General features: G+C 73.6%; 51 protein-coding genes and 1 pseudogene (1 of these 52 cut by a window edge). 27 read left to right on the top strand and 25 right to left on the bottom strand.

The genetic code is table 11. The features are described from left to right. Positions 1 to 519 carry the start of a hypothetical protein gene (locus AB0L25_RS30105; protein WP_500176102.1) on the bottom strand. Its footprint begins 1125 nt before the window's first position, so 519 of the gene's 1644 nt are visible here — the first part of the coding sequence; it begins with the start codon at positions 517 to 519; its stop codon lies off the left edge, out of view. Between the two features lie 416 nt (positions 520 to 935). Here AB0L25_RS30105 and gabT point away from each other — a divergent pair, with 416 nt between their 5' ends. Together gabT and AB0L25_RS30095 are read left to right on the top strand one after the other, a co-directional pair. After that, on the top strand, positions 936 to 2300 hold the full coding sequence (gabT, locus tag AB0L25_RS30100) for a 4-aminobutyrate--2-oxoglutarate transaminase (RefSeq protein WP_500176101.1): 1365 nt from the start codon (positions 936 to 938) through the stop codon (positions 2298 to 2300). Positions 2301 to 2435: 135 nt separating this feature from the next. Then, positions 2436 to 3467, top strand: a complete 1032-nt coding sequence (locus AB0L25_RS30095; protein ID WP_500176100.1) for an aldo/keto reductase — start codon at positions 2436 to 2438, stop codon at positions 3465 to 3467. On the opposite strand, the gene AB0L25_RS30090 is transcribed toward AB0L25_RS30095, so the two are convergent. Together AB0L25_RS30090 and AB0L25_RS30085 are read right to left on the bottom strand one after the other, a co-directional pair. After that, a complete protein-coding gene (locus AB0L25_RS30090; protein ID WP_500176099.1) occupies positions 3464 to 4339 on the bottom strand; it encodes a helix-turn-helix domain-containing protein in 876 nt (291 codons plus the stop codon). The genes AB0L25_RS30095 and AB0L25_RS30090 overlap by 4 nt on opposite strands. Before the next feature lie 84 nt (positions 4340 to 4423). Continuing rightward, a complete protein-coding gene (locus AB0L25_RS30085) occupies positions 4424 to 4531 on the bottom strand; it encodes an SDR family oxidoreductase (RefSeq protein ID WP_500176122.1) in 108 nt (35 codons plus the stop codon). Between the two features lie 96 nt (positions 4532 to 4627). On the opposite strand from AB0L25_RS30085, the pseudogene AB0L25_RS30080 reads away from it, so the two are divergent. Further along, positions 4628 to 4786: pseudogene (locus tag AB0L25_RS30080) on the top strand (fumarylacetoacetate hydrolase family protein); the annotation flags it as partial. On the opposite strand, the gene AB0L25_RS30075 reads toward AB0L25_RS30080, so the two are convergent. After that, positions 4781 to 5128 carry a winged helix-turn-helix transcriptional regulator gene (locus AB0L25_RS30075; protein ID WP_500176098.1) on the bottom strand — a complete coding sequence of 116 codons (348 nt, stop codon included), beginning with the start codon at positions 5126 to 5128 and terminating at the stop codon, positions 4781 to 4783. The pseudogene AB0L25_RS30080 and the gene AB0L25_RS30075 sit on opposite strands and share 6 nt — an antisense overlap. 89 nt (positions 5129 to 5217) lie before the next feature. On the opposite strand from AB0L25_RS30075, the gene AB0L25_RS30070 reads away from it, so the two are divergent. Next, entirely contained in the window at positions 5218 to 5880 is a 663-nt protein-coding gene (locus AB0L25_RS30070; RefSeq protein ID WP_500176097.1) for an NADPH-dependent F420 reductase, read from the top strand. 370 nt (positions 5881 to 6250) lie between these two features. Here AB0L25_RS30070 and AB0L25_RS30065 read toward each other — a convergent pair whose 3' ends face one another. Both AB0L25_RS30065 and AB0L25_RS30060 read right to left on the bottom strand, forming a co-directional pair. Beyond that, positions 6251 to 7483, bottom strand: coding sequence for an RNA polymerase sigma factor (locus tag AB0L25_RS30065; protein ID WP_500176096.1), 1233 nt, complete (start codon positions 7481 to 7483; stop codon positions 6251 to 6253). Continuing rightward, a complete protein-coding gene (locus AB0L25_RS30060) occupies positions 7483 to 7821 on the bottom strand; it encodes a YciI family protein (protein WP_500176095.1) in 339 nt (112 codons plus the stop codon). The genes AB0L25_RS30065 and AB0L25_RS30060 overlap by 1 nt, the downstream gene beginning before the upstream one ends. 254 nt (positions 7822 to 8075) lie before the next feature. Here AB0L25_RS30060 and AB0L25_RS30055 point away from each other — a divergent pair, with 254 nt between their 5' ends. The 3 genes from AB0L25_RS30055 to AB0L25_RS30045 all read left to right on the top strand — a co-directional run bounded on the left by AB0L25_RS30055 (position 8076) and on the right by AB0L25_RS30045 (position 12960). Beyond that, positions 8076 to 10274 carry a DUF4132 domain-containing protein gene (locus tag AB0L25_RS30055; RefSeq protein WP_500176094.1) on the top strand — a complete coding sequence of 733 codons (2199 nt, stop codon included), beginning with the start codon at positions 8076 to 8078 and terminating at the stop codon, positions 10272 to 10274. Positions 10275 to 10320: 46 nt separating this feature from the next. Then, positions 10321 to 11433, top strand: a complete 1113-nt coding sequence (locus AB0L25_RS30050; protein WP_500176093.1) for a DUF6183 family protein — start codon at positions 10321 to 10323, stop codon at positions 11431 to 11433. Between the two features lie 165 nt (positions 11434 to 11598). Continuing rightward, entirely contained in the window at positions 11599 to 12960 is a 1362-nt protein-coding gene (locus tag AB0L25_RS30045; protein WP_500176092.1) for an MFS transporter, read from the top strand. A gap of 12 nt (positions 12961 to 12972) precedes the next feature. Here AB0L25_RS30045 and AB0L25_RS30040 read toward each other — a convergent pair whose 3' ends face one another. Beyond that, entirely contained in the window at positions 12973 to 13872 is a 900-nt protein-coding gene (locus tag AB0L25_RS30040) for a helix-turn-helix domain-containing protein (protein WP_500176091.1), read from the bottom strand. 168 nt (positions 13873 to 14040) lie between these two features. Here AB0L25_RS30040 and AB0L25_RS30035 point away from each other — a divergent pair, with 168 nt between their 5' ends. From AB0L25_RS30035 to AB0L25_RS29975, 13 genes are all read left to right on the top strand, one after another. Beyond that, on the top strand, positions 14041 to 15021 hold the full coding sequence (locus AB0L25_RS30035) for a carbohydrate ABC transporter permease (protein ID WP_500176090.1): 981 nt from the start codon (positions 14041 to 14043) through the stop codon (positions 15019 to 15021). Continuing rightward, positions 15018 to 15839: a carbohydrate ABC transporter permease gene (locus AB0L25_RS30030; protein WP_500176089.1), complete on the top strand. Its 822-nt coding sequence runs from the start codon at positions 15018 to 15020 to the stop codon at positions 15837 to 15839. The genes AB0L25_RS30035 and AB0L25_RS30030 overlap by 4 nt, the downstream gene beginning before the upstream one ends. After that, positions 15836 to 18634, top strand: coding sequence for an alpha-L-rhamnosidase (locus tag AB0L25_RS30025; protein WP_500176088.1), 2799 nt, complete (start codon positions 15836 to 15838; stop codon positions 18632 to 18634). The genes AB0L25_RS30030 and AB0L25_RS30025 overlap by 4 nt, the downstream gene beginning before the upstream one ends. Positions 18635 to 18670: 36 nt before the next feature. Beyond that, positions 18671 to 19933 carry an ABC transporter substrate-binding protein gene (locus AB0L25_RS30020; RefSeq protein WP_500176087.1) on the top strand — a complete coding sequence of 421 codons (1263 nt, stop codon included), beginning with the start codon at positions 18671 to 18673 and terminating at the stop codon, positions 19931 to 19933. A gap of 237 nt (positions 19934 to 20170) precedes the next feature. After that, positions 20171 to 21211, top strand: coding sequence for a FecCD family ABC transporter permease (locus tag AB0L25_RS30015; protein WP_500176086.1), 1041 nt, complete (start codon positions 20171 to 20173; stop codon positions 21209 to 21211). After that, positions 21208 to 22128 (top strand): ABC transporter ATP-binding protein, encoded by a 921-nt coding sequence (locus tag AB0L25_RS30010; RefSeq protein ID WP_500176085.1) that lies wholly within the window; start codon positions 21208 to 21210, stop codon positions 22126 to 22128. Before AB0L25_RS30015 ends, AB0L25_RS30010 begins: the two co-directional genes overlap by 4 nt. Next, on the top strand, positions 22017 to 23015 hold the full coding sequence (locus AB0L25_RS30005; RefSeq protein ID WP_500176084.1) for an ABC transporter substrate-binding protein: 999 nt from the start codon (positions 22017 to 22019) through the stop codon (positions 23013 to 23015). Before AB0L25_RS30010 ends, AB0L25_RS30005 begins: the two co-directional genes overlap by 112 nt. A 20-nt stretch (positions 23016 to 23035) precedes the next feature. Further along, complete coding sequence (locus tag AB0L25_RS30000) at positions 23036 to 24691, top strand: ABC transporter ATP-binding protein/permease (RefSeq protein ID WP_500176083.1); 1656 nt, start codon at positions 23036 to 23038, stop codon at positions 24689 to 24691. Beyond that, on the top strand, positions 24688 to 26352 hold the full coding sequence (locus AB0L25_RS29995) for an ABC transporter ATP-binding protein (RefSeq protein ID WP_500176082.1): 1665 nt from the start codon (positions 24688 to 24690) through the stop codon (positions 26350 to 26352). The genes AB0L25_RS30000 and AB0L25_RS29995 overlap by 4 nt, the downstream gene beginning before the upstream one ends. A 23-nt stretch (positions 26353 to 26375) precedes the next feature. Continuing rightward, positions 26376 to 27206 carry a class I SAM-dependent methyltransferase gene (locus AB0L25_RS29990; protein WP_500176081.1) on the top strand — a complete coding sequence of 277 codons (831 nt, stop codon included), beginning with the start codon at positions 26376 to 26378 and terminating at the stop codon, positions 27204 to 27206. Positions 27207 to 27537: 331 nt separating this feature from the next. Then, positions 27538 to 29400, top strand: coding sequence for an ABC transporter ATP-binding protein (locus AB0L25_RS29985; RefSeq protein ID WP_500176080.1), 1863 nt, complete (start codon positions 27538 to 27540; stop codon positions 29398 to 29400). Next, complete coding sequence (locus tag AB0L25_RS29980; protein WP_500176079.1) at positions 29397 to 31142, top strand: ABC transporter ATP-binding protein; 1746 nt, start codon at positions 29397 to 29399, stop codon at positions 31140 to 31142. Before AB0L25_RS29985 ends, AB0L25_RS29980 begins: the two co-directional genes overlap by 4 nt. After that, positions 31139 to 31846 carry a TetR/AcrR family transcriptional regulator gene (locus AB0L25_RS29975; protein ID WP_500176078.1) on the top strand — a complete coding sequence of 236 codons (708 nt, stop codon included), beginning with the start codon at positions 31139 to 31141 and terminating at the stop codon, positions 31844 to 31846. Before AB0L25_RS29980 ends, AB0L25_RS29975 begins: the two co-directional genes overlap by 4 nt. A 21-nt stretch (positions 31847 to 31867) precedes the next feature. On the opposite strand, the gene AB0L25_RS29970 is transcribed toward AB0L25_RS29975, so the two are convergent. The 9 genes from AB0L25_RS29970 to nagA form a co-directional block, all read right to left on the bottom strand. Next, complete coding sequence (locus tag AB0L25_RS29970; RefSeq protein ID WP_500176077.1) at positions 31868 to 32626, bottom strand: TauD/TfdA family dioxygenase; 759 nt, start codon at positions 32624 to 32626, stop codon at positions 31868 to 31870. Positions 32627 to 32632: 6 nt separating this feature from the next. Further along, positions 32633 to 33862 (bottom strand): MFS transporter, encoded by a 1230-nt coding sequence (locus AB0L25_RS29965; RefSeq protein ID WP_500176076.1) that lies wholly within the window; start codon positions 33860 to 33862, stop codon positions 32633 to 32635. 166 nt (positions 33863 to 34028) lie between these two features. Further along, positions 34029 to 34769, bottom strand: coding sequence for a phosphotransferase (locus tag AB0L25_RS29960; protein WP_500176075.1), 741 nt, complete (start codon positions 34767 to 34769; stop codon positions 34029 to 34031). A gap of 83 nt (positions 34770 to 34852) precedes the next feature. Beyond that, the gene (locus AB0L25_RS29955) at positions 34853 to 36109 is read right to left on the bottom strand and encodes an NAD(P)/FAD-dependent oxidoreductase (protein ID WP_500176074.1); all 1257 of its coding nucleotides are present in this window, start codon (positions 36107 to 36109) and stop codon (positions 34853 to 34855) included. After that, positions 36106 to 37518 (bottom strand): NAD(P)/FAD-dependent oxidoreductase, encoded by a 1413-nt coding sequence (locus AB0L25_RS29950; protein ID WP_500176073.1) that lies wholly within the window; start codon positions 37516 to 37518, stop codon positions 36106 to 36108. The genes AB0L25_RS29955 and AB0L25_RS29950 overlap by 4 nt, the downstream gene beginning before the upstream one ends. Then, the gene (locus AB0L25_RS29945; RefSeq protein ID WP_500176072.1) at positions 37515 to 38948 is read right to left on the bottom strand and encodes an FGGY family carbohydrate kinase; all 1434 of its coding nucleotides are present in this window, start codon (positions 38946 to 38948) and stop codon (positions 37515 to 37517) included. The genes AB0L25_RS29950 and AB0L25_RS29945 overlap by 4 nt, the downstream gene beginning before the upstream one ends. Then, complete coding sequence (locus AB0L25_RS29940) at positions 38945 to 40507, bottom strand: amino acid permease (protein WP_500176071.1); 1563 nt, start codon at positions 40505 to 40507, stop codon at positions 38945 to 38947. The genes AB0L25_RS29945 and AB0L25_RS29940 overlap by 4 nt, the downstream gene beginning before the upstream one ends. 79 nt (positions 40508 to 40586) lie before the next feature. Next, on the bottom strand, positions 40587 to 41354 hold the full coding sequence (locus AB0L25_RS29935; RefSeq protein WP_500176070.1) for a DeoR/GlpR family DNA-binding transcription regulator: 768 nt from the start codon (positions 41352 to 41354) through the stop codon (positions 40587 to 40589). 264 nt (positions 41355 to 41618) lie between these two features. Beyond that, positions 41619 to 42983: an N-acetylglucosamine-6-phosphate deacetylase gene (nagA, locus tag AB0L25_RS29930; protein ID WP_500176069.1), complete on the bottom strand. Its 1365-nt coding sequence runs from the start codon at positions 42981 to 42983 to the stop codon at positions 41619 to 41621. Here nagA and AB0L25_RS29925 point away from each other — a divergent pair. After that, positions 42978 to 44123, top strand: a complete 1146-nt coding sequence (locus AB0L25_RS29925; protein WP_500176068.1) for an ROK family protein — start codon at positions 42978 to 42980, stop codon at positions 44121 to 44123. The genes nagA and AB0L25_RS29925 overlap by 6 nt on opposite strands. On the opposite strand, the gene AB0L25_RS29920 is transcribed toward AB0L25_RS29925, so the two are convergent. Beyond that, the gene (locus tag AB0L25_RS29920; protein ID WP_500176067.1) at positions 44118 to 44933 is read right to left on the bottom strand and encodes a phytanoyl-CoA dioxygenase family protein; all 816 of its coding nucleotides are present in this window, start codon (positions 44931 to 44933) and stop codon (positions 44118 to 44120) included. The genes AB0L25_RS29925 and AB0L25_RS29920 overlap by 6 nt on opposite strands. A gap of 128 nt (positions 44934 to 45061) precedes the next feature. Here AB0L25_RS29920 and AB0L25_RS29915 point away from each other — a divergent pair, with 128 nt between their 5' ends. Both AB0L25_RS29915 and AB0L25_RS29910 read left to right on the top strand, forming a co-directional pair. Beyond that, positions 45062 to 45895 (top strand): AraC family transcriptional regulator, encoded by an 834-nt coding sequence (locus tag AB0L25_RS29915; protein ID WP_500176066.1) that lies wholly within the window; start codon positions 45062 to 45064, stop codon positions 45893 to 45895. A gap of 32 nt (positions 45896 to 45927) precedes the next feature. Continuing rightward, positions 45928 to 46158 carry a hypothetical protein gene (locus tag AB0L25_RS29910; protein WP_500176065.1) on the top strand — a complete coding sequence of 77 codons (231 nt, stop codon included), beginning with the start codon at positions 45928 to 45930 and terminating at the stop codon, positions 46156 to 46158. 35 nt (positions 46159 to 46193) lie between these two features. Here AB0L25_RS29910 and AB0L25_RS29905 read toward each other — a convergent pair whose 3' ends face one another. Next, positions 46194 to 47054, bottom strand: a complete 861-nt coding sequence (locus AB0L25_RS29905; RefSeq protein WP_500176064.1) for a LysR family transcriptional regulator — start codon at positions 47052 to 47054, stop codon at positions 46194 to 46196. Between the two features lie 84 nt (positions 47055 to 47138). On the opposite strand from AB0L25_RS29905, the gene AB0L25_RS29900 reads away from it, so the two are divergent. Next, positions 47139 to 47864 (top strand): SDR family oxidoreductase, encoded by a 726-nt coding sequence (locus tag AB0L25_RS29900; protein ID WP_500176063.1) that lies wholly within the window; start codon positions 47139 to 47141, stop codon positions 47862 to 47864. A 25-nt stretch (positions 47865 to 47889) separates the two neighbouring features. Here AB0L25_RS29900 and AB0L25_RS29895 read toward each other — a convergent pair whose 3' ends face one another. The 3 genes from AB0L25_RS29895 to AB0L25_RS29885 form a co-directional block, all read right to left on the bottom strand. Continuing rightward, a complete protein-coding gene (locus AB0L25_RS29895) occupies positions 47890 to 48684 on the bottom strand; it encodes a serine hydrolase domain-containing protein (RefSeq protein WP_500176062.1) in 795 nt (264 codons plus the stop codon). Between the two features lie 20 nt (positions 48685 to 48704). Further along, complete coding sequence (locus tag AB0L25_RS29890; RefSeq protein WP_500176061.1) at positions 48705 to 49442, bottom strand: phosphotransferase enzyme family protein; 738 nt, start codon at positions 49440 to 49442, stop codon at positions 48705 to 48707. A gap of 276 nt (positions 49443 to 49718) precedes the next feature. Next, positions 49719 to 50279: a GNAT family N-acetyltransferase gene (locus AB0L25_RS29885; RefSeq protein ID WP_500176121.1), complete on the bottom strand. Its 561-nt coding sequence runs from the start codon at positions 50277 to 50279 to the stop codon at positions 49719 to 49721. Positions 50280 to 50438: 159 nt separating this feature from the next. Between AB0L25_RS29885 and AB0L25_RS29880 the strand changes: the two genes are divergently transcribed. Then, positions 50439 to 50993 carry a dihydrofolate reductase family protein gene (locus AB0L25_RS29880; RefSeq protein WP_500176060.1) on the top strand — a complete coding sequence of 185 codons (555 nt, stop codon included), beginning with the start codon at positions 50439 to 50441 and terminating at the stop codon, positions 50991 to 50993. Positions 50994 to 51107: 114 nt separating this feature from the next. On the opposite strand, the gene AB0L25_RS29875 is transcribed toward AB0L25_RS29880, so the two are convergent. After that, positions 51108 to 51467 (bottom strand): ArsR/SmtB family transcription factor, encoded by a 360-nt coding sequence (locus AB0L25_RS29875; RefSeq protein WP_500176059.1) that lies wholly within the window; start codon positions 51465 to 51467, stop codon positions 51108 to 51110. 53 nt (positions 51468 to 51520) lie between these two features. Here AB0L25_RS29875 and AB0L25_RS29870 point away from each other — a divergent pair, with 53 nt between their 5' ends. Beyond that, complete coding sequence (locus AB0L25_RS29870) at positions 51521 to 52606, top strand: cation diffusion facilitator family transporter (protein ID WP_500176058.1); 1086 nt, start codon at positions 51521 to 51523, stop codon at positions 52604 to 52606. 32 nt (positions 52607 to 52638) lie between these two features. On the opposite strand, the gene AB0L25_RS29865 is transcribed toward AB0L25_RS29870, so the two are convergent. Genes AB0L25_RS29865 through AB0L25_RS29855 form a run of 3 tightly spaced genes read right to left on the bottom strand, consistent with a single transcriptional unit; the run spans position 52639 to position 55411 of the window. Further along, positions 52639 to 53613 carry an ABC transporter substrate-binding protein gene (locus AB0L25_RS29865; RefSeq protein WP_500176057.1) on the bottom strand — a complete coding sequence of 325 codons (975 nt, stop codon included), beginning with the start codon at positions 53611 to 53613 and terminating at the stop codon, positions 52639 to 52641. Continuing rightward, complete coding sequence (locus tag AB0L25_RS29860; RefSeq protein ID WP_500176056.1) at positions 53610 to 54392, bottom strand: ABC transporter ATP-binding protein; 783 nt, start codon at positions 54390 to 54392, stop codon at positions 53610 to 53612. The genes AB0L25_RS29865 and AB0L25_RS29860 overlap by 4 nt, the downstream gene beginning before the upstream one ends. After that, positions 54392 to 55411: a FecCD family ABC transporter permease gene (locus AB0L25_RS29855; RefSeq protein WP_500176055.1), complete on the bottom strand. Its 1020-nt coding sequence runs from the start codon at positions 55409 to 55411 to the stop codon at positions 54392 to 54394. The genes AB0L25_RS29860 and AB0L25_RS29855 overlap by 1 nt, the downstream gene beginning before the upstream one ends. A gap of 280 nt (positions 55412 to 55691) precedes the next feature. Here AB0L25_RS29855 and AB0L25_RS29850 point away from each other — a divergent pair, with 280 nt between their 5' ends. Further along, on the top strand, positions 55692 to 56150 hold the full coding sequence (locus tag AB0L25_RS29850; protein ID WP_500176054.1) for a nuclear transport factor 2 family protein: 459 nt from the start codon (positions 55692 to 55694) through the stop codon (positions 56148 to 56150). Positions 56151 to 56230: the final 80 nt, after the last annotated feature.

Raw genomic sequence — 56230 nt, 5'->3', positions numbered from 1 at the left:
GCCGTACGCGCCGAAGTCGACGGTGCCGAACGTGCCGTTGCCGTCCAGACCGGTGTTGCGGAGCAGGTAGCCGGCCTCCAGCAGCCGTTCCTCGTCGGGACGGTCGCCCGCCGCGAGGGCCTGCCGGACCTCGTCGAACGCCCGGAGGCTGCGGTTGGCGCGGAACCAGATCAGCGTCCGGTCGGCCGCGCGCCCCGCGTACAGCTTGGGCATCTCGCGGCGGGTCTGCTCGATGCGTTCCTCGTCGGGCTCGCCCTCCATGAGCGCGCCGAGCACGTCCCAGCTCGACCCGATGATCCGCGGGGTCCGGTTGACCATGCGGGGCTCGGTGGAGAACGCGACCACCGAGAGCACGTGACCGCCGGCGTCGATCCGGTAGACCAGCGTTCCGTTCCCCTCCGGGGTCAGGTCCGCGCGCACCAGGTCGATCTTCCAGCGTTCGCGGGTCATCCGGTCCATCAGGGTCCGGGTCGCGCTGAGCGGGTTGGCGGGGAGCGCGGCCAGCCGGCGCGGATGCATGACCGCCGCCGGGGGGCGGGGCGCCGCGCGTCCCGGAGCGGGGGGCACCGCACGTTGCGTCGCCTCGAACGACATTTACCCTCGATCCATTTATATTGGACGTTGTCCTATATTGAGTAAGCGGAACCGTAGGCAGCCCCTCCGGCGGACGTCAAGGGGCGACTTCGCGGCGCGCATGGATTTCTCCGCCTTTGCCGACCACCTCGCCCGCCCCGCGGAATCGCAGGTCAACGGCCCGGGCGGCGAGGCGCGCGGTCCTTCCTGAGCGGGGGAAAAGTCTCGGGAATCGGGACCACGGCGTATAGACCGGGCGGCACGCCCCGCGCGCGGTCAACATACGGGGCGTCCATTCAGACCGGAGGAATTCGCCGTCCCGTACGTACGCCCCCGCCGAGGGCCGCGCCTATGTTCGCCACATGATCAGCCAGGACAGCACCCTCCCGGCGGCCGGTGCCGCCCGTCTCCCGCAGGAACGCCGCGTCGTCACCGACATCCCCGGCCCGAACTCGCGGGCGCTGGCCGAGCGCCGCAAGGCGGCCGTCGCGCAGGGCGTCGGCAGCGTGCTGCCCGTCCAGGTGACGGACGCGGACGGCGGCGTGGTCGTGGACGCCGACGGCAACTCGTTCATCGACTTCGGGTCCGGCATCGCGGTGACCAACGTCGGCAACGCCAACCCGCGCGTGGTGGAGCGGGTGAAGGCGCAGGTCGAGCGGTTCACCCACACGTGCTTCATGGTCGCGCCCTACGAGGGGTACGTCGCGGTCTGCGAGAACCTCAACCGCATCACGCCCGGCGACCACGAGAAGCGCTCGATCCTGGTCAACAGCGGCGCCGAGGCCGTGGAGAACGCCGTCAAGATCGCCCGGTACGCGACCGGGCGGCAGGCCGTCGTGGTGTTCGACCACGGCTACCACGGCCGGACGCTGCTGACGATGACGCTCACCGCCAAGAACATGCCCTACAAGCACGGCTTCGGCCCGTACGCGCCCGAGGTGTACCGGATGCCGCTCGCCTACCCCTACCGCTGGCCGACCGGCCCGGACGACTGCGGACCGGAGGCCGCCGCGCAGGCGATCGACCAGATCACCAAGCAGATCGGCCCGGAGAACCTCGCGGCGATCCTCGTCGAGCCGATCCAGGGCGAGGGCGGATTCATCGAACCCGCGCCCGGCTTCCTGCCCGCCCTCGCCGAGTTCTGCCGCACCAGCGGCGCCCTGTTCATCGCCGACGAAGTACAGACCGGCTTCGCCCGCACCGGCGACCTGTTCGCGTGCGAGCACGAGGGGCTCGTCCCGGACCTGATCGCCACCGCGAAGGGCATCGCGGGCGGCCTGCCGCTGGCCGCCGTCACCGGCCGCGCCGACATCATGGACGCCGTGCACGCGGGCGGCCTCGGCGGCACCTACGGCGGCAACCCCCTGGCCTGCGAGGCCGCCCTCGCCGTCCTGGAAGAGATCGACGAACACGACCTCACCGCCCGCGCCCGCCGCGTCGGCGAGATCATGCTGCCCCGGCTGCGCGCCATGGCCGGACGGTTCCCCGCGATCGGCGACGTCCGCGGCCGCGGCGCGATGATCGCGATCGAGCTCGTGCGGCCCGGCACCAAGGACCCCGACCCGGCCCTGACCGCCGAGATCGCCCGCCGCTGCCACGCGCGCGGCCTGCTCGCCCTGACCGCCGGCACCTACGGCAACGTCCTGCGCTTCCTCCCGCCGCTGACCATCCCCGAGCACCTGCTGACCGAGGGCCTGGACGTCCTGGAGGAGGCCTTCGCCGCCTGACCCTCGCCGCCCGCCCCGTGCCTGCGGCGCAGGCGGCACGATCCTGCAACCCGCACGGTCGTGAAAGACGCCCCGGACCCCTCCCCGGCAGCATCGAGAACGCAAGAGAGCCGTTCTCACCTGCGAGGAGACCTCATGGCGGCGGACCACCCATCACGGCGGACAGTGATCAAGGGCGCCGGCGGCGCCGCGCTGGCGACGGCCGGCTGGACGGCGGGGACGAGCGGCGCCGCGGCCGCGTCCGGGCCGCGTGATCTGCTCACCCGGCCGTTCCCGGGGACCGGTGAGCGGGTTCCGGCGGTCGGCCTGGGCACGTTCATGACGTTCGACCGGCTGCCGCACACCCCGCGCGGCCACCTGCGCGAGGTGCTGCGCCGGTTCCACGCCGCGGGCGGCCGGGTCGTCGACACGTCCGCGCTCTACGGCATGTCCGAGACGAACGTGGGCCTGTTCGCGCGGGAGCTGGGCATCACCGACCGGCTGTTCCTGACCGACAAGAGCTGGGTGTGCGGGGAGTACCTGAACGACCACTCCCACGCGCGCCGCCAGTTCGAGCAGTCGCTGCGCCGCCTGCACCGGCGGCGGCTGGAGGCCGTCCAGGTGCACAGCCTCACCAATACGGCGATGGTGCTGCCGTTCCTGCGGAGGCTGAAGGAGCAGGGCCGCATCCGGTACCTCGGCGTCACCCACCACGAGATCCCCGAGCAGTCGGCGGCGGTCGAGCGCTGGATCCGCACCGGCGACCTGGACGTCGTGCAGGTCCGGTACTCGATCTTCATGCGGGAGGCGGAGCGGCGCATCCTGCCCGCCGCGGCCGACCACGGCACCGCCGTCATGGTCAACATGCCGCTGGAGAAGGCGCGGCTGCCCGACCTGGTCCGCGGGCGGCGGCTGCCCGGGTTCGCCCGCGAGATCGGCTGCTCGACGTGGGCGCAGTTCTTCCTCAAGTACGTCCTGTCGCACCCGGCGGTGACGTGCGTGCTGCCGGCCACGACCGTCCCCGACCACGCCGAGGAGAACGCGGCGGCCATGCGCGGCACGCTGCCCGACTCCGAGATGCGCGCCCGGATGGTGCGGCACATGGAGTCGATCCCGGGGTTCGCCGAGATCGACCGGCGGCCGTGGTACCCGGGCAAAACGTTCACCGGCGGGCAGGTGAAGCTCTAGGCGCGGTAGCGGGCCGGGGTCGCCCCGTACCTGCGGCGGAACGCGGTCGTCAGATGGCTCTGACTGGACAGCCCGACCTGGTACGCGATGTCGGCGATGGACAGATCGGCGCGCCCGCGCAGCAGCCGGGCGGCCCGCTCCAGCCGCCGCTCGGTCACGTACCGGTGCGGCGGGACGCCGGTCGCGGCGCGGAACGCGCGGGCGAAACCGTACCGGTCCATCCCGGCGACCCCGGCCAGCACGTCCAGCCGCAGGTCCTCGCCGAGCCGGTCCTCGATGTGGTCGAGGACCCCGCGCAACGTCCGTCCGTCCAGGCGCGCGGGGACCACCTGCCGGGCCGCGCCGCCGGAGTAGCGCCGCACGAGGTGCAGCAGCACCGCCGTGGCGACGCTGTCGGCGAAGAGCCGGTCGGCGGCCCCGCCGCCCCCCTCCGCCGTTCTCTCCACCAGAACGGACGCCATCTGGTGGAGGAACGGGTCGGGACGGTTGGTGTGCGGGACGAACTCGATCCGTGCAGGGTCCCCGAGCGGGCCGAGAGCCTCCGGAAGGTCCGGGGCGAGGCGCAGCGCGGCGTAGGTGATGGTCGAGTCCCGGTAGAGGGTGCGGCGTGCGCGCCCGGCGGGGATGAACGTCGTCGCGCCGGGGAAGTCGGCGCTCTCCACCGGGCGCTCGCCCTCGACGGCGGCCGTGGTGTGGCCGCCGCGGCAGGCCAACGTGACGAACAGCAGGTGATCGGGCCGCCGGGTGAGGCCCTCGGTGCCGTCGGCGACCCGCCAGCGGACGTGGTCGACGCCCAGCCCGTCCCAGTCCGCCGACCGCCGCCACAGATCACGCCCACCGTACTCATGGACGACCGCCGCCCGCCTCCCCATAGCACCTCCCAAGCCCCACCCAGCCACCCAACCCACTCAAGCCGAAAGACGCGATAAAGACCCATTCCAGGCTGGCCGGACGGGTCAGGCGGTGGTGCCGTCGTCGGCGAGGAGTGTGCTGCCCGTCATGAAGTTCGACAGGTCGGACGCGCAGAACAGGGCGACGCGCGCGATGTCGTCCGGAGAACCGATCCGGCCGAGCCACAGCAGCCCGGCGCCGCGTGCCGCGCCCAGCGTCGCCTCGGTGTCGGTGACGTCGACCAGCCGGACGTCCCCTCGTCCTTCTTCACCCTGGTGCCGGGGGACGTCGTCCTCAGCGGTACACCGGCCGGATGCGGCGACTTCAGGACGCCGTCCGTCGCCCTGCGTCCCGGCGACGTGGTCGGGGTCGAGCTTCCCGGGCTCGGCCGCCAGCGCTCCACCGTTGCCGCCGGCGGCGTCTTATGACGTCGCCGACAGTTCGGCCTGGTTCTCCGCAGCCCACTCGGCGAGATGGGCCAAGGGGCCGCTCGCGAACGACGCCCCCAGGGCCGTGAGCTCGTAGACGGCGGCGTCGCGCGGTGATTCGCGCGGGGTCCTCGCGACCAGGCCGCGTGCGGTCAAGCGCCGGAGGGATTCGGTCAGCACCTTGTCGCTCGCCCCGGCGCAGCGTTCCAGGAGAACGCTGCGCCGGGTCGGCCCCATGCGCAGGGCCGAGACGACGACGGGGTCCCACGTGTGGCTGATGAGTTCGACCGCGGCTCGCACGTGGCAGTCCGACACGAAGGTCTCGCAGCCCGCTTCGTTCATCGGTCCAGCCTACGAGCGCGCTCCTACCGATCGGTAGGAGGCGGCTTCCTAGCGTCGTCGTGACACGTCACGAGACGAAGGAGATCAACGTGGAGATCGGACTGCTGGGCACCGGGAACCTCGCGGTGGCGCTCGGGAAGGCGTGGGCGGCCGCCGGGCACTCGGTCGTGGTCACGGGCCGCGCCCCGGACCGTGCGAAGATCGCCGCGGAGCGGATCGGCTCCGCCGCGACGCCGGTGGACCCGGGCCGGCTCGCGGAGCGGGCCGATGCCGTCGTGGTGGCGATCGCATGGGACGGGCTGGAGGAGGCCCTGACACTCGTCGGCGGTCCCGACGGAACGCTGTCGGGGAAGACCGTCATCGACTGCACCAACCCGATCGACTACACGACCGGGCACCTGCTTCCGGAGACGGGGTCGGCCGCCGAGCTGGTCGCCGAAGTGGCGGCCGGCGCCCGTGTGGTCAAGGCGCTGCACCTGTTCGCCGGCGCGTCGTGGCCGTTCACCGGTGAGGCGGACGCCTCGCCGGTCGTCGCGATCTGCGGCGACGACGCGGGCGCCCTGGACGAGACCGCCGTGCTGATCGGCGACCTCGGAGCGCGCACCGCCGTGCTGGGCGGGCTCGCGGCAGCCCGGCAGGCCGAGGAAGCCGCCGGATTCGTCATGCGGGTGGTCACCGCCGGTGCGAACCCGCGCCTCGCGGTCCCGGACGTGGACCCGGCCCTTCTCAGCGCGGGTGCCGCAGACCAGTGACGCCGCCATCACCGGAACACGGGCGCTGCATCGACCGGTCGCCCGGCGTTCGAGCGCTTTGATGCCGCACCGCTCGGCGTGGCGCTCGCGGCGGTCGGCCGGATCGACCCCGGCCGGCCGCCGCGGGCCCGCACTGGTTCTGCACCGCCCTGCTTGCAGGCGGGTCAGGTCAAGAAGTTCCGTCGGCTTCGTGACGCGCGGCCGCCATCCGGACGACCGGCGGGCCACGCTCGTCGCGCTCACCGGCAAGGGCACCGCGACCATGGGCGGTCTGCGGGCGAGTACGACCAGGGCGCGGCCCGGCTGTTCGACGGGATCGCGGCGTCCGACCTGGAGACGTGCTGATCAGCGGACGGGCGGGGACTCGTGTTCACTCATGGTCGAGTCGGCTCTCGATCAGCGCCTGCTGCGCGGGGTTGGCGGTGAGCTCCAGGGCCCGCCGGTCAGCGTCGCGGGCGTCGCCGGGACGGTCGAGGGCGCGGAGGAGTTCGGCTCTGGTGGCGTGGTACAGCGGGTAGCGCTCGAGGGTCGCGCGCTCGGCGTCGGAGAGGGCGTCCAGGTCGGCCAGCGCGTTGCGGGCGCCGCCGCGGGGGCCGGGATGGTGGTGCAGGGCGATGGCGCGCTGGAGCCGGTGCACCGGGGACGGCGCCATGGCCAGCAGCATGTCGTACAGCACGACGATCTGCGGCCAGTCGGTGTCGTCCCAGGTCGGCGCCTCGGCGTGGCAGGCGACGATCGCGGCCTGCAGCTGGTACGGGCCCGGACGGCGGAGCGCCGCGGCGCGTTCGAGCAGCCGGATCCCCTCGGCGATGGCGTCGCGGTCCCAGCGGGCGCGGTCCTGGTCGCGCAGCAGCACCAGGCCGCCGCTGTCGAAGCGGGCGGCGGCGCGGGCCCGGTGCAGCCGGATGAGGGCGAGCAGGCCGAGGACCTCGGGTTGCCGCGGCATCAGCCACGCGAGCTGGCCGGCGAGCCACGCGGCGTCGGCCGCGAGGTCGGGCGCGTGCGTCCGTTCGCCGGCGCCGGCCAGGTAGCCCTCGTTGAACAGCAGGTAGATGACGGTCAGGACTTCGCGCAGCCGGTCGGGCAGGTCGGCGTCGGCGGGGACGCGGTAGGGGACGCCCGCCTCGGCGATCTTGCGTTTGGCGCGGGTGATGCGCTGGGAGACCGTCGGCTCGGGGATCAGGAACGCGGCGGCGATCTGGGCGGTGGTGAGCCCGCACACGGCCCGCAGGGTGAGCGCGACCCGCGCCGCCGGAGGCAGCGCGGGATGGCAGCAGGTGAACAGCAACTTCAGCCGGTCGTCGGGCTCGGCCGGCACCGGCCACCGCAACTGCGCCAGCTTGTCGCGCTGGACGGCCCGGCGGCGCAGCACGTCGATGCCGCGGCGGCGCGCGGTGGTCAGCAGCCACGCGTCCGGATGGTCGGGGATCCCCTCGACCGGCCAGCGCCGCAGCGCCGTCTCGACCGCGTCCTGGACGACGTCCTCGGCGGCGGCGAAGTCGTCCAGCACCCGCACCAGGCACGCGGTGAGCCGGCCCGCGTGCTCGCGCACGGTGCGGGCCAGCTCGGCGTGCACCCGCGGATCGGGGTGACCGGACGTCATCAGGTGATCGGGCGGATCTCGACGATCGGGCACGCCGGCCACGAGCGGGCCACCGCCATCGCCTCGTCCAGATCGGCGACCTCGATCTCGGCGTACCCGGACACGACCTCCTTGCCCTCCACGAACGGCCCGTCGGTGACGATCGCGTCCCCGCCCGACAGCCGCATCGTGGTGGCGGTCTCGGCGCCCTTCAGGTACGCGTGGTGGGTGATCACCGCGGCGTGCTCGGCGAACCAGCGCCCCACCGCCTCGAACGCCGCCTGCCGCTCGTCCTCGCCCATCGCCTCCAGCCCGCGCGGGTACTCCTCGGTCTCGACGAACATCAGCACGTACTTCACGCGCCTCTCCTTCCCTGGTCGCGGTGGGCGATCACTCGGCCGGTGGCGGGCAGTACGGGTCGATGCCGTTGTCGTGTCATCGTCTGCTCCTTTCGTCGGGAGACGGTCTTCACCCCCAAGACGAACGGGACCTCCGCCGATCCGACATCGCCGTCCACCGATTTCCTGACGCCGCCGATCTCCCGCGTCCGGCTGGGCGCGGGCCGCTCCGGCTTCCGGGGAACCGGTGGGGGCCGGGGGCCGTCTGTTCGATCATGAACCTTCCGGACCTCCCCGAAGCCGCCGCCGATTCGCTGCCCCGTGTGCTCGTCGCGCCCGCCTGGACGCGCGCGTCCGAGGCCTCCGCACCCGTCACCGTCCCCGGCCTGACGGCCCCGGACGAGGTGACGATCCACTGGACGGACGGCGCGTACGAGGCGTGGGCCGAGGCCGACATCAAGGAGTGGGCCGGCCACTACGGTGTGAAGCCGGACTGGGACCGGATCTGGCGGCCCGGCGACTGGCGCGACAGCGGGATCGTGCTCCCTCTGGTGTTCGCGCAGGCTCCCCTGGAGGTGGCCGAGCCGCTGCTACCCGAGTGGGAGACCACCGACACGCACCGGGTCGGCAACGCGATCAAGCGGACGGTGGCGCGGTTCGGGACGCGGGTCTACCCGCAGCTGCTGCCGGGGGCCAGGGGCAACGCGCGGATCTACGGGGAGTTCCTCCTGCCGTTCCGCAGCGCCGAGGTCGCCGGGCTCATGGCGGACTGGTTCACCCGCACCAAGGCCATGCGGAAGGTCGCGGCCACGTGGCTGGAGTGGCACGGCACCGGCGCCGCACGGCTGCTGGTGCCCGCCGCGCTCGGCAAGGCGGGCCCGGCCCGGCAGGCGGCCGAGGCCGCGCTGCGGCACATCGCCGCCGTCCACGACGGGGAGACGGTGCTGGCCGCCGCCCGCGAGTACGGCGACCGGGCCGCCGCCGCGCTGGAGACGTTCCTGGCGACCGACCCCCTCGACGTCGTCCCGCCGACCGTGCCCGCGACGCCCGACTGGCTGGACGCCGCCGCGCTCCCGCCCCTCCTGCTGCGCGACCGGAGCGCCCGCCTGCCGGACGGCTCGGTCGCGCATGTGCTCACGATCCTGGCGCTGTCGCCGCCCGACAGCCCGCACGCGGGCCTGCGGGTCGTCCGCGAGACCTGCGATCCGGCGTCGCTGGCCGCGTTCTCCCGGGCGGTGTTCCAGGCGTGGCTGGCGAACGGCATGCCGGCGCGGACGAACTGGGCGTTCACCCAGCTCGGCCTGCTCGGCGACGACGACGCCGCGCGCGACCTCACCCCGCTCCTGCGCAAGTGGCCGGGGGAGGGCGGGCACGCGCGCGCCGTCCTCGGTCTGGACGTGCTCGCCGCCATCGGCACCGACACCGCACTGACCTGCCTCAACCAGATCGCGCAGCGGGTCCGGTACAAGGGGCTGAAGGCGCAGGCCCGGGAACGGATCGACCGGATCGCCGAGCAGCGCGGCCTCACCGGCGACCAGCTCGCCGACCGGCTCGTCCCCACCCTCGACCTGGACGAGGACGGCGCCCTCACCCTCGACTACGGGCCCCGCACGTTCGCGATCGTCTTCGACGAGGCGCTCAAGCCGCAGGTCACCGACCAGGCGGGCAAGCTCCGCAAGGCGCTGCCCAAGCCCGGCGCGAAGGACGATCCCGAGCTGGCGCCCGCCGCCTACCAGCGGTTCTCGCGGCTGAAGAAGGACGCCCGCACCGTGGCGTCCGACCTGGTCCACCGGCTCGAACGCGCCATGGTCGACCGGCGCCGGTGGACCGCGGAGGAGTTCACCGACCAGTTCGTCCGCCATCCGCTGACGCGGCACCTCGCCCGCCGGCTGGTCTGGCTCGCCGTCACCGAGGAGGGCGCGCGCACGTTCCGGCTCGCCGAAGACCGCACCCTCGCGGACGCCGCCGACGACGCGTTCGTCCTCCCCGGCGACGCACGGATCGGCATCGCGCACCCCCTCGACCTGGGCGACGAGGCCGCGGCCTGGGGACAGGTCTTCGCCGACTACGAGATCCTGCAGCCGTTCCCGCAGCTCGGCCGGGAGATCCACCGCCTCACCGACGCGGAGGCGAAGGGCTTCCGGCTCGAGCGGTTCGAGGGCCTGACCGTCCCGACCGGGGCGATCCTCGGCCTGACGAACCGGGGCTGGGAGCGCGGCGTCCCGCAGGACGCGGGCATCGAGGACGCCTTCCTGCGTCCCCTGCCCGGGGACCGGTACGCGCTGCTCAACCTCGACCCCGGCTTCGTCGCGGCCGACACGCACGCGTTCGACGAGCACACGCTCGTGCACGTCTTCGTGTCGGACGACCGGTACGCGTTCGGAGGCGAGGCCCGGCTCGGCGACCTCGACGAGGTCACGGCGTCCGAACTGCTGCGCGACCTGACCGTCCTGGAAGACGCCGCCAAGTCCTGAACGCCCCCGGTCTCGGGCCGCACCGTTCTGCTGAGAGGAGCCGATCGTGGAGATCGAGGAAGCCGTCCGGCGGCTGGGGCTCGCCGACGACCACCGGGATCCGCACTGGAGAACGGCGACCCAGGTGGCCGACCGGACCGTCCGGAAGGCCGACCCGGCGTGGCTCGAGGAACTGCTCACCGCGCTGCTCCAGGTGCGGGAGCCCACCTATCCGATGCGCTACTGCTTCGAGGCGGCACTGCGGCGGCTGGCGACCGCGCCGGGCGGCGCGGAGCGGGTCGGGAGCGTCCACCGGATCGTCACCGATGCCCGGACCTGGGGCGATCGGCGGCGCGAACCCGCCGAGTACGCCGCATGGACGGCGGCCGGGCAGCCCGCGGAACACCTCCTGGCGTTCCTCGCCACCGCCGACCCCGCCGATGAGTTCGCGGCGTGCCTGCTCCAGGAGGCCGCGCTGCGCGGCGACGCGCGACGGGCGGCCGGGTTCGCCGCGAGGCTGCGCGCCACCGGACATCCCCTCGGCGGCCTGCCGCTGCGGCGGACCCCGGCCGAACGCGGCCACGGGCTGCCGCAGTATCCCGGGCTGCCCGCGCCCGACCGTCCGGACCCCGGGGGGAAGCCCGTGCCCGCGCCGGGCCCGGCCGACCTCGACGTGACGGCGACGGAGGTCGAGTGGCCCGACGCCCGCCGGGCTCGCAGCGCCATCCGGGCGTGGGTCTACGCCGACGCCGACTGCACGGAGGCCGGGCTGTACGCGCTGGACCGCCCGCTGGAGCCCGCCGACTTCGGCGCGTCGCTGCTGTTGCGCCTCGACGCGCAGAGCACCGCCCCGGACGCGACGTACCGCGTGGCCACGGGCGACGTCCTGACGAAGCTCTATTACGCGGCCTCGGGCGGCAGCGCGTACAACCCCGGGCTCCGGGGCGCGTACGGACGCCTCGCGTCCTGGGAATCGCTCGCCGCGCTGGTCGGCGCGGAGGAAGCCGGAGCGGACGAACGGGAGATCGCGGCGATCGAGCACCTCGCCGACCGGTGCGCCTGGCTTTTCTACACCTCCCAGTGGCATATCCAGACCCACCCCTCGATGGACGTGGGGATCGCCGTTCTCCGCCCCGATCACCGGACGGTCGCGATCCTCGCGGCCACCGACAGCGACTGAGCCACCGCCGGCGCTGCCGGTCGCTGCTGTCGGTGTCGTCTCTCGGTGCGAAGGGGGACGTGCCGAATGGCTCCATTCAATGGAATGCCGGTGGCCGCTTTTCTGTGACCCACATCATGCTCGGGCGTCCGATCCCACCCCGACCTGGTGAAGGAGGCGGACTCGATGAGTGCTCCCCCCGACGACCCGCGCGCGAGGCTCGACGCCGGCCCGATGTCGGCGCGGCAGTGGACCGCGATCGCGGTGTGCGTGCTGCTGAACATGCTGGACGGCTTCGACGTGCTCGTCATGGCGTTCACGGCCGACGCGGTCTCCGACCACTGGGACCTGACGGGCTCCCAGCTCGGCCTGCTGCTGTCCGCGGGCCTGGCGGGCATGGCCGCGGGCTCGATCCTGCTGGCGCCGCTGGCCGACCGGATCGGCCGCCGCGCGACGATCCTGATCGGGCTGGCGCTGGCCGCCGCCGGGATGGGCCTGTCGGCGGTCAGCCAGAGCGCGGTGCAGCTCGGCCTGCTGCGGGTGCTGACGGGCGTCGGCATCGGCGCGATCCTGGCGAGCAGCAACGTCATCGCCGCCGAGTACGCCGACCGGCGCTGGCGCGGGCTGGCCGTCAGCCTCAACTCCACCGGCTACGCCGTCGGCGCGACCGCGGGCGGCGTCATCGCCGCCGCGCTGCAGAGCGACGGGAGCTGGCGCTCGGTCTTCGCGTTCGGCGCCGTCGCGACCGCCCTGCTGATCCCCGTCGTGCTGTGGCGGCTGCCCGAGTCGCTGGAGTTCCTGCTCACGCGGCGCCCGTCCGGTGCCCTGGCGCGGCTGAACGCGCTGCTGGCGGCCATGAAGCAGCCGACCGTGACCGAGCTGCCCCCGGCGGTCCGGGACGGCGGCGCCGCGCGGCCCGGCCTGCGGCGGATCCTCGCCCCCGACCTGCGCCGCAACACCCTGCTCACCTGGGCGGGCTTCTTCCTGGTGATGTTCGGCTTCTACTTCGTGACGAGCTGGACGCCGAAGCTGCTGGTCGAGTCGGGGATGTCCGCCGACCAGGGCATCACCGGCGGGGTCCTGCTCAACCTCGGCGGCATCTTCGGGTCGGCCCTGCTGGGCGTGCTCGCCGCCCGGTTCGCGCTCAAGCACGTCCTGGTCGGCTACACGCTCGCGACGGCCGTCCTGGTGGCGCTGTTCGTCCCCGCGACATCGGTGTACGGGCTGCTGCTGGCGCTGGGCGCGCTGATCGGGGTGTTCGTCAACGGCTGCGTCGCCGGCCTGTACGCGCTGACGCCCTCGGTCTACGGGCCGGAGGTCCGGGCGACCGGCGTCGGCTGGGGCATCGGCGTCGGCCGAGTCGGCGCGATCCTGTCCCCGATCGTGGCCGGGCGGCTCCTGGACGCGGGCTGGAGCGCGGGGCGGCTGTTCCTGCTCATCACCGCCGTCATGGTCCTCGGCGGCGCGACCGTCCACGCCTTCCGGGTCGACCGGGGCGCCGGGGGCCGTCGTGCCGCCGCGGCGAAGGTCGCCGACACGGCGGCGTGACGGCGGCCGGAGTCACAGCCATGCCGAGTTGTGCGTGAACCGCTTCCGGTAGGTGGTGGCGGTCAGGCCGTAGTGGGCCTTGAACCGGCGGGCGAAGTAGTTCTGGTCGGCCCAGCCGACGGCGTGGCCGATCTGGGTGATCGGCTGGTCGGTGTGCAGGAGCAGCGTGGCGGCCTTCTCGACGCGGTGCTGGGCGAGGTACGCCATGGGCGGCAGGCCGGTGGCGGACTTGAACAGCCGGATGAGGTAGCGGGGCGCCAGGTGCAGCTCCTCGGCGAGTTCGTCCAGGGTCCACCGGTGGTCGAGCCGTGATTCGAGCAGTCGCATGGCCTGCACGACGGCCGGATGGGTGGGGCCGCCGGGCGCGGAGACGTTGCCGTGGTCGGCGGCCACCGCCCGTGCGAGGTGGCTGAGGAACAGCGAGAGCCGTCCGATGATGTCGCCCCGGTGCCGGCCGACGGGCACGTCCCGGAGCCGGTCGAGCGCGTCCAGGTGAATGACGCACTCTTTGAGCGCTTGTGCGTCCAGGCGTGTGGTCAGCAGTCCGCGCCGCTGCATCGAGTTGGGGCCGGTCCACAGCAGGTAGCCGAGGAGGGGGTCCTCGCGCGTCCAGGCCAGCTCGCGCTGGAGCAGTTCGTGGCTGAAGCAGCAGTTGTACAGGTCGAGGCCGCGGCAGTCCTCGTAGCCGTGCCAGACGCCCGGCCGGAGCAGTATCACGTCTCCGACCTGGAGTTCTTTGGAGCCGGCGAGGGATTTGTGGGTGCCTTTCCCGCCGGTCACCACGGCGATCTCCACGAAGCTGTGGGTGTGGATGGGGTGGCTCCGGTCGTGGAAGTAGTGCCCCGCGTAGGCGAGCGATCCGTCGGTGAAATAGAGCAGCCCTTTGTTGCGGGCGACCGGGGGCTCGTTCATGGCGGCACCCTAACGCGTCCGGCGGGAGTGAACCGGGAGTGAACATCGTCCTAGTGCTGGTCCATTTCGGGCTATCCGGTCGCGGGGGTGCGGGCGCAGGATCCCTGCCTAGAAACGCCGCGCGGTCAACCCCGCGGCAACCGGATCGTCATTGATGGAGGAGACCCGATGGCACGGCAGATCGAGAAGGAGGTGAGTTCTCGCGCCGCGCGCCCGTCCGGGCCGTCCGTCCCGGAACGGGCCCGGCGGCACCGTCGGCCGGCCGGCCCGCGCGGGCGCGGGCGGCGGGGCGCGCCGGCCTGGTTCCTGCTCCCGGCGCTGGGCCTGTACGGGGTCGTGGTGCTGCTGCCGAGCGTGCAGGGGGCGGCGTTCGCGTTCACCGACTGGGACGGGCTCAGCCCGACCAGGGAGTTCGTCGGACTGGAGAACTTCCGCGAGCTGCTCGACGACCCGGTCGCGCGGCAGGGGGTCCGGCAGACGCTCATCATCGCGGTGGCCGTCACCGTCGTCCAGAACGCGATCGGGTTGGCGCTCGCGCTGGGCGTGCACAGCAGGATCAAGAGCCGCAACGTGCTGCGGGTGCTGCTGTTCGCCCCGGCGGTGATGACGCCGGTCGTCACGGCCGCGCTGTGGAAGTACATGCTGGCCCCCGAGGGCGCCCTGAACGGACTGATCGCCGCCGTCGGCCCGGACTCCTGGCGGCAGAACTGGCTGGGCGATCCGACGCTGGCGCTGTGCAGCGTGATCGGCGTCATCGTCTGGCAGTTCGCGGGCTACTCGATGGTGATCTTCCTTGCCGGGCTGCAGGGCATTCCCCAGGAGGTCTACGAGGCGGCGGCGGTCGACGGCGCGACCGGGTGGAAGCGCTTCCGGCACGTGGTCCTGCCGCTGCTGGCGCCCGCCATGACGATCAACCTGATGCTCTCCATCATCGGCGGGCTGAAGCTGTTCGACCAGGTCTGGGTCATGACGGGCGGAGGCCCCGGGACGTCCACGGAGACGCTCTCGACCCTCATCTACAAGAACGCTTTCCAGTTCAACGAGTACGCCTACAGCATCGCCATGGCGATCGTGCTCACCGTCTTCGTCGCGGTGATATCGGGCGGCCAGTACCGGCTGCTGCGCCGCCGGGAAGGAGCGGGCGGATGAACCGGTACGGTCCGCGGACCCTCGCCCGCGAGCTCGTGATGATCGCGGTGACGCTCGTCGTCGCGTTCCCGCTGTACGTCCTGGTCAACCTGTCCCTGCGGGACCCGCGGGACGGCACGTCCATCATCATGCCGACCACCTCGCCGACGCTGCGCAACTACGCCGACGCCTGGCGCGACGCGGGCCTGGCGGGCGCGATCGTCAACAGCGTCGTCGTCACCGTGCTGAGCGTGGCGATCATCGTCATCGTGGCGGCCATGGCCGCCTATCCGCTGGCGCGGGTCACCGCACGATGGTCGAGGTGGACGTTCGCGCTGATCATGCTCGGCCTGCTGCTGCCGTTCCAGCTGGCGCTGCTGCCGCTGTACCAGCTCATCCGGGACCTGAACCTGCTGGGGACGGTGTGGTCGCTCGTCCTGTTCTACAGCGGGCTGCAGGTGCCGTTCGCGACGTTCCTCTACCTCGGCTTCCTGCGGGTCGTGCCGCGTGAATACGAGGAGGCCGCGCTCATCGACGGCGCCCGGCCCGTCCAGGTCTTCTGGCGCGTCGTCTTCCCGCTGCTGCGGCCCGTCACGGGAACCGTGGTGATCCTGAACGCCATCTTCGTGTGGAACGACTTCCTCACACCGTTCCTGTACCTCAGCGGGAGCGATCAGCAGACCATTCCGGTCGCCGTCTTCGGGTTCATCGGCCAGTACGTCTCGCAATGGAACCTGGTTTTCGCCGGGCTGGTCATCGCGATGCTCCCGATCCTCATCGTCTATTTCCTCATGCAACGCCACATCATCAAGGGCTTCGCCGGAGGGCTGAAGGGATGACCACCGTCTTGCCGAACCCGCCACCGCACGACCGCGCCGGTACGAACGCGCACGGCCTGCGGCCCTATGGACTCACCTGCGAGCACGTGGCCACGCCGCTGGGCCTGGACGAACCATGCCCGCGCCTGTCCTGGAAGCTGCGATCGGACCGCCGGGGGGACGCGCAGACCGCCTACCGCATCACGGCGGCGCTCGTCCGCGACGACCTCGACGAGGGCCGTCCGATCTGGGACACCGGCCGCCGCGACTCGTCCGGCACCGTGCTGATCGCCTACGACGGCCCGCCGCTGCAGCCGTCCACCCGCTACCACTGGCGCGTCGAGGTGTGGGACGCCGACGGCGCACCGGCCGGACGGGCGGACTCGTGGTTCGAGACCGGGCTGCTGCGCTCCGCCGAATGGAAGGCGGAGTGGATCGGGAGCGACCCCGCGTCCCGGCCGGTCATGGAACCGCCGAGCAGCGACGACCGCACCGAACGCACCCGGCACCTCGAGCCGTGCGCGCACCTGCGGCGGTCCTTCGACCTGGGGGAGCGGCGTCCGGTGCGGGCCCGCGTCTACGCCTCCGCGCGCGGCGTGTACGAGCTGCGGCTGAACGGCGGAAAGGTCGGCGACGCCGAGCTCGCTCCCGGCTGGACCGAGTACCACCGGCGCGTGCTGTACCAGACCTACGACGTCACCGACCTGCTGGCCGAGGGCGAGAACGTGCTGGGCGTCGTGCTCGCCGACGGCTGGTGGAGCGGGTACATCGGGTTCGACTCCCGGCACCAGGCCCAGCATTACGGGCGGGCCCCGCAGGCGATCGTCCAGCTGCTGCTGGACTACGCGGACGGCTCGCGCCGCTGGATCGTGTCCGACGGGACCTGGCGGGAGCGACCGGGCGCGGTCAAGTACGCCGACCTGCTGATGGGGGAGTACGTCGACGCCCGCGACGACCTCCCCGGCTGGGACGCCCCCGGCTACGACGACGCCGGCTGGAATCCCGTGGCGGTGCTCGACCGCTCGACCGCGGTCCTGCGAGCCCTCCCGGACCACCCGGTGCGGGTGACCGAGGACGTCCGGCCGCGGACGATCGTGCGGCGGCCCGACGGGCGCGCCATCGTCGACTTCGGGCAGAACATGGTCGGCCGCGTGCGGCTCACGATCCGGGGCGCGAACGCCGGTGACCGCGTCCGGCTGCGGCACGCCGAGATGCTCGACGACGACGGGGAGCCGTACCTCGAGAACCTGCGCACGGCCGAGGCCGCCGACGTCTACATCGCCGCCGGGAAGCCGGTCGAGGTGTTCGAGCCGCGCTTCACCTTCCACGGATTCCGCTACGCCGAGATCACCGGCCACCCCGGTGACCTGCGGCCCGAGGACGTCACGGGCCGGGTCCTGCACAGCGACCTGCCCTGGACCGGAGACTTCTCCTGCTCGGACGAGACGGTGAACCGCCTGCACTCCAACATTCGCTGGGGCCAGCGCGGCAACTTCGTCTCCATCCCCACCGACTGCCCGCAGCGTGACGAGCGGCTCGGCTGGCTCGCCGACGCCCAGGTGTTCCTGCCCACGGCCTGCCGCAACGCCGACGTCGCCGCGTTCTTCGCCCGCTGGATGCGCGACGTCGTCGACGGCCAGGACGACGACGGCGCCTTCCCCGACGTGGCCCCCAAGCTGTGCATCGACCGCGAGGGCGCCCCGGCGTGGGGCGACGGCGGCGTCATCATCCCGTGGCACCTCTACCGCGTCTACGGCGACCGCCGCGTCCTGGAACGCTCGTACGCCGCGATGGCCGCCTGGGTCGACCACGTCCACCGGCACAACCCCGGCCTGGTGTGGCGGAACCGGGTCGGCAACCACTACGGCGACTGGCTCCAGGTGGACGCCGACACCCCGCGCGACCTGCTGGCCACCGCCTACTTCGCCCGCAGCGCCCAGCTCGTCGCCCGAGCGGCCGGCGTGCTCGGCGAGCACCGCGACGCCGAACGGTACCGGGCCCTGCACGCCGACGTCCGGACGGCTTTCGTGGACGCCTTCGTGGACACGTCCGAGTCGGAAGGGGCAGGACGGGTCCGGGGCGGGACCCAGACCGGCTACCTGCTGGCGCTCGCCTTCGAGCTGCTGCCCGACCGGCTGGTGCCCGCCGCCGTCGGGCATCTCGCCGCCGACATCGAGGCCCGCGGCCGGCACCTCACCACCGGGTTCGTCGGCGTGGCGCTGCTGTGCCCCGTCCTCGCCGAGCACGGCCGCGCCGACCTCGCCTACGCGCTGCTGCACCAGGACACCTATCCGTCCTGGGGCTACTCCATCCGGCACGGTGCCACCACGATCTGGGAGCGCTGGGACGGCTGGACCGAGGAACACGGGTTCCAGTCGCCCGCCATGAACTCCTTCAACCACTACAGCCTGGGCTCGGTCGGCGACTGGCTCTACGGCGGCGTGGCCGGCATCGACCAGAGCCCCGATTCGGTCGCCTACGAGCATCTGCTGCTGCGGCCCGCCGTCGGCGGCCGGCTCACCTGGGCCCGCGCCGAGCAGGAGACGCCCCGGGGCAGGGTCGTCTCGGCCTGGTCCCTGCTCCCCGCGGACCACCTGGGCGGACCCGCCGGGCTTCGGCTCGACGTGACCGTCCCGCCCGGTGCACGGGCCACCCTGCACATCCCCACGGACGACCCGCGCGGCGTCCGCGAGGACGGCGAAGAGCTCGCGAACCGCCCGGGCGTCGAGGCGGTCGACGCCCGTCCGGACGGCGTCGCCGTCGCCCTGGCCTCCGGCCGCTACACCTTCACCGCCGCCGCCCCGCCCCGGCGATAGCCGGCGACTCCACCCACCCCGAGGAGAAGAACGACGATGCGATCACACCACCGGTTCACGGCCGCCGCCCTGGCCGCGGCCACCGCGCTCGCCGCCGGGTGCAGCAGCGGCACCAACGCCTCCGGCGGCGCGGACACCCTGCGCGTCGCCGCGGTGGCCACCGACCGCGCCGGCATGGAGGCCGTCCTGAAGGCGTTCAAGGCGGACCACCCCGACGTCGAGATCACCACCTCCTACTCCGACACCGACCAGTACCAGGGCACCCTGCGCACGCAGCTGTCCTCGGGCACGGCGCCCGACGTCTTCTTCGCTTGGCCCGGCAACGGCAACCCCGGCGCCATCGAGGTGCTGGCCCCGACCGGCTACCTCGCCGACCTGTCCGGACGTCCCTGGACGTCCAAGGTCCCGGACGGCATCGAGCCCGTGACCCAGGTCGGCGGCAAGACCTACATCGTCCCGCTGACGTTCGTCGGCATCGGAGGCCTCTACAACAAGAAGGCCATGGAGGAGGTCGGAGCCGAACCCCCGAAGACCTGGAGCGAACTCCTGGAGTTCTGCGACACCGCCAAGGCCAAGGGCAAGGTCGCCTTCGCGCTCGGCAACCAGACCGACTGGGTCACCCAGCTCGTCGACTACGCGCTGGTCGCCACCACCGTCTACGCCGACGCCCCGGACTTCGCACAGAAGATGAAGGCCGGCTCGGCGGCGTTCGCGGGCTCCGGGTGGAAGACCGCCATGGACAAGTACCTGGAGATGAACGAGCGCGGGTGCTTCTCCAAGGACCCGCTCGGCACCTCCTTCGAGACGTCGGTGTCGCAGCTCGCCGACGGTGACGCCGTCGCCGCGGTCCAGGTGACCTCGACCCTCAACCAGGCGAAGTCCGAGGCCCCGCAGGGCACCGAGTTCGGCCTGTTCGCCGTCCCCGCCACCGACGACGCCGAGCGGACCCGCATGCCCGGCGCCGCGGGCGGCGCCTTCGCGATGAACGCCAAGGCCGCGAACCCGGACCTGGCCACCGAGTTCATCGACTTCCTCGCCACCCCGAAGGCCATGAACCTGTACGCGGGCGCCACCGGCAACCTGCCGAGCTTCCCCAACGACGAGTTCGAGCTCGATCCCACCCTGCAGCCGCTGGTCGACTTCCAGAAGGCGAACAAGACGGTCCCGTTCATGGACCAGCTCTGGCCCAACCCGAAGGTCCAGCAGGCCCACTTCACCGGCGTCCAGAACATGTTCGCCGGTGACGCCGACCCGACCGCCGTCCTGAAGCAGATGGACGAGGCGTACAAGGAGAAGTAGGCGCGCGACGCCGCGAGCCGCCGTGCGGATGGCGCGACCACCGCACGGCGGCACCCGGCCGCGGCACGAAGCGGCGACCGCCCGTCCCATGCGCGCGACGACGGCCGCGGGGTCGTCGAAGTTGCCGGGCAGTGCGGGAGGCGAAATGACAACGGTTGTCGTTATCGCTAACATCCGCGTGTGACCTCCTCCTCTGCCCGTTCCGCCGGGGCGGCGTCCGTCCGGACGGGGCGGCGCATGCACGTTCCGATCGGCAGCGCGCTGCTCGCCGTCGCGGTGCTCGCGCTGCTGGTCGTCTCGGCGAGCGTCGGCACCGTCGACGTCCCGCCCGGCGACGCGGCCCGCCTGATCATCGGCCACCTGGTCCCCGGGATGCCCTGGATGCACGACGGAAGCCTGGACCCGCTCCAGGACCAGGCCGTCTGGCGGTTCCGGCTGCCGCGGGCGCTCCTGGCCGCCACGGCCGGCGCCGGGCTCGCGCTGGCGGGCGCGATCATGCAGGCGGTCGTGCGCAACCCGCTCGCCGAGCCGTACATCCTCGGCGTCTCCTCGGCGGCCGGGATGGGCGCGGTCCTGGTGATCGTGCTCGGCTCGGCGGCCGTGGCGGGGCTCACCGTGCACACCGCCGCCTTCACGGCGGCCGTGGCCGCGAGCGTCCTCGTCGCGGTGCTCGCGCAGAAGCGCGGAACGCTCGCGCCCACCCGGATGATCCTCACCGGGGTGGCGCTCGGGTCCCTGTTCAGCGCCGTCACCAGCTACCTGACGATCACGACCGACGCCCAGAACGTCTACAGCGTCCTGTTCTTCCTGCTCGGGAGCGTGTCCGCGGCGACCATGGGGAGCCTGGCCGCGCCCGCGGCGGCCCTGGCCGTCGCGGCGGTCGTGGTCGCCGTCAACGCGCGCGGGATGAACGCCCTGATGTCGGGCGAGGAATCGGCCACCGCGCTCGGCGTCCGGGTCGTGCGCCTCCGGCTCGTCCTGCTCGTCACCGCGTCGCTGCTGACCGGCGCGGTGGTGTCCGTGGCGGGCGGGATCGGGTTCGTCGGCCTGGTCGTCCCGCACGTCGCGCGCATCCTCGTCGGCGGGGATCATCGCCGGCTGCTGCCGATCGCGGTGCTGGGCGGGGCGGCCTTCCTTCTGCTCGCCGATCTCCTCGCCCGCACCGTCGCGGCGCCGACGGAGGTCCCGATCGGGATCGTCACCGCCCTCGTCGGCGCGCCGTTCTTCCTCTGGCTGATGCGCCGCGACGGTGCCGCACAGGCGGGCCTCGACCGATGACCGTGGAGTTCGACGGCGTCGGCGTGCGGCTCGGCGGCACCGAGGTCGTCCGTGACGTCTCCTTCACGGTGCCGCGCGGAAGCGTCGTCGGTCTGCTCGGCGCGAACGGCAGCGGCAAGTCCACGCTGCTGCGCACCCTGTACGGGGCCGTCCGGCCGCATGCGGGCGAGGTCCGCATCGACGGGGTGCCGGTGCGGAGACTGCGGCCGCGGGAGCGCGCCCGCAAGGTCGCCGTCGTGCTCCAGGACACGGCGGCCGACGCGGACATGACCGCGCTGGAGGCGGTCCTCCTCGGCCGGACGCCGCACGGCCGGGGCTTCGGCGCGGACCGCGCCGAAGACCTGCGCGCCGCGCACGGCGCGCTGGAGCGCGTCGGCGCCGCCGAGGTCGCCGGCCGGCCGCTGGCGGCGCTGTCCGGCGGGTTCCGGCAGCGGGTCTCGCTCGCCCGCGCGATCGCGCAGGACGGCGAGGTGCTCGTCCTCGACGAGCCGACCAACCACCTCGACATCGAGCACCAGCTCGAACTGATGCATCTGGTCGCCGACCTCGGCCGCACGACGGTCGCCGTGCTGCACGACCTGAACCTGGCCGCCGCGCACTGCGACACGGTCGCCGTGCTCCACCGCGGCGGCCTCGCCGCGGCGGGACCGCCCCGCGACGTCCTCACCGCCGCAGTCGTCCGCGAGGTCTTCGCGGTCGACGCGATCACCCTGACCCGCCCGGACACCGGCGCGCCCGTCCTGGCCTTCGACCGGGCCGCCCACCGAACCGAGAACGATCCGGCACCACACACGGAGCGAACACCATGCGACGCCGATTCCCCGCCCTCACCGCCGTCCTCGCCGGAGCCGTCCTCCTCTCCGGATGCGGCACCGGCGTCACCGCCTCGGACGGCGCCACCGCCGCGGACGCGCTGACGATCGAGAACTGCGGCCGCCAGGTGACCGTCGACGGCGCCCCCTCCAAGGTCGTCGGCCTGCACCCCTCGCAGACGGAGATGCTGCTGCGCCTCGGCCTCCGCGAGCGCCTCGCCGGCCAGGCGCAGACCGCGAACCAGCCGCTGCCCGACGACGTCGCCCCGCTCGCCGCCGACGTCCCCGTGCTCGGCGAGGCCGAGCCGCCGAACAGGGAGAAGCTCCTCGAGGCGCGCCCCGACTTCGTCTTCTCCCCGACCACCTACGAGTTCACCGCCGAACAGGGCTTCGCGACCATCGAGCAGCTCACCGGCGCGGGCGCGAGCGTGTACGTCGCGACGGGCGGATGCGCGGACCGGCGCATGACCGGGTCCGTCGAGGACGTCTTCACCGACCTGAAGAACCTCGGCGAGATCTTCGGCGTCCAGGACGCCGCCGGCAAGATGATCACGTCGGGACGGGCCGACCTGAAGACCGTCGCGGACGCGGTCGCCGCCGTGCGGCCGCGCACCGTCGCGCAGCTCTACGTCGAGGGCGACGCGCTCTCGGCGATCGGCGCGGGCGTGGAGTACGACATCATCCGCCGGGCCGGCGGGAAGAACGTGTTCGGCCCGGACGACGAGGCGTTCGCGGACTTCTTCGTCGCGCAGATCTCGCCCGAGGAGGTCGCCGCCCGCGAGCCGGAGGCGATCGTGTTCGGCGTCGCCGACGAGGAGCACGAGCGCACGACCCGCGCGTACCTCGCCCGCACCTTCCCCGACGTGCCCGCGGTCCGCGACGGCCGGCTCATCGCCGTCCCCTCGCCCGACCTGCTGCCCGGGACGCTCGGCAACGTCAAGGCCGTGCGGCGGATCGCCACCGCCCTCTACCCCGAGGCCCTCTCCGAGTGATCCACCGCACGCTCCTGCGGATGGCCGCGCGGTCGGCCGGCGGGATCGCGGGGCTCGCCGGCCTGTCGCTGGCCGTGACCGTGCTCTTCGCGGCCCAGGCGTTCGCGGTCGCGCTGATCCTCGCCGCGCTGATCCGCGGCGACGCCGAGGCGGCCCTGCGCGGCCTCCTCGGCGTCGCGGGCATCGCGGCGGCGCGCGCCGCCGCCGTCTGGTGGCGCGAGGTGCTGGCCGCCGAGGTCGGCGGCGCCGCCAAGGCGCGGCTCCGCGACGACCTCGTCGCGCGCGTCACCCGGCTCGGCCCGGCCTGGACGGGACGGGCGCGCACCGGCCGGGTGATCGCGACCGTCGTCGACGGGGTCGAGGGCGTCGAGGCCTACGTCTCCCGGTACCTGCCGCAGCTCGCGGTCGCCGCCGTCGCCCCGCCCGCGCTCGTCGCCGCCGTGGCCGCGGTGCACGCGCCGTCGGCGGCCGTGCTGGCCGTCGCGGTCGCCGCCGCGCTCGTCCTGCCGCGCCTGTGGGACGCCCGCCTGCTGGACTCGGGACGCCGCCGCTGGGGCCGGTTCGAGCGGCTCGCCGCCGACTACCTCGAGCTGACCCAGGCGATCCCGCTGCTGCGGATCACCGGCGCCGGCGGCCGCACCGCGGCGCACCTGCGCGAACGGTCGCGGGCGCTCACCGCCGAGACGATGGCGCAGCTGCGGTTCTCGCTCGCCGAGTCCGGGGTGAGCACCTTCGCCGCGCACGCGGGCATCGCCGGCGCGGTGCTCACCGCGCTCGCGGCCGTCTCCGCCGGTGACCTGCCGGCCGAGCGCGCCCTGCTCGTCCTCCTGCTCGCCCGGGAGTGCTTCCGCCCGGTCGCCGAGCTCAGCGGCGCCTGGCACGCCGGGTACCAGGGTCTCGCCGCGGTCGACGGGCTCGAGGAGCTCCGCACGGCCCGCCCCGCGGTCGTCCCGGGAACCGATCCCGTCCCGGCCGGGCCCGGCCCGGAGATCGAGTTCCGCGGGGTGCGCTTCGGTTACCCGGCGATGTCCGGCGGCCCGCGCCGCCCGGCCCTGGACGGGCTGTCGTTCCGCGCGCGGGGCGGCGCGACCACGGCGATCGTCGGGCCGTCCGGGTCGGGCAAGAGCACCATCGCCGGGCTGCTGGAACGGCGGCACGACCCCGACGACGGCGACGTCCGTATCGGCGGGCGGCCGCTCGCCGCGCTGACGCCCGCCGCGCTCGCGGCGAGCGTCCAGCTCGTCGCGCAGGACCCGTTCCTGTTCTCCGGCACCGTCCGCGCGAACATCGCCCTCGCGCGACCGGACGCCTCGGACGGGCAGGTCCGCGCGGCGGCCCGCGCGGCCGACGCCGACGCGTTCATCACCCGGCTGCCCGGCGGCTACGACACCGTCCTCGACGAGCACGGCGCGAACCTTTCCGGCGGGCAGCGGCAGCGGATCGCGATCGCCCGGGCCCTGCTCGCCGAACCGGCCGTGCTCGTCCTGGACGAGGCGACGTCGGCGCTCGACGCCGGCACCGAGCGCCGCGTGCTCCGCGGGATCCGCGCCCACGCCGCCGGCGCGACCCGCATCGTGATCGCGCACCGCGCGTCCGTCGTGGACGAGGCGGACGCGGTCGTCCGGATCGACGCCGGCGCGGCCGCCGGGCCCCTCGACCGGGAGCCGGTGCCGTGACCGCGGTGATGCGGCTGCTGCCGATCATCGCCGAGCGGCGCGGCGCGTTCCTGGGCACCGTGCTGGCGAGCCTCGGCGCGCAGCTCGCGGTGCTCGGGCTCGCCCTGCTCCTGGCCCACCTGACGGGCACGGTGTCCGCCGCGGCGGGGGAGGGGCCGCTGGGGGAACCGGCGCTCTGGGCCGCCGGCCTGACCGGGCTGGCCCTGACGGCGGCGGTGTGCACGTGGCTGGAGGCGCACTGCTCCCACGACCTGGCGTACTCGCTCATCGGCATGCTGCGGGGCCGGGTGTTCGACGCGCTGCGCCGCAGCGTCCCCGACCGCGCCGACGCCCGCCGCAGCGGCGACCTCGGCGCCGTCGCGATGGCCGACGCCGAGTCCCTCGAATGGCTCTACGCGCACACCATCGCCCAGACGCTCACGGCGGGCGCCGTCCTCACCGTGACCACCGCCGTCTCGCTGCTGGTGAACCCGGCGCTGCTGCTGGTCTGGGTGCCGCTCCTCGCGGCGGCGGTGGCGATCCCGTGGACGATGTCGGGGATCTCCGCCCGCCAGGCGCGGCGGCTGTCCGACCATCGCGCGGCCCTGCGCGCCGACCTCGTCGAAACCGTGCAGGGGCTGCGGGAACTCGCCGCCGCCGACGCCGTGGACCGCCGCCGCGCGCACCTGGCGGACGTCGCGCGCGCCGTCCGCGGCGCCGAGCGGGCCGCGGCGTCGCGCGTCGGCGCCGAGCGGGCGCTCGGCGACCTGACGCTGTCCGCCACGGCGATCGGCGCCCTCGGCGTCGCCGCCGCGGGCGTCGGCGCGCTGCCCGCGTCGGCCGTCCCGCTCGCGTTCACCGTCGCGGTCGCCGCGCTCGGCCCGGCCGCGCAGCTCACCGACCTGCTCCGCAACGCCGGAGCGCTGCGGGAGGCGGCCCGGCGGATCCTCGCCGTGCTCGACCGTCCGCTGACCGCCCCGGAACCGGACGTCCCGAGCCGGGCCGGCCTCGACCCGTCCGAAGGGCTGCGCTTCGCGGACGTCACGTTCCGCTACGCGCCGGGGGAGCCGCCCGTGCTCGACGGCTTCGACATGCACGTCGCGCCGGGCGAGACCGTCGCGCTCATGGGCCCGTCGGGTTCGGGCAAGAGCACGTCGGCCCGCCTGGCGCTGCGCCTGTGGGACCCCGACGCCGGATCGGTGCGGGTCGGCGGGATCGACCTGCGCGACCTGCCCGACGCCCGCCTCCGCGCGCTCGTCGGCGCGGTGCCGCAGGACGCGCGGCTCGTCAGCGGCACGCTCGCCGACAACATCCGCCTCGCCGCGCCGGACGCGTCCGACGACGCGGTACGCCGCGCCGCCGCCGACGCGGGCCTGCTGGGACCCGCCGCCGGGCTGCCGGACGGCCTGGCCACCGTGGTCGGCGACGGCGGCGCGGGAATCTCGGGCGGGCAGCGGGCCCGGGTGAGCATCGCCCGCGCGCTCCTCACCGACCCCCGCGTCCTGGTCCTCGACGAGCCGACGGCCTCGCTCGACCCCGACGCCGAGGCCGCGTTCGGCGAGCTGCTCGCCCGGCCGAGCCGCCGGGCGACCCTCGTCATCACGCACCGTCCGGGCACCGCGGCGTTCTGCGATCGGATCGTGGAACTCGATCCGGACGCGCCCGCCGCACGTGCACGGTGACCGCAACGCGAGAAGGAGAACGGATGCGATCGTCCCGAATTCCGCAGACGGGCGAGGTCTTCGACGCCGCCGCCCGGGATCACGGCGCGGCCGCGTCGCTGCTGTGGGACCCGCTCGGCGAGGCCTACGTGGAGCGTGTCCGTCCGGCCCCGGGCGAGCGGGTGCTGGACGCCTGCTGCGGGGCGGGCGCCTCGGCGATCGCGGCGGGCCGCGCGGTCGGCGCCGCCGGCCGGGTGGACGCCGTGGACCTGGCGGAGGGCCTGGTCGAGCTGGGGCGGCGGCGCGCCGCGGCCGAGCGGCTGGAGCAGGTGCGGTTCCAGGTCGCCGACGTCGTCGAGTGGTCCGCGCCGCGACCGTACGACCTGGTCCTGTGCGGCTACGGCATCTTCTTCCTGCCGGACATGGACGCCTCGGCCCGGCGGCTGGCCGGCCTGCTGCGTCCGGGCGGCCGGTTCTCCGTCGCCACCTGGGCCGAGGGCGCGCTGGAGGAGTTCGGCGCGGCCCTGTTCCGCAGCCTGGGCGCCGGGCGTCCGGGCGGGGCGGCCGGACAGGACGAACGGGAGGAGCCGCCCGCGCGTGGCGCCAGTCTCCGGATCAACACCGAGGAGACGCTGGGGGAGTGGGCCGAGGGCCTCGGCCTGCGGGACGTGAGCGTGCACCGGATCGACCGGCGGGTGCCGCTCACCCGCGACAACGCCTGGGACCTGGTGCTCGGCAGCGGCTTCCGCGCGACGGTGCTCGACCTCGACGAGCAGGCCGTCGGCCGGGTGCGCGACCGCTTCCTCGAGACCCTGGACGCCGAGAACATCGGCGCGCTCGACGCCTCCTCCCTCGTCGCAGTCGGAACCGTGTGACGCCTTGAGCGGCGGCCCCTTCGACCGCCGGCTCGACGGGTGCGGGCGGTCTCACCTGCGGTGAGGCCGCCCGCACCCGTGAGGGCGCCGTGCGCTGGGAGCCGACGCCCGAACAGTGTGCGCGCCCGCCGCCGTCCGCCCGGATTCGCGGTTCATCCCGCACCCACTTGTTAACGCCGTACGCATAGCATTAGGCTCACCTAAGTTCCACGCAACGATAATCGTTGCCAATCCCGGATCCGGCTCGGCGGACGTGCGTGCCGCGCACTCCGCCGTCGTCGGTTCGGGCGTACGCGACGTGCCCAACGGCACGGCTGGAAGGAGTCCGGTGATGCCGGCGACGGTCTCGACCAAGGCCCCCGACCGGGGCGCCGATCCCGCTGTTGCGTCCGCACCGGAGCAGGACACCGGGCCCGATCCGGGACGGGCGCTGCGGATCGTGGCGGAGCCGGTCCGGGGCCGGTTGACGGCCGCGATCGCGCTGGCGGGGGCGGCGGCCGTCGTCGGGGTGGCCGGATTCGCGTTGATCGCGCTGGCGTTGCAGGAGCTGTTGCGGCCGGAGCCGGACGGACGCACGGTGTTCTGGCTGCTCGGCGGCGCGCTGGCGGGGCTGCTGGGACGGTTCGGGCTCCGAGCGTGGTCGTTCCGCGTCTCCCACCTGGCGTCGTTCGCCCTGGAAGTCGAGCTGCGCGCCCGGCTGGCCGAGCAACTGGCGCGGATTCCGCTCGGCGAGGCGCAGCGGCTCGGTTCGGGACGGGCGAAGAAGGTGATGCACGACGACGTGCGCGCGCTGCACGCCGCCGTCGCCGACTCGGTGCCGCTGATCGGCTTCACCGTGGCGCAGCCGGTCGCCGCGCTGGTCGTGCTGGGCCTGCTGGACTGGCGGCTGCTGCTCGCCGTGCTCGCCCTCGTCCCGATCGTGATGGTCGGGATGCGGCTGGCGATGCGCGACTACGCCGAGACGCGCCGGGCCTTCGACGACGCCAACGAGGCGATCAACGCGGCCGTGGTGGAGTTCGTGCAGGGCATGCCCGTGGTGCGGACCTTCGACGACGGAACGTCGTCGTTCCGCCGCTTCGCCGCCCGGGTGCACGACTTCACCCGGGCCACCGCCGCCTGGCAGGACGAGAGCCGGGGCGCGATGATCTACTCGCGGGCGCTGATGGCCCCGCTCCCGGCGCTGGTGATCATCCTGGCCGTGGGCGTGTGGCTGACCGCCGCCGGCTCGATGTCGCCGGCGACGCTGGTGGCGGCCCTGCTCGTCGGCACGCTGCCGATCGAGGCGGTCGTCCCGCTGATGTGGCTGACCAACCACCTCAACGAGTCCAAGGCCGGGGCCGCGCGGATCGCCGGCGTCCTGGCGATGCCGCCGCTGCCCGAGCCCGCGCGTCCGGAACGCCCGGCGGACGGCTCCGTCCGGTTCCGCGGCGTCCGGTTCGCCTACGTGCCGGACGCGCGGCCGGCGCTGGACGGCGTCGACCTCGACATCCCGGCCGGGACGGTGTGCGCGCTGGTCGGCCCGTCCGGCTCGGGGAAGTCGACCGTCGCGCGGCTGATCCCCCGATTCTGGGACGTCGACGAGGGCGAGGTCCTGGTCGGCGGGGTCGACGTCCGGCGGATCCCCTCGGACGTCCTGCTGCGCCACGTGTCGATCGTCTTCCAGGACCCGTTCCTGGTCGCCGACACCGTCGCCGCAAACATCCGGCTCGCCCGTCCCGAGGCGGACGACGCCGAGGTCGAGGCGGCCGCACGGGCCGCGCAGGCCCACGACTTCATCGTCTCCGAACTGCCGGACGGCTACGAGACGGCGGTCGGGGAGCGCGGCGCCCGGCTGTCGGGCGGGCAGCGGCAGCGGATCACGATCGCCCGCGCCATGCTCGCCGAGGCGCCGATCGTCGTCCTGGACGAGGCGACGGCGTTCGCCGACCCGGAGAACGAGGCGGCCATCCAGGACGCCGTCGCCGAACTCACCCGCGGGCGCACGGTGGTGGTGATCGCGCACCGGCTGTCGACCGTGGTGGACGCCGACCAGATCGTCGTCCTGGACTCCGGCCGCGTCGCCGAACGCGGTGCCCACGAGGACCTGCTCGCCGCGGACGGCCGGTACGCCCGCCTGTGGGAGCACCACCAGCGCGCCCGGACCTGGGGCCTGGGCTCGACGAACGACTCGGAGGACGCGGCGGTGACGCGATGAGAAGGATCCTGCGCCTGATGCTGCTCGCCGCCGGCGGCCACCGGCGGGAGTACGTGCGGTGCCTGCAGTCGTCGCTTGCCGCCTCGCTCGTGCAGGCGGCGGCGTACGCGACGCTGATCCCGCTGCTGTACGAGCTGACCTGCCCGGACGTCGACGCGGGAGCCGCGTGGACCTGGTTCGGCGTGTTCACCGCCTGCTACGTCCTCGAGACCGTGCTGCGCCTCCACGAGCTGCGCTTCCAGTACTCCAAGTGGGCCGACGTGCTCGCCGAGGCGCGCCTCCGGCTCGGGGACAGGCTGCGCACCATGCCCCAGCGGGAACTGGAACGCCGCGCCGCGGGCGACCTCACCACCGTCGTGGGCGGCAACGTCGCCAACGCCACCATGGGCATCTCCACGCTCGGGCTGCTGTTCACGCAGCTGATCACGGTTCCGGCCGTCCTCGGCGTGGTCATCGTCGCGGTGGACCCGCGCCTCGGGCTGGTGCTGGCCGTCTCGGTCCCCTTCGCGGTGTTCTTCGTCCGGCGGCTGCAACGGGCCTCGGGCGCCGGCGTCCGGGAGGTCGACGCCGCCGATGCCGCGGCGGCCGACCGGATCGTCGAGTACGTCCAGGGCCTTCCGGTGCTCAAGGCCACCGGCCAGGCCGGCCGGCGGTCCCGGCGGCTGGCCGACGCGCTGACCGCGCAGGGCGCGGCGATGACCGCCACGCAGAACCGGACGACCTGGCCCGGCCTGCTCGCGTCCAGCGTGGTGCAGCTGTGCCTGGTCGCCGTGGTGGCGGTGGGCGCGGGCCTGGTCCTGGACGCGCGGCTGACGCCCGCCCTGCTGCTGGCGGTCGTCGCGGGCGCGGTCCGGTTCGCCGAGCCGCTCGCCACCGCCTCGTCCATGACGCAGGTCTTCGAGATCACCGACGCGGCGCTCGAGCGCGTCGGCGAGGTGCTCGACACCGAGCCCCTGCCGGTCGGCGACCCCGACGCCCGGATCGAGCGCTTCGACCTGTCCTTCGACGACGTCGCCTTCGGGTACGGCGGCGCCTCCGTGCTGCGCGGCGTGTCGTTCACCGCCCCCGAGCGCAGCCTCACCGCGCTCGTCGGGCCGTCCGGATCGGGCAAGACCACGATCACCCGGCTGCTCACCCGGTACGCCGACCCCGACTCCGGCGCCGTCCGGATCGGCGGCCACGACCTGCGCGCACTCGACCCCGCCGAGATCTACCGGCACGTCTCGGTCGTCTTCCAGGACGTCTACCTGTTCGACGACACCGTCCGCGCCAACATCGCGATGGGCCGCCCGGACGCCACCGACGAGGAGATCGAGGCGGCGGCCCGCGCGGCCAACGTCCACGAGTTCGTCGCCCGCCTCCCCGACGGCTACGACACCGGGGTCGGCGAGATCGGCGGGGCGCTGTCGGGCGGGGAGCGCCAGCGCATCTCCATCGCCCGCGCGATCCTCAAGGACGCCCCGATCGTCCTGCTGGACGAACCCACCGCCGCCCTCGACACCGAGAGCGAGGTCGCCGTCCAGAACGCCATCGACGCGCTCGTCGCCGACAAGACCGTCCTGGTCATAGCCCACCGCCTGACGACGGTCGCCGGAGCCGACCAGATCCTCGTCCTCGACGACGGCGCGATCTCCGAGCGCGGGACGCACGCGGAGCTGCTCGCCGCCGGCGGCCGCTACGCCGCGATGTGGGCCGCGCAGACCCGTGCGCGCCACTGGCGCGTGCCGTCCTCCGCCTCGTGAACGACGGGCCATCGGTAGGGTCGCAAGGGAGGAACAGCCCCGGCAGCGAAGGACCCGCCATCGCCACCCGCTCACCCCGCCGCCGCGTCGACGAGCAGCGGATCGTCGCACGCGCCCTGCGGCTGGCCCGCGAGGACGGCCTGCAGGCGGTGACGATGCGGCGCCTGGCCGAGGAACTCGGCACCGCCCCGATGACCCTGTACCGGCACATCCCCGACCGGCAGGCCCTGCTGGTGGCCATGCTCGACGAGGTCGCCCGCGGCATCGCGTTCCCGCCGCCCGCGGACGACCCCCGCGCCGAGATCACCGGCGTGCTCACCGCGATCCACGACGCCCTGCGCCGCGACGCCTGGGCCATCGGCCCGCTCGTCACCGAGAAGCTCGCAGGTCCCTCGATCGTCCCCGCCCTGGAGAGGACGTTCGCCGCCCTGCGTCGCGCCGGCCTCGCCCCGCGCGACAGCCGCGCCGCGTTCGCCCTGCTGTGGCACTACACCGTCGGGGAACTCCTCGACACCCACATGGACGATTCCGACGACAGCTTCGCCCGCCGGATGGTCCGCGACACCGACCCCGACGCCCACCCCGCGCTGGCCGCCATCGTGGCGAGCGTCCCCTCCGGGCCGCCGGACGACTGGTTCCCCGAGAACCTCCAGCGCGTGCTCGACGGCCTCCTCCCGCCGCCCGCCGGGCGCACGGCGGTCTGAACCGCGGATCGCTCCGGCGGGTCAGCGGGCGTCGGCGGTGAGCAGGGTCAGGATCTGGACGGAGCGGTCGCCGCGGTGCGGGTCGCGGCCGTGCCAGCAGCGGTAGTTGTCGAGCAGGAGGATGTCGCCCCGCTCCAGCCGCACGCGGGGCAGCGACGGCTCCGTCTCCCGCACCCGCCGGTCGAAGCGCGCGAGCATGGCGCGGACGTGCTCCTCGTCGGGGTCGCGGTGGAGCGGGACGGCGCCGTCGGTGCGCCGGACGATGCGCCGGCCGGTGCGGGTGTACTCGACGTGCCGGGCGACGCGCGGCGTGGCGGGCATGCCCCTGATGCCGGTCCACGCGCCGTACAGGTCGACGTCGGCTCCGGTGAGGAACTCCCACAGTTCGGGGTCGTCCGCGGCGCACTCGTCGACGAAGCGGTACGCGTCGGCGATGAAGGACGCGCCGCCCGCGTCGGCGGGCCGGACGCATTGGATCAGCACGTGGTCCTCGTCGGGGTGGCGCCGGCGCTCGGCGGCTCCGCCGGTGTCGACGACGATGTCGAAGCCGTCGGCGTGCAGGTGGACGGTCCCGCCGTCCGTGCCGCCGCGGCGGCGATGGGGGAACAGGCGGCGCAGCCGGTGACCGAGCACGAGCGCGGCGGCGACGGACAGATCCCCGGGATCGGTGCCGAAACCGGTGAGGACGACCGCGCCGTCGCGCTCCAGCGGGCCGCGCGCCTCGGCGGCGCGGTCCGCCGGGAGGCGGGCGGGGAGGATGCCGAGCGTGGCGGTGGGCATGGCGTCCTAACGGTTGGAGAAGTGGCGGGTGCCCGGGACCAGCGCGGCCAGCGCGGGCGCCAGGAAGCAGACGGCGGCGCAGGCGGCCAGCACCGGCCGGGGGCCGAAGGCGTCCATCGCGGGGGCGATGAGGACGAGCCCGAGCGGGGCCAGGCCGTAGGACAGCAGGAAGTCCAGCGACGAGACGCGGGCGAGCTTGTCCGGTTCGACCTCGCGCTGCGTGGCGGTGAACCACGGCACGTTGAACAGTTCGATGCCGATACCGGTCAGCACGTACGCGACGATGATCACCGACGGGTGGACCGGCAGCAGCAGGGCGAGCGGCGCGACGCCGTAGACCGCGAGCCCGGCCAGCGCGCTCCAGCCCTGGGGCCGGGGCCGCCACCGGGCGATGACGAGGGCGCCGATCAGCGCGCCCACGATGTAGGCCGTCGCGGCGCCCGCGAGCACCGCCTCGCCGCCGTACCGGTCGCGGCTGACCAGCGGCAGCGCCACCCCGGTCGCCGAGTAGCCGGTGGCGATGACGGCCGTCAGCGCCCCGAGCCCGGCCAGGAACCACGGGTGCCGGCGCGCCTCGGCGACGCCCTCGGCGAACTCCGCCGCGAATCCCCGGCGGTCCCGGCGGGCGCCGGGCGCGGCCCGTCCGCCCGGGGGCGCCAGCGCGGCCACCAGCCACAGCAGCCCGATGCCGACCAGCAGGCCGCGGGCGTCCAGGACCACGGCGAGGACGGCCGTCGCGGCGGGCGCGACGAGCGTGGTGACCCGCACCGCGAGGGTCATCGCGGCGTTGGCCCGCTGCCTTCGGGCGGCGTCGACGACCTCGGCGGTCAGCGCCTGGAACGCCGGACGGCACGCGCCCTGCCCGGCGCCCGACAGGGCCGCGGCGACGGCCATGAGCGCCACCGAGCGGCCCAGCCCCAGCGCGATCACCGGTGTGGCGACCGCGGACACGAGCCCGGCCCACAGGACCGTCTCGCGCCGCGACCGCCGGTCGGCGATCACCCCGCTGACCGGCACCGCCGCCAGGAACCCGACGGTCCGGGCCGCGAGCACGACGCCCAGCGCCGCGGGCGAGAGGGAGCGTTCCAGCACCGCCAGCCCGAGGACGAACGGCAGCGCCCAGGTGGCCAGCCCGGACGCGGTGTTGCCGGACCACAGCCGCAGGAACGCGACGTCCCGCAGCACCGGCCCGCCGCGCTCGTTAGCGCGGTGGGAGGCCGCGGGCGCCGTCGGCATCTCTGCCCCTCCTCGTCCGGCGGCGCCCGCAGAGAGCGCCCGACATTGGCGATGATTATGGTTATTGTTACCACAACGCCGTGCTCGCGGCGTCCTCCGCGCTCCGAGCCGGCTCGCGCCGGTCCCGGCTCGATGCGCAACGTGCTCAGCGGCGGCGATCGAGGGCCTATGGCAGCAAGCCGGACGTCAACGCGGCGCGGTGCCGCTCGACCCAGGCCCGGGCCGCCCGCACCTCGTCCACGACCCCGGCCTCACGGAGACGGACCATCGCGGGGTCGCCGGCGGCGGCAGCGGCCGCGATGCCCCGCTCGCAGCGGTCCTGCCACCACAAGATCGCATCGACCAGCGCGCCGCGGTCGACCGGCCCGTAGGCGTCGCAGACCAGCCGCATGCGCCGAGCCGCCTCCGCGACGTCGGTGATCCCGGGGCCCAGCCGCACGTACTGCCAGCACACGTGCGCGACGTCGTGGACACGCCGTCCGGGGGCGGCCAGGTCCCAGTCGATGAAGGCGACCGGGCGCAGCCCCGCACCCCGATCCCGGTACACGGTGTTCTTCGGGGACAGGTCGTTGTGGCAGACCACCTCTTCGCCGCCTGCCAGTGCCGTTCCGGCCGTCAGGTCGTGGAACTCCCGGACGAGTTCGGCGACCCGCGCCAGGCTCTCGTCACCGTCGACGCCGGGAGGCTGAACCGGCTCCCACGCCACATGACCGTCGACGAAGCCCAGCACCTCCCGCCCTTGCCCATCGATCCCCAGGAACCGCGGCGCCCCGTCCCACCCGGCCCGCTCCAGCAGCCCCAGGAGCCGATGGACGAACTCTGCACGGGCGGCGGGCCGCCGGCGCACCGTGTCACCCACACGGAAGGCGGCGTTCACGAACCCACCGGGCAGCGACGACTCGGACATGCGGCCATCCTGCCTGCTCGTCACCGCCTATTCGCCCTCGGGTACCGCCCGATGTTCTGCGGCGATCTACAATGTAAAGCCCGTCACCGGCGCAGCGAGATGTGGACGTCGCCGGCGTCCGGGCGGGCCGCGTCGAGCAACGCGCTGGGGATGCGGAACACCCGGCCCGGTGCCGCGGGCCAGGGCAGGCGCCGTTCGGCGATGGTGCGGCCGTTCTGGACGATCGTGACCCGGGGGAACGGCACGTACTCGTCCGTCCAGGCCAGCAGGCGCCCGCGGGCCGGGCCGCGATCGCCGGGACGGTACGTGGCGGGGGAGACCCACCGCAGCGGCGCGTCGGCGACGATCGGCACGCCGTCGCCCGGACGGGTGCGGCCGGCGAGGTGGTCGAGGACGGTGCGGGCCACGTGCGCGCCGTCGAGGGCCGCGATGTCCGCGGTGTCCACGGGGTGCAGCACGTTGCCCGCCGCGAAGACCCCCGGACGGCTGGTGCGCAGCGCATCGTCGACCGCCGGGCCGAGGGTGCCGGGGGAGAGCGCGAGTCCGGCGGAACGGGCCAGCTCGTTGTCGGGGATCCAGTCCCCGGTGAACACGACCGTGTCGCAGGGAACGTTCCACCGCCGGCCGCTGCCGACGTCCTCGATCTGCACGGCCTCGACGCGGCCCTTGCCGATGATCCGGGTGACGCGGGTACGGGTGCGCAGCGGCACGCGCAGCCCGGCGCGGCCCGCGAGGGGGAGCATCGCGTACGCCTCGCCGCGGGGGCGTTCCGTGGTCATCAGGACGGTCCGGCAGCCGGCCTCGCGGAGCGTCAGCACCGCCGACCAGCTGACGAGCTCGCTGCCGACGATGACGGCGCGGCGGCCCGGCCTGCGGTGGTGCAGGTGGACGAGGTTCTGCAGGTGGCCCGTGGTGTAGACGCCGTCCGGGCGGTCGCCGGGGATCAGCCGCGCGGTCCTGGGCCGTTCGCGGGCGCCCGTCGCCAGCACCACGGCGTCCGCGCGGACCTCGAACAGGCCGTCCGGCGCGGTGACCTCCAGGCCGCCGTCGGGGGACCAGCCGGTCACCATCGCGCCGGTGCGGATCTCGGCCCCCGCGCGTTCGGCTCCGCGGACCATGCGCCGCGCATACGCGGGGCCGGTCAGGACCCGGTGCAGGTCGCGGACGCCGAAGCCGGTGTGGCCGCAGTGCCGCGGGATGCCGCCGGCCTCCTGCTCGCGTTCCAGCACGAGGGTCCCGCCGGGGACGGCCTGGGCGAGTTCCCGGGCCGCCCGCAGCCCGGCGGGGCCGCCGCCGACGATGGCCACCGTGGGCGACAGCCGGGTGCGTGTCGTGCTCATCGTTCGCCTTCCTCGTCGGCGGTGCGCGCCCGCTCCAGCATCCCGGTGACGCTCGCGCCGCAGTAGAAGCCCTGGCAGCGCCCGTTCATGGCGCGGGTACGGCGGCGCAGGCCGTCCATGTCGCGCGGCGGGATCGTGCTCGCGAGCGCGTCCCGGATCTCGCCGCGGGTGACGCGTTCGCAGAAGCACACGACGGTGCCGTACGCGGGGTCGGCGGCGATGCGCTCGGCGTCGGCGTACGGGCGCGGGAACGCCTCGCCGATGTTGGGCATGCGCGGGGGGTCGGGGAGGTCGGTGCGTGCGCGCAGTTCCAGGCCCGCCTCGCCCAGCAGGTCCAGCAGGTGCTCGGCCACGGCCATGCCGGCCGTCAGGCCGGTGGACCGGATGCCGCCGGCGACCGCGTAGCGCTGCGCGGCGTCGACCTCGATGGTGTAGTCGGAGACGTCGCTGGCGGCCCGCAGTCCCGCGTACGTCGCGGTGACCTCCTCCTGGAGCAGGGACGGCATGATCCGCCGCCCGTGTCCGAGCAGGAACGCGTAGCCGTCCTCGGTCGTCGAGGTGTCGGTGCGGTCGGTCATGTCCTCGGCGGTGGGGCCGAGCATGACGTTGCCGTAGATCGTCGGGCTGATCAGGACGCCCTTGCCGAGCTTGGACGGCACGGGGAGCACGATCCTGTCCACCAGCGGGCGGGCCTGCTTGTCGTACACGAGCAGTTCGCCGCGCCGGGGGTGCAGGTGGAACCGGTCGTACCCGAACATGGCGTCGAGCACGTCGCCGCCGAGCCCGGCCGCGTTGACCACCCACCGTGTGCGCACGTCGCCGCGGTCGGTGTGCAGGACGGTCGCGTCCGGCCCGGGGGTGATGGACTCGACGCGGTGCGAGCGCAGCAGGCGGGCGCCGCGCCGGACCGCTTCGGTGGCCAGCGCGAGCGTGGTGGTCCAGGTGCAGATGATGGACTCGCCCGGGACCGTCAGGCCGCCGAGGGCGCCGGGGCCGAGCGAGGGGACCTGCCGGTACACCTCGTCCGGCCCGACGATCCCGGCCTCGGTGTAGCCGTTCTTCTCGGCCTTCTCCTTCAGGCCCGGCAGCGCGGCGAGCTGCTCGTCGTCCCAGGCCACCAGCAGCGCGCCGGTCGGCTCGTACGGGATGCCGGTGCGGTCGGCGTAGTCCTTGAGCAGGCGGTACCCCTCGGCGACGAGGCGCGCCTCCAGGGTGCCGGGGGTCGCGTCGAAACCCGTGTGCAGGATCGCCGTGTTGGCCTTGCTGGTGCCGTCGCCGACGTCGGCGCGGGCCTCCAGCAGGACGACGTCGAGCCGGTGGGCCGACAGCGCTCGCGCGATGGCCGAGCCCACGACCCCGGCTCCGATCACCGCGACGTCGGCGGTCGGTGCGGTCTGTGCTGTGGTCACTGCTTCTCCTTGCCGATCGCGGAGTTCTCGACGGCGGCCGTCCACCGGGCCCGGAACGCGGCCGCCTCGTCGGCGCCGATGCGCGGGGTGTAGCCGGTGGACGGCGTCCAGTCGACGATCGCGTCGGCCGTCGGCAGCGCCGGGTCCATGGCGCTGCGGGCGAACGCGACGGCGCCGAGCGCGGTCGCGTGTTCGGACGGGTACACCTCGACGCGGGCCTGCAGCAGGTCGGCGACGGCCTGCATCAGGACCCGGCTGCGGGTGAGACCGCCGTCGACGCGCAGCGTCGACAGCGCGGCCCCGGTGTCGCGGGCGGTGCAGTCGGCCAGCTCGGCGACCTGGGCGGCGATGCCGTCCAGCACCGCCTTGACCAGGTGGCCGGACGTGGTGGACAGCGTCATGCCGGTGAACGCGGCGGTGGCCTCCGGCGCCCACCACGGCGCCGACAGCCCGGCCAGCGCGGGCACGCACAGCACCCCGCCGGCGTCGGGCGCGGCGACCCGGTCGAGTTCCGGCGCGCCGTCCACCAGCCCGAGGTCCTGGAGCCAGCGCACCGCCGAGGCGGCGGTGGGGACCTGCCCGTCCAGGCAGTACGACGTCTCGCCGCGCACCCGCCAGGCCACCGAGGAGGCCAGTCCCGAGCCGGACCGCACCGGCTCGGTGCCCATGTTGGCCAGCAGGAACGCGCCGGTGCCGAAGGTGCACTTGGCCGAGCCCGGGGTCAGGCAGCGCTGGGCGAGCAGCGCCGCCTGCTGGTCCACGACGAGGCCGCCGACCGCGGCGGGCGCACCGAACGCGGTGGTCTCGCCGACGATCTCGTCGCAGGCCGCGATCCGCGGCAGTGCCTCGTCCGCCAGCCCGAACACCTCCAGCAGGTCCGAGCTCCACGCGCCGGTGTCCAGCTCGGTGATCAGCGACCGGGACGCCGTCGCCGCGTCGGTGACGAACTCGCCGGTGAGCCGATGCAGCAGCCAGGTGTCGGACGTGGTGACGACGCCGTCGCCGGTGAGGCGGTCCCGGATCCAGCGCATCTTCGGCGCGGAGAAGTACGGATCCAGCACCAGGCCGGTGCGGTGGCGCACCACTTCGGCCCATCCCTCGCGTTCGGCGCAGATCTGCGCGGACCGCCGGTCCTGCCACACGATCGCGGGGGTGAGCGGTTCACCGGACGCGGGATCCCAGGCGAGGACAGTCTCGCCCTGGTTGGCGAGCGTCACGCAGTCGACCGGCGCTCCCGCCTCCCGCACCGCGCGCCGTCCGGACTCCAGGACCGAGTCCAGGAGCTCGCGGGGATCCTGCTCGACCCCGCCGCCGGGCAGGTAGCGGGGCCGGACGGGCAGCTCCGCCACGCTGAGCACCCGGTCGGAGCCGTCGACCACCATCGCCTTGGTGCCGGACGTCCCCTGGTCGATGGCCAGGACGGTCGTCATGGCCGCTCCGCCGAGGCCGGGCCGGGCCGCGCCGGCGCGTCGTCGTCCAGGACCTTGTCGATGTCGTGGAGGTCCGGCATGGTGAGCCCCTTGGTGCCGTACCGGATCAGCAGGTACGCCAAGTAGACCGCACCGATCGCGGACATCACCGCGACGTACCGCCACGGCTCGGCGAAGGACGCGTCACGGAAGATCAGCAGTTCGTAGACCAGCCAGACGACGGCCAGCACCAGCACCGGGACCTCCCAGCGGCCGAGCCGGAAGCCGCGGGACGGCGGCAGGCTGCGGCGCTTGGCGATGTAGAGCGCCGTCGTCGCCGCGTAGATGATCGCCGGCAGCAGGGTCGCCGCGGAGAACAGCGAGAACAGCGCCTGGGTGGAGCGGGCGAACGTGGCGAGCAGGATCTGCGCGATCACGAACACCAGTACGGCGGCGTTCATCGGCGTACCGGTCGTGCCGTTGATGCGGCGCAGCAGCTGCCAGCCGGGGAAGCGCTTGTCCCGCGACATCGCCCAGACCAGCCGGGTGCCGCTGAGCAGGATCACCAGGCCGCAGGAGAAGATCGAGATCACCACGAGGACCAGCAGGCCCTTGCCGACGTACGAGCCGAGCACCCGCGCGATCACGTCGGCGACCGGGGTGTCGGACTTCGCCAGCGCCGCGGGGTCCTCGGCGAGCGCCGTCACCGCGATCAGGAACAGCATGCCGAGGACGCCGAGGCCGACCACGGCGCGGGCCATCGCCCTGGGCACCACGCGCGCCGGGTCCTTGGTCTCCTCGGCCAGGTTCGCCGCGGACTCGAAACCGACGATGGTGAACGCGCCGAGCAGGAAGCCCAGCGCCCACGGGCCCACCGACGTCGCCCCGCCCAGGGAGAAGTAGCCCTCGGCCGGGACGTCGCCGCGGCTGAACAGCGTCCCGAAGTCCAGCTGGCCGGTGGCGGCGCCGACGGCGAACAGCAGCACGGTCAGCCCCACCATGCCGATCAGCTGGATGGTGACCGCGACGGTGTTGACCCGCTGCGTCGCCCGGGTCGAGAGGGCGACCAGGATCGCCTGCAGGAGCACGACCACGCCGGTGATCACCCAGGCGTTCTGGTTGGTGCCCTCGTACTGGAACAGGACCGGCAGGATCGTCGCGGCGATCGTGTAGTCGACGGCGACGACCACCACCGCGAGGAACATGAAGGAGACCCAGCCCATGATCCAGCCCAGCACCGGGTTGGCCAGCCGCGACGTCCACTGGTAGGCGTAGCCGCTGACCGGGATGCGGGCGGCGAGCGAACCGAAGATCAGGGCGACGCACAGCTGGCCGACGACCACCACCGGCCACGTCCAGATGCCCATCGGGCCGGACGACTGCAGCACCGAGCCGTACGCGGTGAAGATGCCGGTCGCGATCGACACGAACCCGAACGCCACCGCGAACGAGGCGTACCAGCCCAGTTCCCGCTTGACCTCCTGCTGGTACCCGAATTCTGAGAGGCCCTCGCCGGACGGTCTCCCGCCGGCGGCCGGTCCCCCCGCCGCGCTGCGCGGCGACGTGGAAGAATCGGACATCGGTCGTCTCCTTGCGTGTTCTGTGAGGGGGTTGGCGATCGGGCCGGGCGACGTGGCAGCGTCGCCCGGCCGTCCTGTGTCAGTCGGTCACCGTGACGAGGCCGCCGGATCCCTCCAGGGCCTCGCGCAGTGCCGGGGACGGAGCCTCGTCGGTGATCAGCCCGTCGATCTCGTCCAGCCCGCACACCCGGTGCGCCGCGACGCGGCCGAGCTTGCGGGAATCGGCGAGGACGTACGAGCGCACCGTGTTCGCGATCATGATGCGGCGGCTCGCGACCTCGTCCAGGTGGTAGTCGGTCAACCCCGCGGCCGGGTCCACGCCGCCGGAGCCGAGGAAGGCGACGTCGGCGTTCAGGTCGGCGAAGAACCGCATGGCGGGCTCGCCCGCGCAGGCGAGGTCGCCCGCCCGCAGCCGGCCCCCCGACACCAGCACCTCGACGCCCGGCCTGCCCGCGAGTTCCGCGGCCGCGAGCAGGGAGCAGGTCGCGACGATGCCGTGGTGGTCCTGGGGCAGCGCCCGCGCCACCTCCAGCGCGGTGGTCCCCACATCGATGATCACGGTCTGCCCCGGCCGCACCAGCGCGGCGGCGGCGCGGCCGATGGCCGCCTTGGCCTCGCGGTCCGAGCTCGACCGCTCGGCGAACGGCGCCTCCTCGCCGGAGCCGCCGACGACGCTGGTCGCGCCGCCGTGCACCCGCACCAGCGAGCCGCGCCGCTCCAGAACGAGCAGATCACGGCGGACCGTCTCGGCGGACACCCCGAGCAGCCCGGCGAGCTCCTCGGTCCTGACCACGGAGCGGTCGCGGAGCGCGTCGCGGATGCGGCGGTGCCGCTCAGCCGCGAGCACGACGGCTGACCGTTTTTGTGGAAGATTGACCGAACATGTGGGAAAGTCTGGAGAAGCTTTCGGCTCCCGTCAAGAGGCGTGCAGGTCAAATGCCTAAAATCTTCAGCCGAAACGAGAACCGGCCCCGGAACCGAGGGGTTCCGGGGCCGGGCGGTGGCGGCCGCGTTCCACGATGACGTAGTGGACGTGCCCGCCGCTCATGGCATGAGGCTGAACCGGCGCCGGGCCGGGCGGTACCGACTATCGGACGGCGACGGCCGGGCCCTACGCCGCTCCGCCCGGGGCGGCGTCTGCGCTCGTCGCCAGTGTTCCGTGGACGACCTCGCCGTCGGCGATGACCGTGCGAACGTGCAGGCCGTCCGTGAGGACGACGAGGTCGGCGTCCTTGCCGGGTTCGATGCTCCCGGTGCGGTCTCCCAGCCCGAGCATGCGCGCCGGTGTGGTGGCGGCGGCGACGGCGGCCCGGGTGATCGGGATCCCGACGCAGCGCACGGCGTGCCGCAGGGCGCGGTCCATCGTGAGAGTGCTGCCCGCGTTGGTGACGCCGTCGAGCAGCGTGACCTTGCCGTCGCGGGCGAGGACGGGCAGCGGGCCCAGGTCGAACCGCCCGTCGCTCACCCCGGCCGCCGGGGTGGCATCGGTGACCAGCGCGATGCGCTCGGCGCCCGCCGCGGCGAACGCGAGGCGCGTGGTCGCGCTGTGCAAGTGGACGCCGTCGTTGATGAGCTCGCATGTGACGTTGTCGTGGGTGAGCGCGGCGACCGCCGGACCCGGTTCTCGATGGTGGAACGGCCGCATCGCGTTGAACAGGTGGGTGGCCATGCCGGCGCCGGCATCGAACGCCCGGTGCGCCTCGTCGTAGCTCGCGTCGGTGTGCCCCACCGCCACGACCGCGCCCGAGGCGACGACTTCGCGGACGAGGTCCATCCCGCCGTCCAGCTCGGGGGCGAGGGTGACGGTGCGGACGGCGCCGTCGCCGCTGGCGAGCAGGTGCCGCAACGCGCCGACGTCCGGTGCGAGGACGTAGTCGCGGTGATGGGCGCCGCGGTGGTTCGGGTTGAGGAACGGCCCTTCGAGGTGGATACCGGCGATCGACCGGTGCAGCGGGTCGGACGACCGCATGAGGGCGGCCACGGTGCGGGCCGCGGCCGCCATCTCCTCGACCGGTGAGGTGACGAGGCTGGCCAGCGTGCGCGTGGTTCCGTGGCGGCGGTGGAACGCGATCGCCCGCAGGATCTCCGCTGGATCCTCCGTGGTGACCTGAGCGCCGTCGCCGCCGTGCATGTGCAGGTCCACGAACCCGGGCAGGACGTAGTCCGAGCCGAGATCATGGACCGCGGCGTCGGCCGACGGGGGATCTCCGGCTCCCACGGCCGAGATCCGGTTGCCGTCCAGGGCGACCCATCCAGGGTCCAGCACCCGGTCGGGGGTCACTACGCGGGCGTTGGCGAGGATCATGACCATCAGACTCCCTAGGTGGGCGTGTACATCCTCGGGGTGGTCGGCCCATATTATTTTCGCGAGGAGAAAAAAATCTAGATGGGACGTGGACATGTGGCTGCGACCGGTGTGCCGGGTGCCGGTGACGACGGCGGGTCGGCGGCGGGACGCGTCCTGACGCTGTTGCATCGGCGCGGCCCGCTGACCCGCGCGGCGGTCACGGCCGAACTCGGCCTGGCCGCGAGCGCGGTGGGCACCGCCCTGGGCGACCTGACGGCACTGGAACTGGTCCGCATCGGCGAACCGCGGCGCGCCGCCCCCGGCGCCCCGACCGGACGCGGCAGGCCGTCTCCCGTCGTCGAGGTGAATCCCGACGGCCCCGTGGCCGTCGCCGTCCAGCTGAACGCGGACCGGGTCACGGTGGGCCTGGTCGGTCTGGACCGCAGGGTCGGCCACGTCAGCAAGCACCCTCTGGACGGCTCCGAGACGGAACCGGCCTCCCTCATACCGGCACTGGCGGACGCCGTCTCCGCTGCGGCCCGCCGGACCGAGCGCCGATGCGTCGGGGTGTGCGTCGCGATGCCGGGCTTCATCAGGGAATCCGACGGCTTCGTCCGGTCCGCCTTGCACCTGGGCTGGAACGAAGTGCCCCTCGGGCAGGAACTGGGCGGCATGTCGCCGAACGGTGTCCCCGTCGCCGTGGGGCGGGCCGCCACGCTGGCCGCCCTCGCCGAGTTCCGTTACGGGGCCGGACGCGGCGCCGCGAGCATGCTGGGGCTGAGCAGCGAGCGTGTCGGCGTCGGCGGCGGGTTCATCGACGCGGGCGTACCGCTCACCGGGGACGGCCACGCCCTGGAAGCCGGCCACATCATCGTCGAGCCGGGCGGCCTGCGATGCCCGTGCGGTGCGCGCGGCTGCCTGGAGATGTACGCCGATTCGCGCGCGCTGCTGCGTGCCGCCGGTCGTCCCCGCCGACGCGGCGATGAGGAGACCGTCACCACGATTTTCGATGACGCCGCGGTCGGCGACCACGCCGCACAGGAGGCGGTCCGCCTCACCGCCGGCCACCTGGTCACGGGCTTGACCAGCCTCGTCAACACGCTGGCCCCGGAGCGCGTGGTGCTCATGGGCTTTCTGGCCGCCCTGTACCGCGCCTCCGAGGACTTCGTGCGCGATGGGCTGACGTCGTCCTCCGCCGTCGTTCGCGCCGGCCGCGTCGAGATCGTCACAGGTGACCTCCGGCATGCCGCTCTCGTCGGCGCGGCCGAACGAGCCTTCGCCCCGCTGCTGAGGCGACCGCGTGCCATCCTGCGCGGCGAGCCGTCATGAGGCCGACTGCCGTCGCGTCTTCGTGGCGGGCGCCGGGGCGGGGACGTTGGGGAAGTGCTCGTCGGGCAGCGGGTCTCCCACACCCAGGCCGAGCGGGTCGGTGACGGGGTGCGCGGGCCCGGCCGCGAGCGTCAGGTCGGCGTCCACGTAGATGACGACGTGGGCGATGCGCGGGTCGTCGGTGAAGTTGGGTGTGGCGCTGTGCGCGAGCCGGGAGTTGTGGAAGGTGCAGTCGCCCGCCCGCAGGGGGACGGTGACGCGCCGCTCCCAGGCCAGCTCGGGCGCGACGGCGAACATGTCGGCGTGGTCGGACAGGTCCTGCGGCCGGAGCCCGTCCAGGTGCTGGGAACCGGGGATGAACGTCATGCAGCCACGCTCGACCGGCACGTCCACCAGCGCCACCCAGGCCGAGAGCGCGTGGCGGGAGCCGGCGTGGGGCCAGTACGGCTGGTCCTGGTGGAACTCGGTGGCGGCTCCGTTGTGCGGGTCCTTGATCAGGAGCTGGTCGTGCCACAACCGCAGCGGAATTCCCGCGAGCCGGGTCGCGATGGCCGCCAGGTCCGGGTGCAGGGTGAGCTCGCGCAGCGTGGCGTCCCGGCGCCAGAGCTGGAGCAGCTGGGTGAAGATCATCCCGTCGTGGTTGTCGCGGACCTTGTGCCGCACCGCCAGCGCGGCGTCGGCGAACCGGGCGGCGTCGGCCCGGGACAGCACTCCGGGCAGGTGGACGAAACCATCACGACGGTAGGCGGAAACGACGTCCTCGGAGAGGTTCTCCGGTGTCGTACGGGGACGCGCGGTGCCGGCGGTCATGCTCATCTTCCTCGCCTTGGTGGGGATTCTCTTGCGAGAAGAATCGCGATCGGACCGCCGGCCCGGCTAGCACACAAGCCCGGCACGTATAGCACAATCTTGACGACCGCCTCGCGAAGGGAGCCACGGTGCATCGCGTACGGCGAGCGGAGGTCTTCCCGCCGGGCGGGCCGCACATCATCGCCGAGCGGTACGAGCTGCGCAGCGAGACCTCCGCCCACAGCCATGACTTCATCGAGCTGGCCGTGGTGACCGGCGGAACCGCGACGCACCTCTCGGCCGCCGGTGAGCGGGAGCTGGGCCGCGGCTCGGTGGCGATGCTGCGGCCGGGGGACTGGCACGGCTACCGGGACTGCCGCCGGTTGATCGTCCACAACCTGTACGTCGGCCCGGAGGTCTTCCAGCGCGAGCTGGCCTGGCTGCGCGCCGACCCGCGGCTCGGGCCGGCGCTGCACGGCGCCGGCCACCCGCTCCGGCTCGACCCCGCCATGCTGAGCGTCGTCGAGACGGGTCTGGCGGTCATCTGCGACCGGCCTCCGCCGCAGACCGCTCATGCCGTCCGGGTGGGAATGCTGCTCTGCCTGCTGGGCGGCATGGCGGAGTCCCTTCCCGCCGCCCCGGTGAGGCAGGCCCATCCGGCGGTGCTGGCCGCAGCCCGGCTTCTGGAGGACGACGTCCAGCACGCCTGGAACCTGGACGAACTGGCGGCCGCGGTGAACGTGTCGCCGCCCCACCTGGCCCGCCTGTTCACCGCGCAACTGGGCGTTCCGCCCATGAGCTTCCTGGGCAGGCTGCGCGCCGAACGCGCCGCGGCCCTGCTCATCGAGACCGACCTGCCCGTCGCGGCGGTCGGGAGGCAGGTGGGCTGGCACGACCCCAACTACGCCAGCCGCCGTTTCCGGCAGTTCTTCGCCCTCAGCCCGGCGACCTACCGCACCCGCTTCCGCCCCGGCGAGCGTTGACCCTCGGGTGCGGTGCCGGGGCGCATGTCGCGGTGGACGAGGTCGAACCCTGGTCAACGGCCGTTCCCTCGGCCGCGAACCGGCCGGCGAACGCCACCGGTTCCGGTCGAGGCGGTCGACGTCCTGATCGTCTCGCCGTGGTGTTCGGAGCGCTGGACGGCGATGAACGGCTCGGCGCGCAGGCCGAAGACGATCTGGCGGTAGCAGGAGGCGGGCCGTCGGTGGCCGGTGATGTCTTCGCCGACCGCTTCTTCACCACCTGAACCACCGCGGTCCCGGAGCCGGGCCGACGGCCGTGCTACGGCCCGTCGTGGAGCCCGGCCGCCGAACGGACGAGCGAGGCGACCGCTAGGGAGCGGCTGCTCGGCGGCCACGCGATCACCGTGGTGACCTCCGGCGCGTCGACGACGGGCACCGCGACGTGCTCGGGCCACTGCCAGGCCCGGCTGGAGGCGGGGATGACGAGCAGCGTCCTGCCGAGCGCCACGAGCTGGGCGAGTTGCGACTGCGTGCGCACCTCCGGCCCGGGCCCGTCCGGGTAGGTTCCGTCGAGCCGGGGCCACCGGGCGATCGGCAGGTCCGGGACGTCCTGGACGTCCGCCAGCGTGAGCCGTTCGCGCGACGCGAGCGGATGCGCGGCGGGGAGGATCGCGACCTGGCCTTCGACGTAGAGGTCCTCGGTGTCGAACCCGGCGAGGTCGTCGTACGGGCGGTGCATGAGCGCCACGTCGGCGCGCCCGTCGCGGAGCAGTTTCGCCTGCTCGCCGACCTCGCAGAGGAGGACCTCGACCGGTGCCGCGCCGGCGTCGCCCGCGACCGCGTCGAGGAGCCTCCGCAGCAGTTCGTGGGACGCCCCCGCCTTCGTCGCGAGCACCAGCGGCCGGTCCGGGTCCGCGGCCCGCCGCGTCCGGCGCGCGGCGGCGCCGACCGCGTCGAGGACCGCTCTGGCCTCGCGGAGCAGCACCTCGCCGGCGTCGGTGAGCGTCGCCCCCCGGCGGTTCCGGTCGAGGAGCCGGACGCCGAGCCGCTGCTCCATCCCGCGGATCGCGCGGGACAGCGGCGGCTGCGCGATCCCGAGCCGGTCGGCGGCGCGTCCGAAGTGCAGTTCCTCCGCGACGGCGACGAAGTAGCGGAGCTCGCGGGTCTCGAGATCGTGCACGGACGGAGCCTACCCGCCCGATACCCGGCGAGTATCACAGCCCACTGAATCGATCTTGGACGGCGCCCCCGCGGACCGCCGAGGATGGCTCCCGTGAACGACACGAAAATCGCGCTGGTCACCGGCGCGAACAAGGGAATCGGCTTCGCCATCGCACACGGACTCGGAAAGATCGGCTTCACGGTGGCGGTGGGCGCCCGCGACGACGCCCGGCGCGAGGAGGCCGTCGAGCGGCTGCGCGCCGACGGCGTCGACGCGTTCGGGGTCGCACTGGACGTCACGTCCGACGACAGCGCGGCCGCGGCGGCGGCGACCATCGAGCGGACGGCCGGGCGGCTCGACGCGCTCGTCAACAACGCGGGCATCGGCGGCCGGACCGACGGCGGCGCGCAGGACCCGACGACGCTCGACCTCGACGTCGTCCGCACCGTCCTCGACACCAACGTGTTCGGGGTTGTCCGGGTGACGAACGCGATGCTCCCGCTACTGGCCCGCTCCGGCTCGCCGCGCATCGTCAACATGTCGAGCAACATGGGCTCGCTGACGCTGCGGACCGGTCCGATCATGGCCGCGTACGCGCCGTCGAAGTCGATGCTCAACAGCATCACGGCCCAGTACGCCCGCCGGCTCGCCGACACGGACATCATCGTGAACGCCGCCTGCCCCGGCTACGTGGCGACCGACTTCACCGGCTTCAACGCGCCGCGGACGCCCGAGCAGGGCGCGGCGATCGCGATCCGCCTCGCGACCCTCCCGGACGACGGTCCGCGCGGCGGCTTCTTCGACGACGAGGGCGCCGTCCCCTGGTGACCGCGTTCGTGCGGCCGGCGAGCGTTCAGGCTCGTCCGGCCGCGCGGACGTCGGCCCGGCCCGTGTGCAGGTAGCGCGCACGGCCCTCGCCGTCATCGCCCGGGAACGCGACGGGCCCGTGGCCGGGTTCGGCGGGCAGCAGGGAGTCGCCCCGCAGGCCGAGCAGTTCCGTCCGGTACGGCCCCCAGGCCGTCCCCCAGCCGATGCCGGGCAGGTCGACCTGCGGCTCGCGCATGGCCCGCAGCCCCTCGTCGGCCAGGTGCGCCCGGGCGAAGGCCAGCAGGTCGCGCGGGGTCATGGCGAGCATCGACCCGGCGGGCGCGTTCGAGCGCGCCATCGCCCAGACTGGGGCGGGCCGCCCGCCGAGGTGCCCCACCGCCGCGCGATGCAGGATCGCCTCGTACGGATCGTTCGAGGCGTGGGTCATGTGCAGGGGCGTGAACAGGTGGTCCCGCATGCACCGGTCGAACGGCTCGCCCCGCACCTCGAACCCGGCCGTGTGGGACAGCAGCTGCCGGACGGTCGCGTCCCGGAAGCCGGGAAGGTACGTCGCCACCGGCGCGTCGAGTTCGACCAGCCCCTCCGCGACGTGCTGCATCACCAGCGTCGCCGTCAGCACCTTGGTGATCGACCCGATCTGGAACACCGAGTCGACCGTCGCCTCCACTCCCGTCGCCGTGCTCAGCACCCCCGCCGCCGCCTCGACCACCCGCCCCCCGGCGTCCACGGCGACCGCCGCCCCCGGCACCCCGTGCTCCTCGGCCAGCCCCGGCAGCCGCTCCCGCAGCCACCCCCCGACCTCATCGATCTCCATCCTCATCGGCCCGCCGTAGACGGCTGTCAGGGCATGCGGCTCGATGTCAGCCGGGCCGCGATCGCGGGCCCTTCCCGGGCGAGCCACGCTTCGGCCCGCGGCATGCGGTCCTTGACGCCTCGATCCCAGAAGCGCCGGAACACCGGGTCGACCTCGGCGGACGCACGGCTGGCCAGGTGGAACCGATGAACCATGCGCCCGGCCAGAGGGACCAGTTCACGACGCTGTTCGCCGGACATCCCGTAGGCGTCGGCGAACACGGCCACGCGGTGCGGGATGTCCGCTTCCGCCAGGGCGGGGGGCCGGTCCTCGGGATGCAGCAGCGGCGCCCACCAGTAGAGGGCGTTGGCGATGTCGTAGACCCGGGTGGTCGGCCGGGCGAGGTCGAAGTCGATGAGAGCCGCGGGGAGCCCGTCGCGGAAGACCACGTTGCCCGGGCAGTAGTCGCGGTGCCCGACCAGCTCGGCGTCGGTATCGATGAGCGGAATGTCCTGAGTTCCGGGCAGCGTCGCCCAGACGGCGTCCCGGGGCGGTGCCCAGCCCTGCGCGGCGTCGTGGAGCCGTCGGATGAGACGAGCCAGAGCGGCGAGGACGTCCTCACCCGTCGCCCAGGGCGGGAGCGGCTCTCTCGGGACGTCGCCCGGCACGAAGGAGAGCACCTCACGGCCCTGGTCGTCGATCCCCAGCGGCTTCGGGGCGGCTGGGAAACCGGCCCGGTGAAGGTGCGAGAGGTAGGCATGGATCGTCCCGGTGAAGGGCCTCACCGGACGACGGACGGTGTCCGCGACCCGAACGATGCCAGGCGTCACACCGTCCCCACCGAGCGGCTCCTCGCCCGGGACCGCTTGATCACTTCGCATGCCGTTCCTCAGGGTCCCCGGTTCGGCCGGACGCCGGCAGGTCTCGGCGTCCGAGAACGTACTAGGGCCGCTGCCACCGTTCGCCGCATCGCCATGCTTCGTAGGTTAGTCACGCGGCCCGTATCGCCGCTCTCGCAGGGCTTCGGTCGGGTCAGGCCGGGTGTCCCGGCAGGCGCATCGTCACCCCGTACGGCGATTTCGCCGCGCCGACGACGAGGAGCGGTGTTGGTAGACGGCCATCGTCAGGCGCGGATAGAAGTCGGCGGGCAGCGTCACGCTTCGCCGCCAGCCCAGCCGCCGGTACAGGCGTGCCGCGGGAGCACCGGGGTGCGTGATCAGCCAGGCGGTGTCCCAGCCGTCGACGGCCAGGGTGAGCAGCGCCTCGCCCAGGCCGCGGCCCCGATGGCCGGGGTGGACGAACAGTTCGGCGAGTTCGAACGCGTTCCGGGTGATCGCGGCCGCGCGCTCGGCACCGGCGGCGCGGATGATCGTCGTGTAGAGGTCACTGCCCGCCAGATCGGGCGGTGTCGGCCAGCCGTAGCACACGCCGGCCAGCGCGCCGCGGTCTCGTGCGATCCAAGCGGCGAAGCCCGGACGGCCCGCGGACGCCGCCAGCTTCCCCGGGTATGCGGCGAGTTCCTCCGGGGACTCCGACCAGGGAGGACGGGCGTAGCAGTCGCGGTAAAGCCCGGCGATCTCGTCGGAGAATCGCAGTGTCTCCTCGCCGTTGAGTCGCAGCACGTCCAAGGGTGGCTCCTTGTTGCGACTTGAATGCTATTGCAAGAAGTATGCAATAAGAGGGAGGAGTTGAACAGAGGTCGTGACTTGATCGCCCAGCGATGAGTTCCGGTACTCCATCAGGTCTGGACTCTGGGCGATCACCCGACCAAGGAGGAATTCATGGGCAAGGTCATCTACTGGATGAACACCTCGATCGACGGATACATCGAGAGTCGCGACGGCGGCCCGGACTTCATGGAACCGGACGAGGACTTCAAGGAGGCGGCGAACGACCATGTCCGCCGTATCGCGGCGTTCCTGTTCGGGCGGCGGCTGTACGAGGCGATGGAGAAGCCCTGGACGGAGGACCTCGGCAAGGAGGGCGCCCCGGCCGTCGAGCGCGAGTTCGCCCGGCTCTACAAGGAGACGCCGCGGTACGTCTTCTCCGACACCCTGCAGACCGTCCCCGAAGGGGTCACGCTCGTCCGTCGCGAGGACGCCGTTTCCGAGGTGACGCGCCTCAAGAAGGAGATCGACGGCACCCTCCAGCTCGGCGGCGCGGAACTGGCCGTCTCCCTGCTGGACCTGGTCGACGAGTTCTGGGTGTACGCGTTCCCGGTGGTCATCGGGGGCGGCAAGCCGTACCTGCCCGTGGGACGGGACCTGCGGCTGCGCCTGGTCGAGCACCGTTCCTTCGCCTCGGGAATCATGTTCCGGCGCTACGTGCGCTCCTGACCGGCCAGGAGCGGACTCCGCGAGGCCGGTGATCGGACGTCCTGGTTCCCCCGGCCGCACCGTGGTTCGCGAGCCGCCGCCCACCGGGCGTCGGGCGGCGGCGAACCGCATCGGTCACTCGTGCGGGGGCCTGTCGGTGAGTCGGTGGTCGGCCACGCTGAGCGCTTCGTCGACCAGCCGGCGCAGGTGGCCGTCGCGGAGGGCGTAGACGACCCGCCGGCCTTCCTTGCGGGTGGTGACCAGCCCGGCCAGCCGCAGGCGGGCCAGGTGCTGGCTGACGGCGGGACGCGCGGCGCCGCAGACCTCGGTCAGCGTGGACACGTCGGCCTCGCCGGCGGCCAGGCGGTGCAGCAGGACGAGGCGCGTGCGGTCGCCGAGGAGGGCCAGGAGTTCGGCGGCGAGTGCGAACTGTTCCTCGCCCGGTTTGTGCAGGTGCGGCTCCGATGCAGGTGATAGATGCATGCGTGCGCTCATATGCACATAATGGGCGGAGGGAATGCCCGTGTCCACCCTCCTGGAGGAATCCGATGAGCGAACACCACGAGCACCGGCACCCGCATGGACACGAGGAACACCCGCACGGCGTCCGCCCGCACCGGCACGATCACGGTGCGGGCGGACGTCCCGCGCGGTGGCGGCTCCGGGTGGTGCACCTGGTGAAGCCGCACTCCCACGACTCGTCCGACAAGGTCGATACGGCACTCGAGTCGTCGGCGCAGGGCATGCGCGCCCTCTGGGTCTCGCTGGCCGTTCTGGGCGTGACGGCCGTCGTGCAGGCGGGGATCGTCGTGGTGTCCGGTTCGGTCGCGCTGCTGGGCGATACCGTGCACAACGCGGCGGACGCCTTGACGGCCGTGCCGCTGGGCGTGGCGTTCGTCCTCGGACGGCGCGCGGCGTCCCGCCGGTTCACCTACGGGTACGGACGTGCGGAGGACCTGGCGGGCATCGTCATCGTGCTGACGATCGCCGCGTCCGCCGCGTTCGCCGGGTGGACGGCCGTGCACCGGCTGCTCGACCCCCGCGAGATGGACCACGTCGGCGTCGTGGCCGCGGCCGCCGTCGTCGGGTTCCTCGGCAACGAGTGGGCGGCCCGCTATCGCATCCGCGTCGGCCGCCGGATCGGATCGGCGGCCCTGGTCGCCGACGGGCTGCACGCCCGGACCGACGGCTTCACCTCGCTGGCCGTCCTGTTCGGCGCCGGCGGTGCCGCCATCGGCTGGCCGTACGCCGACCCGATCGTCGGCCTGCTGATCACCGCCGCGATCCTGCTGGTGCTGCGGGACGCCGCCGGCGAGGTGTTCCGCCGGGTCATGGACGCCGTCGATCCCGCGCTCCTCGGCCGCGCCGAGGAGGCGCTGCGGCAGGTGCGGGGCGTGCGGGAGGTCGGCGAGCTGCGCATGCGGTGGATCGGGCACCGGCTGCGGGCCGAGGTCGCCGTCGTCGTCGACGCCGACCTCACCGTCCGGCAGGCCCACGACATCGCCGTCGACGCCGAGCACGCCCTGCTGCACGCCGTCCCCAAGCTGACCGCCGCTCTCGTGCACGCCGACCCCGCCACGGTGGGGGACGGCCCCGACCCGCACCTCGCGCTGGCGCACCACATGACCGCGTGACCGCCCGAGCCGTCAGGTGCGGGTGTGCGGGGTCATCGGTCGAGCGAGCGCAGGTACTTCCCGAACTTCTCCAGGCCGTCGATGTTGCGCGGCCCGCTGATGCCCTCGTTGTAGTCGAGGATGAAGATGTTGTCCTTCTCGATCGCGGGCAGGTCGCGGGTGTGCGGCGACTTCCTGAGGAAGTCGATCTTCTCGGCGGCGGGCTGGTCGCCGTAGTCGAGGACCATGACGACCTCGGGCCGGGCCGCCGCGACGGCCTCCCAGCCGACCTGCGTCCAGCGCTGCTGGAGGCCGTCGAAGATGTTGCGGCCGCCGGCGGTCTTGATGATGTCGTTGGGCGGCACCTGGCTGCCCGCGGTGAGCGGCTGGTCGGTGCCGGAGTCGTAGAGGAACACCGGGAGCGGGTCGCCCTTGGGCGCGGCCGCGCGCACCGCCTCGGCCCGCCTCTTCAGGTCCGCGACGACCTTGGCCGCGCGGTCCTCGACCCGGAAGATCTGGCCGAGCCGCTCCAGGTCGGCGTACAGCGCGTCGAACGGCGCGAGCCGCTCCGGGTGGCCCGGGTAGTTGAAGCAGCTCTCGGCGTGCATGAAACTCTGGATGCCGAGCCCGTCGAGGATTTCCGGCGTGATGCCGCGCTGCGGGCTGAATCCCGAGTTCCAGCCCGCCACGACGAGGTCCGCCTTCGCCTCGACGACGATCTCCTTGTTGAGCAGGTCGTCGCTCAGCATCTCGACCTTGGCGTACTCGGCGGCCCAGGGGGATTCGCTGACCGGAGGGTTGGCGGGCGGCATGACGTAGCCGTGCACATGGTCGGCGAGCCCCAGGCTGAAGAGCTTGTCGGCGCTGCCGCCCTCGTAGGCGACCGCCCTCTTCGGTACGGAGTACTCGACCGTCTCCCCGCACCTTTTCACCTTCTGCTTCGCGGCGGCGGCGTCCGATTCCACCTCCGCGCCGCAGGCACTGAGGACCAGCATGGCGCCGACGGCGGTCGCGAGGGCTCGTTTCATTTCCGGGGCCTTTCGACGGGGAGGGAGTACAGCAGTTGGGGGGAGCCCGACAGCGGGTGCGGGACGACGGTGACGTCGACGCCGAAGACGTCGGCGACCGTTTCGGGGGTGAGAACGTTCCAGGGCGTACCGGCCTTGACGAGCCGTCCCCGCGACAGGACGCCGATCCGGTCGCAGACCGCGGCGGCGAGGTTCAGGTCGTGCAGGACGACCAGCACGGTGAGCCCGACGTCCCTCAGCAGCGACAGCAGTTCGACCTGGTGCCGCACGTCGAGATGGTTGGTCGGCTCGTCCAGCACCAGGATCCGCGGTTCCTGGACCAGCGCCCGCGCCAGCAGGACGCGCTGCCGTTCGCCGCCGGACAGGCCGAGGATCCCGCGCCGGGCGAGATGGGCGACGTCCAGGCGTTCCATCGCCCGCTCGCACAACTCCCGCTCCCGGCGCGTGAGGGGAGCGTTGCCCCGTCCGTGCGGGATCCGGCCCAGGGCGACGACCTCTTCGACGGTGTAGTCGAGGTCGACCGCGCCGTCCTGGGTCATCGCCGCGACGAGCCGGGCACTGTGCCGCAGCGGCAGGTCCGACAGTTCGTCGCGGCCCAGGAAGACGGTGCCGGAGCTGGGCCGCAGGGCACGGTAGACGCACCGGAGCGCGGTCGACTTGCCGCTTCCGTTGGGGCCGATCAGACCCACGATCCGGCCGCTCGGCACCTCCAGCGACAGGTCGTCCACCAGCCTCCGGCCGTCGGTCACGACCGTCAGCCCGTTCAGTACGAGATCCATCAGCGCCCTCCGAACGAGTAGGCCCGGCGGCGCATCAGCCCGATGAACACCGGCACCCCGACCAGCGCGGTGATGGCGCCGAGCGGCAGCTCGCGGGGGGCCACCACCGTCCGCGACGCCAGGTCGACCCACACCATGAAGATCGCGCCCGTCAGCGGGGCCACGGCGAGGACGCGGGCGTGGACGGCGCCGACGACCATCCGCACCAGGTGCGGCATGACCAGCCCGACGAACCCGATGGCGCCGCTCACCGCGACCATCGCCCCGGTGATCAGGGAGACGAGCAGGAGCAGGATCCGGCGGTGCCGGTCGGGGCCGACGCCGAGGCTCGCGGCGGTCTCGTCGCCGAGCGCCAGCGCGTCCAGCACGCGCCCGTACCGGTGGAGGACGAACACGCCCGGCAGGACGACCGCGGCCACCACCGGCAGCGCGCCCCAGGACGCGGCGCCGAAACCGCCCATGGTCCAGTACAGGATCATGCTGCTCGCCTCGCCGTCCGGCGCGAAGTAGACGATCACGCTCATCAGCGCCTGGAACCCGAGCGACATCGCCACGCCCGTCAGGACGAGCCGCAACGGCGACAGGCCGCCCCGGCCGAGCGCGGCGAGGTAGACCAGCAGCGACGCCGCCAGGGCGCCGGCGAACGCGCCGGCGGACATCGCGTACACGCCGAGCCCGGCGAGGCCGCCCGTGACGGCGACGCTCACCGCGCCCACGGACGCTCCGGACGAGACGCCGAGCACGAACGGGTCGGCGAGCGCGTTGCGGACGATCGCCTGGATCGCGACGCCGACCGCGCTCAGGCCCGCGCCCACGAGCGCCGCCAGCAGGACGCGCGGCGTCCGGATCTGCCAGACGATCTGGTACGTCGCCGCCTCGCCGGCCTCGATCGTCCCGCCGGTGAGCGCGGCCCACAGGTAGCGCGCCGTGTCCACGGGCCCGATCACCGCCGCGCCGAGCCCGATCGCGACCACGATCGACGCCGCCAGGACCAGTGCCAGGACGCCGCACAGCGCCATCAGGCCCGTACGGGAAGCGATCCGTTCACGGACCCCGGAACGCGCCGCGGCCACGGAAAGAGCGGTCGAGGACATGCCACCCTTCCGACAATGAAAACGATTTTCATCGCAGAACGTACCATGGCCTGATCGTCCGGGGGCAAGGGGTGCCCGTGTCTCGCGGCCTGGGCGATGGGACCGGGACGCGGCCGACGAGATCGCCGCGCGGCGGCCCGTCCTTTGTTACGCTCCGTGAATGTCATCGCGACAGGGTGACATCGACGCGGGTCAGGGGGATGGCTTGGGCGGCGGACCGGTGTACGACGAGGGTGAAGTCCGGCGCCATCTGGAGGCCGGGAAGATCAGTGACGTCCTGGTGAGGTTCGCCAGGTACCTCGACGAGCGGAGCTGGCGGGCTTACGCGGACCTCTACACCGAGGACTGCATTCTGAACACGTCCGCGGCCACGCACCGGGGCCGTAAGGGGCTCGCCGAGTTCGTAGAGCGCGACCTCGGCGGCTACACCGCCACCCACCACGTGACCGCGAACCACTCCATCGCGATCGACCGGGACACCGCCACGGTCCGCTCGTCGCTGCACGCCACCCATGTCAGGGACGGCGACCCGGAGGACTTCTGGGCGGTCGGCGGCTGGTACGACACCATCCTGCACAGGACGTCCGAGGGCCGCTGGATGATCCACAGCGTCACCATCAACCCGGTCTGGCGCCTGGACACCCGCTCGCAGACGCCGCGCTGACGTCCGGAAAGGGGGCCGCCGGAGGCGGCCCCCGGTCCGTTCCGACGGTCAGCGGCCCTTGGCCGTCTCGCGCGGGGCCG

The sequence above is a fragment of the Spirillospora sp. NPDC052242 genome (assembly GCF_040679555.1).
In the GTDB taxonomy this organism is placed as follows: Bacteria; Actinomycetota; Actinomycetes; order Streptosporangiales; family Streptosporangiaceae; genus Spirillospora.
Note: the sequence above shows the minus strand (reverse complement) of the source record. Positions and strands in the feature narration are given on the sequence as shown.

What these genes read in the sequence shown, in the direction of transcription:
- gabT (WP_500176101.1), top strand. Translation starts at nt 936, where the DNA reads ATGATCAGCCAGGACAGCACCCTCCCGGCGGCCGGTGCCGCCCGTCTC.
- AB0L25_RS30095 (WP_500176100.1), top strand. Translation starts at nt 2,436, where the DNA reads ATGGCGGCGGACCACCCATCACGGCGGACAGTGATCAAGGGCGCCGGC.
- AB0L25_RS30090 (WP_500176099.1), bottom strand. Translation starts at nt 4,339, where the DNA reads ATGGGGAGGCGGGCGGCGGTCGTCCATGAGTACGGTGGGCGTGATCTG.
- AB0L25_RS30075 (WP_500176098.1), bottom strand. Translation starts at nt 5,128, where the DNA reads ATGAACGAAGCGGGCTGCGAGACCTTCGTGTCGGACTGCCACGTGCGA.
- AB0L25_RS30065 (WP_500176096.1), bottom strand. Translation starts at nt 7,483, where the DNA reads ATGACGTCCGGTCACCCCGATCCGCGGGTGCACGCCGAGCTGGCCCGC.
- AB0L25_RS30055 (WP_500176094.1), top strand. Translation starts at nt 8,076, where the DNA reads ATGAACCTTCCGGACCTCCCCGAAGCCGCCGCCGATTCGCTGCCCCGT.
- AB0L25_RS30045 (WP_500176092.1), top strand. Translation starts at nt 11,599, where the DNA reads ATGAGTGCTCCCCCCGACGACCCGCGCGCGAGGCTCGACGCCGGCCCG.
- AB0L25_RS30040 (WP_500176091.1), bottom strand. Translation starts at nt 13,872, where the DNA reads ATGAACGAGCCCCCGGTCGCCCGCAACAAAGGGCTGCTCTATTTCACC.
- AB0L25_RS30035 (WP_500176090.1), top strand. Translation starts at nt 14,041, where the DNA reads ATGGCACGGCAGATCGAGAAGGAGGTGAGTTCTCGCGCCGCGCGCCCG.
- AB0L25_RS30030 (WP_500176089.1), top strand. Translation starts at nt 15,018, where the DNA reads ATGAACCGGTACGGTCCGCGGACCCTCGCCCGCGAGCTCGTGATGATC.
- AB0L25_RS30025 (WP_500176088.1), top strand. Translation starts at nt 15,836, where the DNA reads ATGACCACCGTCTTGCCGAACCCGCCACCGCACGACCGCGCCGGTACG.
- AB0L25_RS30020 (WP_500176087.1), top strand. Translation starts at nt 18,671, where the DNA reads ATGCGATCACACCACCGGTTCACGGCCGCCGCCCTGGCCGCGGCCACC.
- AB0L25_RS30015 (WP_500176086.1), top strand. Translation starts at nt 20,171, where the DNA reads ATGCACGTTCCGATCGGCAGCGCGCTGCTCGCCGTCGCGGTGCTCGCG.
- AB0L25_RS30010 (WP_500176085.1), top strand. Translation starts at nt 21,208, where the DNA reads ATGACCGTGGAGTTCGACGGCGTCGGCGTGCGGCTCGGCGGCACCGAG.
- AB0L25_RS30005 (WP_500176084.1), top strand. Translation starts at nt 22,017, where the DNA reads ATGCGACGCCGATTCCCCGCCCTCACCGCCGTCCTCGCCGGAGCCGTC.
- AB0L25_RS30000 (WP_500176083.1), top strand. Translation starts at nt 23,036, where the DNA reads ATGGCCGCGCGGTCGGCCGGCGGGATCGCGGGGCTCGCCGGCCTGTCG.
- AB0L25_RS29990 (WP_500176081.1), top strand. Translation starts at nt 26,376, where the DNA reads ATGCGATCGTCCCGAATTCCGCAGACGGGCGAGGTCTTCGACGCCGCC.
- AB0L25_RS29985 (WP_500176080.1), top strand. Translation starts at nt 27,538, where the DNA reads ATGCCGGCGACGGTCTCGACCAAGGCCCCCGACCGGGGCGCCGATCCC.
- AB0L25_RS29980 (WP_500176079.1), top strand. Translation starts at nt 29,397, where the DNA reads ATGAGAAGGATCCTGCGCCTGATGCTGCTCGCCGCCGGCGGCCACCGG.
- AB0L25_RS29970 (WP_500176077.1), bottom strand. Translation starts at nt 32,626, where the DNA reads ATGCCCACCGCCACGCTCGGCATCCTCCCCGCCCGCCTCCCGGCGGAC.
- AB0L25_RS29965 (WP_500176076.1), bottom strand. Translation starts at nt 33,862, where the DNA reads ATGCCGACGGCGCCCGCGGCCTCCCACCGCGCTAACGAGCGCGGCGGG.
- AB0L25_RS29960 (WP_500176075.1), bottom strand. Translation starts at nt 34,769, where the DNA reads ATGTCCGAGTCGTCGCTGCCCGGTGGGTTCGTGAACGCCGCCTTCCGT.
- AB0L25_RS29955 (WP_500176074.1), bottom strand. Translation starts at nt 36,109, where the DNA reads ATGAGCACGACACGCACCCGGCTGTCGCCCACGGTGGCCATCGTCGGC.
- AB0L25_RS29945 (WP_500176072.1), bottom strand. Translation starts at nt 38,948, where the DNA reads ATGACGACCGTCCTGGCCATCGACCAGGGGACGTCCGGCACCAAGGCG.
- AB0L25_RS29940 (WP_500176071.1), bottom strand. Translation starts at nt 40,507, where the DNA reads ATGTCCGATTCTTCCACGTCGCCGCGCAGCGCGGCGGGGGGACCGGCC.
- nagA (WP_500176069.1), bottom strand. Translation starts at nt 42,983, where the DNA reads ATGCAACAGCGTCAGGACGCGTCCCGCCGCCGACCCGCCGTCGTCACC.
- AB0L25_RS29920 (WP_500176067.1), bottom strand. Translation starts at nt 44,933, where the DNA reads ATGACCGCCGGCACCGCGCGTCCCCGTACGACACCGGAGAACCTCTCC.
- AB0L25_RS29900 (WP_500176063.1), top strand. Translation starts at nt 47,139, where the DNA reads ATGGCTCCCGTGAACGACACGAAAATCGCGCTGGTCACCGGCGCGAAC.
- AB0L25_RS29895 (WP_500176062.1), bottom strand. Translation starts at nt 48,684, where the DNA reads ATGAGGATGGAGATCGATGAGGTCGGGGGGTGGCTGCGGGAGCGGCTG.
- AB0L25_RS29880 (WP_500176060.1), top strand. Translation starts at nt 50,439, where the DNA reads ATGGGCAAGGTCATCTACTGGATGAACACCTCGATCGACGGATACATC.
- AB0L25_RS29875 (WP_500176059.1), bottom strand. Translation starts at nt 51,467, where the DNA reads ATGAGCGCACGCATGCATCTATCACCTGCATCGGAGCCGCACCTGCAC.
- AB0L25_RS29870 (WP_500176058.1), top strand. Translation starts at nt 51,521, where the DNA reads ATGAGCGAACACCACGAGCACCGGCACCCGCATGGACACGAGGAACAC.
- AB0L25_RS29865 (WP_500176057.1), bottom strand. Translation starts at nt 53,613, where the DNA reads ATGAAACGAGCCCTCGCGACCGCCGTCGGCGCCATGCTGGTCCTCAGT.
- AB0L25_RS29860 (WP_500176056.1), bottom strand. Translation starts at nt 54,392, where the DNA reads ATGGATCTCGTACTGAACGGGCTGACGGTCGTGACCGACGGCCGGAGG.
- AB0L25_RS29855 (WP_500176055.1), bottom strand. Translation starts at nt 55,411, where the DNA reads ATGGCGCTGTGCGGCGTCCTGGCACTGGTCCTGGCGGCGTCGATCGTG.